This is a genomic window from Pantoea latae, from assembly GCF_002077695.1.
GTDB classification, from domain to species: domain Bacteria; phylum Pseudomonadota; class Gammaproteobacteria; order Enterobacterales; family Enterobacteriaceae; genus Pantoea; species Pantoea latae.
The window spans coordinates 1-57208 of the sequence record NZ_MWUE01000005.1 but is presented as its reverse complement, the minus strand read 5'-3'; the positions used below and the strand labels follow the sequence as shown (position 1 = coordinate 57208).

General features: G+C 59.2%; 51 protein-coding genes (1 of these 51 cut by a window edge). 26 read left to right on the top strand and 25 right to left on the bottom strand.

The window, feature by feature from the left end; genetic code table 11:
- Positions 1 to 668, top strand: the 3' end of a protein-coding gene (locus tag B2J69_RS03520; protein WP_081136473.1) for a zinc/cadmium/mercury/lead-transporting ATPase. 1615 nt of this gene lie to the left of the window's left edge; 668 of the gene's 2283 nt are visible here — the last part of the coding sequence; its start codon lies beyond the left edge, outside the window; its stop codon occupies positions 666 to 668.
- A gap of 12 nt (positions 669 to 680) precedes the next feature.
- Here B2J69_RS03520 and tusA read toward each other — a convergent pair whose 3' ends face one another.
- The gene (gene tusA, locus B2J69_RS03515; RefSeq protein ID WP_081136471.1) at positions 681 to 932 is read right to left on the bottom strand and encodes a sulfurtransferase TusA; all 252 of its coding nucleotides are present in this window, start codon (positions 930 to 932) and stop codon (positions 681 to 683) included.
- A gap of 200 nt (positions 933 to 1132) precedes the next feature.
- On the opposite strand from tusA, the gene B2J69_RS03510 reads away from it, so the two are divergent.
- Together B2J69_RS03510 and B2J69_RS03505 are read left to right on the top strand one after the other, a co-directional pair.
- Positions 1133 to 1798, top strand: coding sequence for a 7-cyano-7-deazaguanine/7-aminomethyl-7-deazaguanine transporter (locus tag B2J69_RS03510; RefSeq protein ID WP_081136469.1), 666 nt, complete (start codon positions 1133 to 1135; stop codon positions 1796 to 1798).
- A 117-nt stretch (positions 1799 to 1915) separates the two neighbouring features.
- Positions 1916 to 2470: a DcrB family lipoprotein gene (locus tag B2J69_RS03505; protein WP_081136658.1), complete on the top strand. Its 555-nt coding sequence runs from the start codon at positions 1916 to 1918 to the stop codon at positions 2468 to 2470.
- A 193-nt stretch (positions 2471 to 2663) separates the two neighbouring features.
- On the opposite strand, the gene B2J69_RS03500 is transcribed toward B2J69_RS03505, so the two are convergent.
- On the bottom strand, positions 2664 to 4577 hold the full coding sequence (locus B2J69_RS03500; RefSeq protein ID WP_081136467.1) for a bifunctional 5-dehydro-2-deoxygluconokinase/5-dehydro-2-deoxyphosphogluconate aldolase: 1914 nt from the start codon (positions 4575 to 4577) through the stop codon (positions 2664 to 2666).
- Positions 4578 to 5111: 534 nt separating this feature from the next.
- On the opposite strand from B2J69_RS03500, the gene iolD reads away from it, so the two are divergent.
- The 4 genes from iolD to B2J69_RS03480 all read left to right on the top strand — a co-directional run bounded on the left by iolD (position 5112) and on the right by B2J69_RS03480 (position 10149).
- Positions 5112 to 7052 (top strand): 3D-(3,5/4)-trihydroxycyclohexane-1,2-dione acylhydrolase (decyclizing), encoded by a 1941-nt coding sequence (gene iolD / locus B2J69_RS03495; protein WP_081136465.1) that lies wholly within the window; start codon positions 5112 to 5114, stop codon positions 7050 to 7052.
- Positions 7053 to 7110: 58 nt separating this feature from the next.
- The gene (locus B2J69_RS03490) at positions 7111 to 8127 is read left to right on the top strand and encodes a Gfo/Idh/MocA family oxidoreductase (RefSeq protein ID WP_081136463.1); all 1017 of its coding nucleotides are present in this window, start codon (positions 7111 to 7113) and stop codon (positions 8125 to 8127) included.
- 56 nt (positions 8128 to 8183) lie between these two features.
- Positions 8184 to 9080, top strand: coding sequence for a myo-inosose-2 dehydratase (iolE, locus tag B2J69_RS03485; RefSeq protein WP_081136461.1), 897 nt, complete (start codon positions 8184 to 8186; stop codon positions 9078 to 9080).
- A 229-nt stretch (positions 9081 to 9309) separates the two neighbouring features.
- Entirely contained in the window at positions 9310 to 10149 is an 840-nt protein-coding gene (locus B2J69_RS03480; protein WP_081136459.1) for a MurR/RpiR family transcriptional regulator, read from the top strand.
- Between the two features lie 85 nt (positions 10150 to 10234).
- Here B2J69_RS03480 and B2J69_RS03475 read toward each other — a convergent pair whose 3' ends face one another.
- The 4 genes from B2J69_RS03475 to B2J69_RS03460 all read right to left on the bottom strand — a co-directional run bounded on the left by B2J69_RS03475 (position 10235) and on the right by B2J69_RS03460 (position 13432).
- A complete protein-coding gene (locus tag B2J69_RS03475; RefSeq protein WP_081136457.1) occupies positions 10235 to 10582 on the bottom strand; it encodes a type II toxin-antitoxin system HicB family antitoxin in 348 nt (115 codons plus the stop codon).
- On the bottom strand, positions 10575 to 10853 hold the full coding sequence (locus B2J69_RS03470; RefSeq protein WP_081136455.1) for a type II toxin-antitoxin system HicA family toxin: 279 nt from the start codon (positions 10851 to 10853) through the stop codon (positions 10575 to 10577). The genes B2J69_RS03475 and B2J69_RS03470 overlap by 8 nt, the downstream gene beginning before the upstream one ends.
- Before the next feature lie 175 nt (positions 10854 to 11028).
- Positions 11029 to 11844 carry a 5-deoxy-glucuronate isomerase gene (gene iolB / locus B2J69_RS03465; RefSeq protein ID WP_081136453.1) on the bottom strand — a complete coding sequence of 272 codons (816 nt, stop codon included), beginning with the start codon at positions 11842 to 11844 and terminating at the stop codon, positions 11029 to 11031.
- A gap of 82 nt (positions 11845 to 11926) precedes the next feature.
- Positions 11927 to 13432, bottom strand: coding sequence for a CoA-acylating methylmalonate-semialdehyde dehydrogenase (locus tag B2J69_RS03460; RefSeq protein ID WP_081136451.1), 1506 nt, complete (start codon positions 13430 to 13432; stop codon positions 11927 to 11929).
- A gap of 402 nt (positions 13433 to 13834) precedes the next feature.
- On the opposite strand from B2J69_RS03460, the gene B2J69_RS03455 reads away from it, so the two are divergent.
- The 6 genes from B2J69_RS03455 to B2J69_RS03430 all read left to right on the top strand — a co-directional run bounded on the left by B2J69_RS03455 (position 13835) and on the right by B2J69_RS03430 (position 21096).
- Positions 13835 to 14650: a TIM barrel protein gene (locus B2J69_RS03455; protein WP_081136450.1), complete on the top strand. Its 816-nt coding sequence runs from the start codon at positions 13835 to 13837 to the stop codon at positions 14648 to 14650.
- Between the two features lie 504 nt (positions 14651 to 15154).
- Positions 15155 to 15682 (top strand): fimbrial protein, encoded by a 528-nt coding sequence (locus tag B2J69_RS03450; RefSeq protein WP_081136449.1) that lies wholly within the window; start codon positions 15155 to 15157, stop codon positions 15680 to 15682.
- A 60-nt stretch (positions 15683 to 15742) separates the two neighbouring features.
- Entirely contained in the window at positions 15743 to 16477 is a 735-nt protein-coding gene (locus tag B2J69_RS03445; RefSeq protein ID WP_158083415.1) for a fimbrial biogenesis chaperone, read from the top strand.
- 28 nt (positions 16478 to 16505) lie between these two features.
- The gene (locus B2J69_RS03440; RefSeq protein WP_081136445.1) at positions 16506 to 19046 is read left to right on the top strand and encodes a fimbria/pilus outer membrane usher protein; all 2541 of its coding nucleotides are present in this window, start codon (positions 16506 to 16508) and stop codon (positions 19044 to 19046) included.
- Positions 19043 to 20368, top strand: coding sequence for a fimbrial protein (locus tag B2J69_RS03435; protein ID WP_236722684.1), 1326 nt, complete (start codon positions 19043 to 19045; stop codon positions 20366 to 20368). Before B2J69_RS03440 ends, B2J69_RS03435 begins: the two co-directional genes overlap by 4 nt.
- An 11-nt stretch (positions 20369 to 20379) precedes the next feature.
- Complete coding sequence (locus B2J69_RS03430) at positions 20380 to 21096, top strand: fimbrial biogenesis chaperone (RefSeq protein ID WP_158083414.1); 717 nt, start codon at positions 20380 to 20382, stop codon at positions 21094 to 21096.
- A gap of 3 nt (positions 21097 to 21099) precedes the next feature.
- Here B2J69_RS03430 and B2J69_RS03425 read toward each other — a convergent pair whose 3' ends face one another.
- Positions 21100 to 22299 carry an MFS transporter gene (locus tag B2J69_RS03425; RefSeq protein ID WP_081136439.1) on the bottom strand — a complete coding sequence of 400 codons (1200 nt, stop codon included), beginning with the start codon at positions 22297 to 22299 and terminating at the stop codon, positions 21100 to 21102.
- Positions 22300 to 22493: 194 nt separating this feature from the next.
- Here B2J69_RS03425 and B2J69_RS03420 point away from each other — a divergent pair, with 194 nt between their 5' ends.
- Positions 22494 to 23540, top strand: a complete 1047-nt coding sequence (locus B2J69_RS03420) for an AI-2E family transporter (protein WP_081136437.1) — start codon at positions 22494 to 22496, stop codon at positions 23538 to 23540.
- Here B2J69_RS03420 and B2J69_RS03415 read toward each other — a convergent pair.
- A complete protein-coding gene (locus B2J69_RS03415) occupies positions 23537 to 24220 on the bottom strand; it encodes a FadR/GntR family transcriptional regulator (RefSeq protein ID WP_081136435.1) in 684 nt (227 codons plus the stop codon). The two genes, B2J69_RS03420 and B2J69_RS03415, sit on opposite strands and share 4 nt — an antisense overlap.
- Before the next feature lie 168 nt (positions 24221 to 24388).
- On the opposite strand from B2J69_RS03415, the gene uxuA reads away from it, so the two are divergent.
- Complete coding sequence (gene uxuA / locus B2J69_RS03410) at positions 24389 to 25573, top strand: mannonate dehydratase (protein ID WP_081136433.1); 1185 nt, start codon at positions 24389 to 24391, stop codon at positions 25571 to 25573.
- Positions 25574 to 25608: 35 nt separating this feature from the next.
- On the opposite strand, the gene B2J69_RS03405 is transcribed toward uxuA, so the two are convergent.
- Positions 25609 to 26556, bottom strand: coding sequence for an ABC transporter substrate-binding protein (locus tag B2J69_RS03405; protein ID WP_081136431.1), 948 nt, complete (start codon positions 26554 to 26556; stop codon positions 25609 to 25611).
- A 9-nt stretch (positions 26557 to 26565) separates the two neighbouring features.
- A complete protein-coding gene (locus B2J69_RS03400; protein ID WP_081136429.1) occupies positions 26566 to 27330 on the bottom strand; it encodes a class II aldolase/adducin family protein in 765 nt (254 codons plus the stop codon).
- Between the two features lie 237 nt (positions 27331 to 27567).
- On the opposite strand from B2J69_RS03400, the gene B2J69_RS03395 reads away from it, so the two are divergent.
- Together B2J69_RS03395 and B2J69_RS03390 are read left to right on the top strand one after the other, a co-directional pair.
- Entirely contained in the window at positions 27568 to 29172 is a 1605-nt protein-coding gene (locus B2J69_RS03395) for an EAL domain-containing protein (RefSeq protein WP_081136427.1), read from the top strand.
- Positions 29150 to 30106 (top strand): D-2-hydroxyacid dehydrogenase family protein, encoded by a 957-nt coding sequence (locus B2J69_RS03390; RefSeq protein WP_081136425.1) that lies wholly within the window; start codon positions 29150 to 29152, stop codon positions 30104 to 30106. The genes B2J69_RS03395 and B2J69_RS03390 overlap by 23 nt, the downstream gene beginning before the upstream one ends.
- Here the strand turns inward: B2J69_RS03390 and B2J69_RS23700 are convergent.
- Entirely contained in the window at positions 30095 to 30487 is a 393-nt protein-coding gene (locus B2J69_RS23700; RefSeq protein ID WP_143806241.1) for a hypothetical protein, read from the bottom strand. The genes B2J69_RS03390 and B2J69_RS23700 overlap by 12 nt on opposite strands.
- A gap of 436 nt (positions 30488 to 30923) precedes the next feature.
- Here B2J69_RS23700 and proP point away from each other — a divergent pair, with 436 nt between their 5' ends.
- The 3 genes from proP (at position 30924) to B2J69_RS03375 (ending at position 34597) form a co-directional block, all read left to right on the top strand.
- Complete coding sequence (gene proP / locus B2J69_RS03385; RefSeq protein ID WP_081136423.1) at positions 30924 to 32429, top strand: glycine betaine/L-proline transporter ProP; 1506 nt, start codon at positions 30924 to 30926, stop codon at positions 32427 to 32429.
- Between the two features lie 114 nt (positions 32430 to 32543).
- Positions 32544 to 33521, top strand: a complete 978-nt coding sequence (hemB, locus tag B2J69_RS03380) for a porphobilinogen synthase (RefSeq protein ID WP_081136656.1) — start codon at positions 32544 to 32546, stop codon at positions 33519 to 33521.
- Between the two features lie 104 nt (positions 33522 to 33625).
- Positions 33626 to 34597, top strand: a complete 972-nt coding sequence (locus B2J69_RS03375) for a sensor domain-containing diguanylate cyclase (RefSeq protein ID WP_081136421.1) — start codon at positions 33626 to 33628, stop codon at positions 34595 to 34597.
- Here the strand turns inward: B2J69_RS03375 and B2J69_RS03370 are convergent.
- Complete coding sequence (locus tag B2J69_RS03370; RefSeq protein ID WP_081136419.1) at positions 34594 to 35616, bottom strand: alpha/beta fold hydrolase; 1023 nt, start codon at positions 35614 to 35616, stop codon at positions 34594 to 34596. The two genes, B2J69_RS03375 and B2J69_RS03370, sit on opposite strands and share 4 nt — an antisense overlap.
- Before the next feature lie 414 nt (positions 35617 to 36030).
- Here B2J69_RS03370 and B2J69_RS03365 point away from each other — a divergent pair, with 414 nt between their 5' ends.
- A complete protein-coding gene (locus B2J69_RS03365; protein ID WP_081136417.1) occupies positions 36031 to 36522 on the top strand; it encodes a helix-turn-helix domain-containing protein in 492 nt (163 codons plus the stop codon).
- A 52-nt stretch (positions 36523 to 36574) separates the two neighbouring features.
- On the opposite strand, the gene B2J69_RS03360 is transcribed toward B2J69_RS03365, so the two are convergent.
- The 5 genes from B2J69_RS03360 to B2J69_RS03340 form a co-directional block, all read right to left on the bottom strand.
- Complete coding sequence (locus B2J69_RS03360) at positions 36575 to 37234, bottom strand: epoxyqueuosine reductase QueH (RefSeq protein ID WP_081136415.1); 660 nt, start codon at positions 37232 to 37234, stop codon at positions 36575 to 36577.
- Between the two features lie 79 nt (positions 37235 to 37313).
- Positions 37314 to 37976: an SDR family oxidoreductase gene (locus B2J69_RS03355; RefSeq protein WP_081136413.1), complete on the bottom strand. Its 663-nt coding sequence runs from the start codon at positions 37974 to 37976 to the stop codon at positions 37314 to 37316.
- 107 nt (positions 37977 to 38083) lie between these two features.
- Positions 38084 to 39394 (bottom strand): c-type cytochrome, encoded by a 1311-nt coding sequence (locus tag B2J69_RS03350; RefSeq protein ID WP_081136411.1) that lies wholly within the window; start codon positions 39392 to 39394, stop codon positions 38084 to 38086.
- A gap of 1 nt (position 39395) precedes the next feature.
- A complete protein-coding gene (locus B2J69_RS03345) occupies positions 39396 to 41168 on the bottom strand; it encodes a GMC family oxidoreductase (protein WP_081136409.1) in 1773 nt (590 codons plus the stop codon).
- Between the two features lie 32 nt (positions 41169 to 41200).
- Positions 41201 to 41914, bottom strand: coding sequence for a gluconate 2-dehydrogenase subunit 3 family protein (locus tag B2J69_RS03340; protein ID WP_081136407.1), 714 nt, complete (start codon positions 41912 to 41914; stop codon positions 41201 to 41203).
- A 603-nt stretch (positions 41915 to 42517) separates the two neighbouring features.
- On the opposite strand from B2J69_RS03340, the gene B2J69_RS03330 reads away from it, so the two are divergent.
- Positions 42518 to 43537 carry a LacI family DNA-binding transcriptional regulator gene (locus tag B2J69_RS03330; RefSeq protein WP_081136403.1) on the top strand — a complete coding sequence of 340 codons (1020 nt, stop codon included), beginning with the start codon at positions 42518 to 42520 and terminating at the stop codon, positions 43535 to 43537.
- On the opposite strand, the gene B2J69_RS03325 is transcribed toward B2J69_RS03330, so the two are convergent.
- The 4 genes from B2J69_RS03325 to B2J69_RS03310 form a co-directional block, all read right to left on the bottom strand.
- Positions 43515 to 44321, bottom strand: a complete 807-nt coding sequence (locus B2J69_RS03325) for a hypothetical protein (RefSeq protein ID WP_081136401.1) — start codon at positions 44319 to 44321, stop codon at positions 43515 to 43517. The genes B2J69_RS03330 and B2J69_RS03325 overlap by 23 nt on opposite strands.
- 1 nt (position 44322) lies before the next feature.
- Positions 44323 to 44520 carry a hypothetical protein gene (locus B2J69_RS03320; protein ID WP_081136399.1) on the bottom strand — a complete coding sequence of 66 codons (198 nt, stop codon included), beginning with the start codon at positions 44518 to 44520 and terminating at the stop codon, positions 44323 to 44325.
- Between the two features lie 166 nt (positions 44521 to 44686).
- Entirely contained in the window at positions 44687 to 46123 is a 1437-nt protein-coding gene (locus tag B2J69_RS03315) for an NAD(P)/FAD-dependent oxidoreductase (protein WP_081136397.1), read from the bottom strand.
- A gap of 395 nt (positions 46124 to 46518) precedes the next feature.
- On the bottom strand, positions 46519 to 47703 hold the full coding sequence (locus B2J69_RS03310; RefSeq protein WP_081136395.1) for a BaiN/RdsA family NAD(P)/FAD-dependent oxidoreductase: 1185 nt from the start codon (positions 47701 to 47703) through the stop codon (positions 46519 to 46521).
- Between the two features lie 242 nt (positions 47704 to 47945).
- Here B2J69_RS03310 and pitA point away from each other — a divergent pair, with 242 nt between their 5' ends.
- Entirely contained in the window at positions 47946 to 49448 is a 1503-nt protein-coding gene (gene pitA, locus B2J69_RS03305) for an inorganic phosphate transporter PitA (protein ID WP_081136654.1), read from the top strand.
- Positions 49449 to 49497: 49 nt separating this feature from the next.
- Here pitA and uspB read toward each other — a convergent pair whose 3' ends face one another.
- Complete coding sequence (gene uspB, locus B2J69_RS03300) at positions 49498 to 49833, bottom strand: universal stress protein UspB (protein WP_081136393.1); 336 nt, start codon at positions 49831 to 49833, stop codon at positions 49498 to 49500.
- Positions 49834 to 50257: 424 nt separating this feature from the next.
- On the opposite strand from uspB, the gene uspA reads away from it, so the two are divergent.
- Complete coding sequence (gene uspA / locus B2J69_RS03295; RefSeq protein WP_081136391.1) at positions 50258 to 50695, top strand: universal stress protein UspA; 438 nt, start codon at positions 50258 to 50260, stop codon at positions 50693 to 50695.
- Positions 50696 to 50748: 53 nt separating this feature from the next.
- Here uspA and rsmJ read toward each other — a convergent pair whose 3' ends face one another.
- Positions 50749 to 51501, bottom strand: a complete 753-nt coding sequence (rsmJ, locus tag B2J69_RS03290; protein ID WP_081136389.1) for a 16S rRNA (guanine(1516)-N(2))-methyltransferase RsmJ — start codon at positions 51499 to 51501, stop codon at positions 50749 to 50751.
- 8 nt (positions 51502 to 51509) lie between these two features.
- Positions 51510 to 53552, bottom strand: coding sequence for an oligopeptidase A (gene prlC, locus B2J69_RS03285; RefSeq protein ID WP_081136387.1), 2043 nt, complete (start codon positions 53550 to 53552; stop codon positions 51510 to 51512).
- 225 nt (positions 53553 to 53777) lie between these two features.
- Between prlC and B2J69_RS03280 the strand changes: the two genes are divergently transcribed.
- The gene (locus tag B2J69_RS03280) at positions 53778 to 54620 is read left to right on the top strand and encodes a 23S rRNA (adenine(2030)-N(6))-methyltransferase RlmJ (RefSeq protein WP_081136384.1); all 843 of its coding nucleotides are present in this window, start codon (positions 53778 to 53780) and stop codon (positions 54618 to 54620) included.
- Positions 54621 to 54624: 4 nt separating this feature from the next.
- Here B2J69_RS03280 and rnz read toward each other — a convergent pair whose 3' ends face one another.
- On the bottom strand, positions 54625 to 55536 hold the full coding sequence (gene rnz / locus B2J69_RS03275; RefSeq protein WP_081136382.1) for a ribonuclease Z: 912 nt from the start codon (positions 55534 to 55536) through the stop codon (positions 54625 to 54627).
- A 124-nt stretch (positions 55537 to 55660) separates the two neighbouring features.
- Here rnz and gorA point away from each other — a divergent pair, with 124 nt between their 5' ends.
- Positions 55661 to 57013 (top strand): glutathione-disulfide reductase, encoded by a 1353-nt coding sequence (gene gorA, locus B2J69_RS03270; protein WP_081136380.1) that lies wholly within the window; start codon positions 55661 to 55663, stop codon positions 57011 to 57013.
- The last annotated feature ends 195 nt before the right edge of the window (positions 57014 to 57208 follow it).

Here is a 57208-nt window from a genome sequence, read left to right as displayed (position 1 = left end):
TGGAACTGCTGTCGCCTGGCCGCGCCGGGGCGTTAAGCGCCGCGCAGCGCGCGCAGATTGCGCAGCAGGAAGAGCAGGGGCAAACGCTGGTGGCGATCCTGCGCGACGGCGAACCGATCGGGGCGCTGGCGCTGCGCGACAACCTGCGCGCCGACGCGCGTGACGCGCTGGCGGCGCTAAAGAAAATGGGCATTGAGAGCCTGATGCTCACCGGCGACAACCCGCGCGCGGCGGCCGCGATCGCCCGCGAACTCGATATCGAGTTTCGCGCCGGGCTGCTGCCTGCGGATAAGGTCGAAGCGGTGCGCGCGCTGGGCCAGCAGCGCCCGCTGGCGATGGTCGGCGACGGCATCAACGACGCGCCCGCGATGAAGGCGGCCACCATCGGCATCGCGATGGGCAGCGGCAGCGATATCGCGCTGGAGAGCGCCGACGCCGCGCTGACGCGTGACGCGTTGCCGCTGCTGCCGTCGCTGGTGGCGCTGGCGCGGCGCACGCGCGCCACGCTGCGGCAGAATATCGCCATCGCGCTCGGACTGAAGGCGCTGTTTCTGGTGACGACGCTGCTGGGCCTGACCGGCCTGTGGCTGGCGGTGGTCGCCGACTCCGGCGCCACCGCGCTGGTGACCGCTAACGCGCTGCGTCTGCTGCGCGCGCGGCGCGCGTAAGGCGCGCGACGATCAGGCGCCGAGGCCCTTCTGGATCAGATAGTGATAAGGCAGGGTCTCGGTCTGCTGCGCCAGCAGGCGGTGTTCCATAAAGCGGCAGAAGCCGGGAATGTCGCGCGTGGTGGCCGGGTCGTCGGCGATAATCAGCAGCGTTTCCCCGTCCTGCATGGTGCGGACCGTTTTACGCACCATCATGACCGGCTCGGGGCAGCGCAGGCCCTGCGCATCCAGCTGATGGTCGGCATGGGAGAAGTTGTCGCTCATAAATCACTCGGTTCTAAACAGGGGCGCTCATTTTAGCGCGCCGTCCCGCAGACGCAAGACGAGAACGATTGCGTTAAAATTAACCATTGCGTAAATAGCACAACGCGGTAAGATGCCGCGGTTTTTACATACGGTACCGTCGCGCAGGCTCGGTTTGCGCGGCAATGGGTTCCCTCACCCCAATATGAAAAAGGTCCATTATGATCGCATTTTCTTCGCGTCAGCGTCTGCACGCGCTGGTCTGGCTGTCGCTGTTTCACCTGCTGGTGATTATCTCCAGTAACTATCTGGTGCAGCTGCCGGTGTCCGTGTTTGGCTTCAACACCACCTGGGGCGCGTTCAGCTTCCCGTTTATCTTTCTGGCGACCGATCTGACGGTGCGTATTTTCGGCGCTCCGCTGGCGCGCCGCATTATCCTCGCGGTGATGATCCCGGCGCTGTTTGTCTCCTATCTGGTGTCGAGCCTGTTTTATCAGGGCCAGTGGCAGGGCCTGGCGGCGCTGCAAAACGTTAACCTGTTCGTCGCGCGCATCGCCTGCGCCAGCTTTATGGCCTATGCGCTTGGGCAGATCCTCGACGTTCACGTCTTTAACCGCCTGCGCCAGCTGCCGCAGTGGTGGATCGCGCCCGGCTGCGCCATGTTCCTCGGCAATATCAGCGATACGCTCGCCTTCTTCTTTATCGCCTTTTATAAAAGCACCGATCCCTTTATGGCCACGCACTGGGTCGAGATCGCGCTGGTGGATTACAGCTTCAAAGTGCTGATCTGCCTGGTGTTCTTCCTGCCTGCCTACGGCGTGCTGCTCAATGCAATGCTGAAACGGCTGGCGGAGCGCTCGCAGCGGCCGCAGGTCAATTTCGGCTAACGGGAGATAGAGCATTTCGCCATCACCCGCTAAGATCTGCTGACAATCGGGCGGTTGATTTTGCCGCCTGATTCGAGTTGTATGAACGCCTTACTGGAATCAAATAAAGGGATTCAGATGCGAAACTTAGTGAAATATGCGGGTATTGGTTTGCTGGTGCTGGGCCTGGCGGCCTGCGATCAGAAAAAAGATGAGGCGACCGGCAGCAATGGCACCACCGCCAGCCAGTCGGCGCAGAACGTGACCCTGATGGACGGCAAGCTGAGCTTCTCGCTGCCGGCCGGCATGTCGGACAAGAGCGGCAAGCTGGGCAACCAGACCACCAATATGCACGTCTACGCCGATGAAACCGGTGCGCGCGCCGTGATCGTCATCGCCGGTGACGCCACCAGCGAAGGGCTGGATGTGCTGGCGCAGCGTCTGGAACAGCAGCAGCGCAACCGCGATCCGCAGCTGCAGGTGGTCTCTGACAAAGCGATTACCCTGAAAGATCAGCCGGCGCAGCGTCTGGACAGCGTGGTTTCCGCCAATAACCAGACCTCCTGGTCCTCGGTGATCCTGGCGAAGGTCGACGGCAAACTGCTGACGCTGCAGATTACGCTGCCGGGCGACAACCAGCAGCAGGCGCAGAGCGACGCGGACAGCATCGTTCAGAGCATTACGCTGAAATAAGGCGGTTTTAACAGACGGCTGAGAAGTTTAAGCGTGGGCGGCATGGCGCGAAGAGCAAAGCGTCCCGCGCCAGGGAAGGCGCGGGCCGAGCGAGCAGGGAAGCCTTAAGCGACTTTGCGATCGCGCCATGCCGCCCGCGCTAGCACTATGCCCCAAACAAAAACGGCGGGATATTCCCGCCGTTTTTTTATCTTTAACCGCGCGCGTCGCGCCAGTAGCCGATCAGCCGCAGATAGTTGCCCTTCACCTTCTCCACCAGCGCCGCATCATCCAGCTCGCCCTGCAGCCACTGGCGCGACGGCTGGCCGAAGATAGTGCGTCCGACCGCAAAGCCTTTCACCCAGGGCGCCTGCGCCGCCGCGGCGAAACCCGCTTTCAGCTTCTCTTCCGGCGCGTCGAGCCCCAGCAGCAGAATGCCGCGACAGTGAGGATCCTGCTGCTCGATCAGGCTGCCGATCGCCTGCCAGCTCTCCGCCGACAGCGGCGGCAGCTTCCACCAGTCGGGCTGAATGCCCAGCTGATAGAAATGGCTCAGCATAGTCAGATAGTGGGCTTCGTCGCGATCGGGATTGCTCTCCGGCAGGATCACTTCCAGCAGCAGCTCATGGCCGCTTTTGTTGCAGCCGCGCCAGACGTCCAGCACCAGCTCATCCTGCTCTTTGCGCATCTCGGCGCTGTCGTGCGGATGGTAAAACACCAGACATTTCACAACGTGCTCGGCTGGCCAGTCAACCAGCTGCGAGCCGATATTGCCGTGCTCCAGACGCAGCGGACGCGAGCCGGGCAGCTCAATCGGCCGCCCGATCCACCACCCTTTGCCGGTGATGGCGTTCAGCGCTTTCTGTCCATAAGTGGTGTCGGCCAGAATGCCGCTCTTGCTCTCCAGCCCGGCGTCGCGCGCCGCCTCTTCCGCCGCTTTCAGCAGCAGCACCTTCAGCGCCGGGATGTTGCTGTCGTCCACGCCCGCCTCGCGCGCCATGTCAGCCAGCTGCTTGCGATGGTCGAAGGCGAAAACGTTTAGCTCCGGCCACGGCTGCTTGCGCGTGGTGACGCGATGCAGATGATTAAGTCGCGCGTCGAGATCGGGACGCTTCACGTCATTATCGCGGCTGAGGAAATCATCCAGCTCCGCTTTGGTCGGCATCGCCGGCGCGCAGCCGTGACGCGACACCACCAGCGCGCCGCAGGCGTTGGCGTAGCGGCACGCCTGGGTCCAGCCTTCGTCGTTAAGCCAGCCGCGCAGCAGGCCGGACATAAAGGCGTCGCCCGCGCCGAGCACGTTCAACACCTCGACGCGCACGCCGCTGTGCAGCTGCGTCTGATCCCAGGAGTCGGGGATCTCCCCCTCAAACACCACGCAGCCGAGCGGGCCGCGCTTGCACACCAGCGTCGCCTGCGTCGCCTGGCGCACGTTCTTCAGCGCCGCGAGCGTATCGGTGCTGCCGCCCGCGATATGAAACTCTTCCTCCGTGCCGACAATCAGGTCGAAGTAGTGCATCACCTCCTGCAGCTGGCGCGTTACCTGATCCGACTCGATAAAGCGCGTTTCGCCGTCGCCGAGTGAGGTCAGGCCCCATAGCACCGGGCGATAGTCAATATCCAGCGCGGTGCGCAGGCCGTTGCGCCTGGCGATATCCAGCGCTTTCAGCACCGCGGCTCGCGTCTGCGGATGCGACAGATGGGTGCCGGTCACGGCCACCGCGCGCGACGAGGTAATAAAGGCCTCGTCGATATCCTCTGGCACCAGCCCCATATCCGCGCAGTTCTCGCGGTAGAAGATCAGCGGAAAGGTCTCTTCATCCTTAATGCCCAGCATCACCAGCCCCGTCAGGCGCTGCTTATCGGTAATCAGTCCGTCGGTATTGCACCCCACGCGATTCAGCTCTTCGCGCAGAAAGCGACCGTTATGCTCATCGCCCACGCGCGCCAGCATCGCCGACTTCAGCCCCTGAATGGCGGTGCCATAGGCGACATTGCCGGAGGAGCCGCCGAGATATTTGGCAAAGGTGCTCATATCCTCCAGCCGCGCACCAATTTGCTGACCATAAAGGTCGACAGCGATGCGTCCAATACAAATCACATCAAGCCGCTTCTGTTGTGTAGTCATACCTGTGATTTCCTTCTGTGATAAGCGGACACGGCGGGTAGAGCCGTTATCCCGGCGTGCGTCTGGGTTATTTCGCTTGCCAGACTGGCGATGTGGGGAGTATGAGGAATAAAAATTCCAAATACAATATGAAATGAAACATCCATCGCGATTTTGTGAACCAGGTAAAACTCTGCGCCGCCTCGACATTATGACCGCTTAATCTCGCCCGTTTCGCCGCCGATCAGGGATGCCAGGCCGATCGTTGCCACGCGCCGCCTTTAAAGGGAAGCCGCTGAAGTGAAATGAAATTTTCCAGTTTCGCCCCGCTTCTCGTCTGCTGTTTCACTTCGCACGGGCGGAGGTCCCCGCTGACACCCGTTTCACGGCTAAATTTGATCTCACTCGCAAAATGAAATGTTTCTTCTGTAATCGTATTTTATGAAAAATATATTTGTTTATAATCGCTTCACGTTTCAGTTACCTGCGGTCGCCTTGCGCGACACGCCACGTCGCTAACCTGCTATTAGGTTGCAGCATGTAAAGGAAAAGCCTATGACCACCATCAGAATGACCACCGCGCAGGCGCTGGTTAAGTTCCTTGATAATCAATATCTTGACGTTGACGGCGTGGAAACGAAGTTCGTAAAAGGCCTCTTCGCCATCTTTGGTCACGGCAACGTGCTGGGGCTGGGACAGGCGCTGGAGCAGGATAGCGGCGATCTGATTGTTTATCAGGGCCGCAATGAACAGGGCATGGCGCACGCCGCGATGGGCTTCGCCAAACAGTCGCTGCGTCGCCAGATCATCGCCTGCAGCTCGTCGGTCGGGCCGGGCGCCGCCAATATGATCACCGCCGCGGCCACCGCCACCGCCAACCGCATTCCTTTACTGCTGCTGCCGGGCGACGTCTTCGCGACGCGTCAGCCCGATCCGGTGCTGCAGCAGATTGAGCAGAGCCACGATCTCAGCATCAGCACCAACGACGCCTTTCGCGCCGTCAGCAAATACTGGGATCGCGTCAGCCGTCCCGAACAGCTGATGACCGCCTGCATCAACGCCATGCGCGTGCTGACCGATCCCGCCGAAACCGGCGCGGTGACGATTGCGCTGCCGCAGGACGTGCAGGGCGAGGCCTGGGACTTCCCGGACTACTTCTTTCAGAAACGCGTGCACCGCCTCGATCGCCGTCTGCCGACCGCCGCGCAGCTTCACGACGCGCTGGCGCTGATCGGCCGCAAGCGCAAGCCGATGATCGTGCTGGGCGGCGGCGTGAAATATTCCGAGGCGGGCGAAGCGCTGCGCCAGTTCGCCGAGCGCTACCAGATCCCCTTCGCCGAAACCCAGGCGGGCAAAGGCACCATCGTCTCCGATCATCCGCTTAACGTCGGCGGCGTGGGCGAGACCGGCTGTCTGGCCGCCAACCTGCTGGCGAAAGAGGCGGATCTGGTGATTGGCATCGGCACGCGCTACACCGACTTCACCACCGCGTCGAAATGGATTTTCCAGCATCCTGACGTCAGCTTCCTTAACGTCAACGTCAGCAATTTCGACAGCTACAAGCTCGACGGCGTGCAGCTGCTGGCCGACGCGCGTGAAGCGCTCGTGGCGCTGGAAGCTGGTCTGGCGGACAAACACTACAGCAACGACTGGGGCAGCCAGATTGAGCAGGCGCAGAGCAAGCTGCTGAAAGAGACGCAGCGCGTCTATCAGGTGGAATACAGCGGCGACGGTTTTATTCCGGAAATCGCCGACCATATCGACCGCGACGCGGTGTTCGCCGAATTCAATCGTCTGACGCAGTCGGTGCTCACCCAGAGCCGCGTGCTTGGCACGCTAAACGAACAGCTCCCAAAGGATGCGGTGATTGTGGCGGCGGCGGGCAGTCTGCCGGGCGATCTGCAGCGCGTCTGGCGCACCCGCGACTACAACGCGTACCACGTTGAGTACGGCTACTCCTGCATGGGCTACGAGGTGAACGCCGCGCTGGGCGCGAAGCTGGCGCAGCCGCATTGCGAGGTCTACACGCTGGTGGGCGACGGCTCATTTATGATGCTGCACTCCGAGCTAGTCACCTCGATTCAGGAGCGCGCCAAGATCAACGTGGTGCTGTTCGACAATATGACCAACGGCTGCATCAACAACCTGCAGATGGAGCACGGCATGGACAGCTTCAGCACCGAGTTTCGCTTCCGCAACCCGGAAGGCGGCAAGCTCGACGGCGGCTTCGTGCCGGTGGATTTCGCCGCCATCGCGGCGGGATACGGCTGCAAAACCTGGCGCGTAACAACGCTGGAGCAGTTGCAGACTGCGCTGGAAGAGGCGCGTCAATCGCCGGTCTCTACGCTTATCGACATCAAAGTGCTGCCGAAAACCATGGTGCACAAATATTTCAGCTGGTGGCACGTCGGCGTCGCGCAGGCTTCAGAATCAGAACGCACCCAGGCGGTTGCGGAGAAGCTGAACGCCCATCTCGACCAGGCGCGCAAATACTGATTTCCGGCCGGGTGAGCCCGGCCCTTTCTTCCTCGATACGAACCCTACAGGTGTAATTATGACTTTGAAACTTGGCGTTATCGGTGCCGGCGCGATCGGCCAGGAACATATTCGTCGCTGCAACAATGTCCTGCAGGGGGCAAAAGTGGTGGCGGTGTCAGATATCAACGTGGATGGCGCGCGCGCCGCGCTGCAGCGTCTGAATATCGAGGCGGAGGTTTACGCCGACGGCTATCAGGTGATCCAGTCGCCGGAGGTGGACGCGATTCTGGTGACCTCCTGGGATCCGACCCACGAAGAGTTTACGCTAGCGGCCATCGCCGCGGGCAAGCCGGTGTTCTGCGAAAAGCCGCTGGCGATGAGCGCGGAAGGCTGCCGTCGCGTGGTGGACGCCGAGGTTAAACACGGCAAGCGTCTGGTGCAGGTCGGCTTTATGCGTCCTTACGACGCGGGCTATCGCGCCCTGAAGAAAGTGATTACCGAGGGCGGCATCGGCGAGCCGCTGATGCTGCACTGCGCGCACCGCAACCCCAGCGTGCCGGAGAGCTACACCACCGATATGGCGATCACCAACACGCTGATCCATGAGCTGGACGTGCTGCGCTGGCTGACCAACGACGACTATAAAAGCGTGCAGGTGGTGTTCCCGCGCGTCACCTCGAAATCGCACGCGCGCCTGAAAGATCCGCAAATCGTGCTGTTCGAAACGCAAAAAGGGGTGCGCATCGACGTCGAGATCTTCGTTAACTGCGCCTACGGCTACGACATCCAGTGCGAAGTGGTTGGTGAAACCGGCATCGCTAAGCTGCCGGAACCCGCCTCGGTGCAGCTGCGCCGCGACGCCAAACTCTCCACCACCATTCTGACCGACTGGAAAGATCGTTTTATCGAGGCGTATGACGTCGAGCTGCAGGCCTTTATCAACGACGTGAAGGCGGGTGAACTCACCGGCCCGTCCGCCTGGGACGGCTTCGCCGCCTCGGTGGCCGCCGACGCCTGCCTGAAAGCGCAGCAGAGCGGCGCTATCGAGCCGGTTGAAATGCCGCCGCGCCCCGCCTTCTACGACAAGCACTAAGCCTTTCCCTTTCCTTGCGGGCGGCGCAGCCGCCCCGATCCCTCGGGACGACACAGATGAACAAAGAGAATGTAAAACTGGCCATCGCGCCAATTGGCTGGACCAATGACGACATGCCGGAGCTGGGCAAAGAGAATACCTTTCAGCAGACGGTGAGCGAGATGGCGCTGGCGGGCTTTACCGGCAGCGAAGTCGGCAGCAAATACCCGCGCGATCCGGCGATCCTCAAGCCAATGCTCGATATTCGCGGCATTGAGATCTGCAACGCCTGGTTCAGCACCTTCTTCGCCAACGGCGAGAAGGCGAAAACCATCGACGAGTTCGTCAACCATATGAATTTCCTGCATGCGATGGGCGCGCGCGTCATCGGCTGCTCTGAGCAGAGCAAAAGCATTCAGGGCACGACGCTGCCGGTGCTGGAGCAAAAGCCGATCTTCAGCGACGAAGAGTGGCGGCTGACGGCCGAAGGCTATAACGAGCTGGCGGAGATCGCCGCCGCCAAAGGGATGCGCGTCACGCTGCATCATCATATGGGCACCGGCGTTCAGACCGTGGAGGAGATCGACCGCTTTATGGCGCTGACCCACGACAACGTCGGCCTGCTCTATGACACCGGCCATATCTACTACTCCGAAGGCTCGCAGCAGGCGATGCTCGACGTGCTGCAAAAATACCTGCCGCGCATTTTCCACGTTCATTTGAAAGATGTGCGCGACGAGATTGTCGCAGAGGTGCGCGATAATCACCTGTGCTTCCTCGACGGCGTGAAAAAAGGCACCTTCACCGTGCCGGGCGACGGCGTCATCGATTTTAGGCCGGTGTTTAAGATTCTGGATGACTACGGCTATAAGGGCTGGATGGTGGTGGAAGCGGAACAGGATCCGGCGCTGGCCAACCCGTTCGAATATGCGGTGAAGGCGCGTAAATACATTCGCGAACACGCCGGGCTGTAAAGGCGCCTGCTGCGCAACTCTGCTTATCCTGCCTGGGCGCAGGATAAGCAGATCCACTTTATCTTCTACTTTTCTCCTCTTTTTCGCCCCCATTCCCTGCATTATGTGAGGCAATTCATAAACCGATGAAATAAACCCCGCTGTGAGCGCAAACAAATGAAATTTTCCATCCATCTGGTACTATAGCGCTCATTATCCAGCCATATTTCTTTTTTAACGGGCCGAAGTAATGACCAATAACCCTACCCAACTCTCCCTGTTACAGGATGATATTCGTCGCCGCTACGAAACGCTGAGCAAGCGCCTGAAGCAGGTGGCTCGTTATATTCTTGATAACAGCAATAGCATTGCCTTTGATACCGTGGCCTCTATCGCCGCGCAGGCGGACGTGCCACCCTCAACCCTCATTCGCTTCGCTAACGCCTTCGGCTTTAGCGGTTTCAACGAAATGAAACAGGTTTTCCGTCAGCACCTGATGGAAGAGACGGTTAACTACACCGAGCGCGCGCGTCTGTTTCGCCAGACCGCCACCGACGATGCCGCCACCTCGCCGGAAAGCCCGATGGAGATCCTTAACGTCTTCACCATGGTCAACAGCCAGGCGCTGCAGCAGCTGGCGATGCAGGTCAATCCCGACCAGCTGAATAAAGCCGTGCAGCTGCTGAACGACGCCGAAAATATCTATGTTATCGGCCTGCGCCGCTCATTCAGTGTCGCCTCCTATCTGGTTTACGCGCTGCGCCACCTGGAGCGCCGCGCGTTCCTGATCGACGGGCTGGGTGGCATGTTTACCGAGCAGCTCAGCCTGGTGAATCCGAAGGATGTGGTGATCGCCATCAGCTACTCGCCCTACGCGCGCGAAGCGGTGGAGCTGGTGGAGATGGGAGCGAAGCGCGGCGCGCATCAGATCGCCATTACCGACAGCCAGGTGAGCCCGCTGGCCGCCTTTAGCGACGTCTGCTTTGTGGTGCGTGAAGCACAGGTGGATGGATTCCGCTCGCAGGTCGCCTCGCTCTGTCTGGCGCAGACGCTGGCGGTGTCGCTGGCGTTGAATAACGCCAGCGCTTAAAAACTTTGTGAGGCAACGGCGTGGGAGCGAACCATCGCTTCCCGCCGCCTGTTATTTGTCAGCAGGAACATGACCAGACAGCGCGTTACTTAAGCTCGCGCTCAAGAAGCTGAACGATAAACTGGTTTTTCGACACAGAGTGTGACTTAGTCGCAGCGTTCAGACGCGCTTCCAGCCAGCCGGGATAGCGAAGCGTAAAGGATTTGAGCTTCTCTTCCTGCTGAAAAGGTGCAATGCCCTCTTCCTCACAGGTTTTCACGTACTCCACCAGCGAAATTTTGCCCTCTTGTTCCAGTCCTTCGGTGCTGCTGGCGACAAAATCGCAGTAGCCGGTCACGTCGAGAAACTTACCGCGAAACGCTTTTATTTCCGCTTCGTAGGTGACGGAAGCAGGGTGGCCCTCAATGGTCATGATATTGCTGCCTTTAATCATTTTCGACTCCGATGACATTTTCAAACCATTCGCGCAGACCGTTTACCGCCCCTTTATCCATTTCGTTGCCCGGATGCGGCTGATGGGTTTGATAAACCGTGCCCATTAAGATGAGCTTACGCCGCGAGCCGTTACCGTTTTTCACTTTTCCGTCTAATTTATGGATAAGGCTAATCACGTCATCCCATTTTATGCCGGATTTAGTCGGCATCGTCAGAATATCCGCGATCGTTTTCTGGTGCTTAGAACTTAGCTCCCTGACCTTAATCATCCGTCATCCTTTGACGTCTTCCAGTGACGTCACATTATACCCTGATTAAAATGACGTCAATCATTGACGTCATTGTGTTCGGCAAAGCAATGCCAATAAAAAGGCTTCAGCCGTCATTAAGCCATTGACTCAACGTCGTCTGAAGCCTGATTAACCAACCTGGATACCGCAGCACCTAGCCGCGCGGATAGTTATCGCTGTTAACCCAGGCGTGATCTTTCTCCCAGGTGAATTTCCACAGCCGTACCGGGCCAGCCATGACGTTCAGGTAGTAGTTGTTGTAACCGGCAAGGGTGGCCACCGGATGGTAGCCGCGCGGCACGGTCACCACGTCGCGGTTGTAGGGCGCCATACATTCGTCAAGCGAGCGGTCATCGGTGTAGACGCGCTGCATGGCGAAGCCCTGCTCTGGATCGAAACGGTGATAGTAGGTCTCTTCCAGATAGGTTTCGTTTTCGCTGTTTTCCTGGTCGTGCTTATGGCTCGGGTAGGAGCTGGTGTCGCCCTCGTTGGTGTAGACCTCGACCACCAGCAGGCTGTCGGCCGGTTTATCGTCCGGCAGAATGTTATGCACCAGTCGCTGGTTGCGCCCTTTGCCGCGATGCTCGACGCCGACATCCGCGGGAGCGATCAGGCGCGCCGGCAGATTGCCCTGGCCTGGCGCGTTGCACACCGCCAGCTCCAGATCGCTGTCGGCGACGATCTCAACCTCGTCATCGTGCGGCACATAGACGGAGTAAGGCGGCACGCGCTCAAACGGCGACATGCGCTTACCGATACCGGGAAATTCCGCGTGGCGCGTTTTCACCGAGGCCAGTCCCGCGACCAGCACCAGGCATAGCTCTTTATTGCCGCTGCTCAGCCGCAGGGTGTCACCCTTTTTCAGCAGATAGGCGTCAAAGCCGACATAGCGCCAGCCCGCGCTTTCTGGCGTAACGTGCTGGATACGGCCGCTGGCGTCCGGCTGCTGCGCTTTTGCAAGAAAAGACATCCCCACTCTCCTTTTAGCCTGAAAATAAAAGGCTACAGGCGCGTCGCCGCTGGCCTGTAGCTGTTATCACTCGCGCGCGCCCTTAGCTCAGGGTCGGCATGCTGAATTCTGATACCGTCTGCTGGCCGCTCGGCCAGCGCGCCGTGGCGGTTTTCATACGGGTATAGAAGCGAACGCCGTCCGGGCCGTGCACGTTGAGCGCGCCGAACACCGAGCGCTTCCAGCCGCCGAAGCTGTGGAACGCCATCGGCACCGGCACCGGCACGTTGACGCCGACCATGCCCGCTTCCACATCCTGCACGAACTCGCGCGCGGTATTGCCGTTGCTGGTGAAAATAGCGCTGCCGTTGCCGAACTCATGGCTATTCACCAGCTGGAGCGCGCTAGCGTAGTCCGGGGCGCGCATAATGCTCAGCACCGGTCCGAAGATCTCTTCACGCCAGATGGTCATCTCCGGCGTCACGTTGTCGAACAGCGTGCCGCCAACGTAGTAACCTTCCGCATGACCCGGCACCTGGAAGTTGCGGCCGTCGACCACCAGCTTCGCGCCCTCCTGCTCGCCCTTGTCGATATAGCCCAGCACCTTTTTCTGGTGCGCGGCGGAGACTACCGGGCCCATCTCATTCTCTTCCGCGCCTTTATTGATACCGGGGCCAACGCGCAGCGCGTTGATTAACGGTGTCAGACGGGCAATCAGCTTATCGGCGGTATCGTCGCCGACCGCCACCACCACCGGCAGCGCCATGCAGCGCTCGCCAGCGGAGCCGAAGGCGCCGCCCATAATGGCGTTGACCGTGGCGTCGAGATCGGCGTCCGGCATCACGATGGCGTGGTTTTTCGCTGCGCCAAACGCCTGCACCCGTTTGCCGTGGGCGCTGGCGGTTTTGTAGATATGCTCGGCGACGCCGGAAGAGCCGACGAAGCTCACCGCGGCGATGCGCGGATCTTTATAGAGCTGCTCGGCGTCTTCGTTAGAGGAGTGCACCACGTTAAACACGCCGTCCGGCAGGCCCGCCTCTTTCAGCAGCTCCGCCATACGCACCGCCGCCGAAGGATCGAGCGCGGGCGGCTTCAGTACGAAGGTGTTGCCGCAGGCGAGCGCGATAGGGAACATCCACAGCGGCACCATCGCCGGAAAGTTAAACGGCGTAATGCCCGCCACCACGCCTACCGGCTGCATCAGCGAGTAGCTGTCGACGCCGGTGCCGACGTTGGCCGAGTATTCGCCTTTGATCAGGTGCGGAATGCCGCAGGCGAACTCCACCACTTCCAGCCCGCGCGTCAGCTCGCCCTGCGCGTCCGACCACACCTTGCCGTGCTCAGACACGATCAGCTCGGCCAGCTCGTCGCGATGCTGCTCCATCAGCGCCTTGAAGTTAAACAGGACGCGGGCGCGGCGCAGCGGCGAAGTTTTCGACCAGGCAGGAAATGCCTCATGCGCCACCTTGATCGCTTCCGCCACTTCCGCGCCGGTGCTCTGCGTCAGCTCGCGCACCACTTTGCCGGTTGCCGGGTCATAAACAGGGATGGTTTCGTTGCTGGCGCTGTGAGTGATCTGACCGCCAATGAAGTTTCCTGTGATGTTCATTTTATAGCCTCTTAAGATGTGTGAGTTCCCTGCAGAGCCTAAGCGTGACGCCACGCCGTCTGACCAGGCAAAACCAAAAGCGTGCTATGAAGCTATTACAGTGGAATAAATTTTTCAAATAAAAGTTTTTGAAAAATTTCCTTTTAGCGGCGTGGATCGCATTTTTCTCGCTCAGGCGAAAAACCGCGCGCTGACTGGCGGCAGCACCCCTCTTTCACAGCCTGTTGCAGCTGCTTTCTCACCACAGAAACGCGCTGAGCGAGGCGCTGTCGGTGTGAAAAATGAAATTATTGAGAGGCAGATCTCAACCTTTAAATTCCATATTTCACTATTTATGAAATAAATGTTTTCTTTAGCTCCAGCTTACTCTCTCTTCCTCTTGCACGTTACAGGAGCCGCAGCATGGCCATCGATCCGACCCGTTTCTGTATTAACCGTAAAATCGCGCCCGCCCTTTCACTGGAAGCGTTTTTCCAGCTGGTTCACCGGCTGGGCCTGCGCAAAGTCGAGCTGCGCAACGACATGCCGAGCGGCAAGGTGTGCGATGATCTGACCTATGAAGAGACGCGCGCCCTGATCGCGAAATATGAGATCGAGGTGGTCACCATCAACGCGCTCTATCCGTTTAATCGCGTGGACGAAGCGCTGCTGGCGAAAACCGACGCCCTGCTGCAGGACGCGCAGGCCATCGGCGCGCAGGCGCTGGTGATGTGTCCACTAAATGAAGGGGTCGATATCGCGCCGGAAAAAACGCTGGCGGCACTCGCCGCGCTGGCGCCGCGCTTTGCGCAGTATGGCGTGCAGGGGCTAGTGGAGCCGCTGGGCTTCCCGGTCAGCTCGCTGCGTTCAGCGGTGCAGGCGCAGCAGCTAATCCGCGACGCGCAGGCGCCCTTTAAGCTGGTAATCGACACCTTCCATCACCATCTGTATGAAAATGCTGAGCAGGAGTTTCCGGCGGAGATTGACGTTGAGATGATTGGCCTGGTGCATCTTTCCGGCGTGGAAGACCGGCGCGCCACCGCCGAACTCACCGATGAAGAGCGCATTATGCTGAGCGACCGGGACGTGCTAAACAGCGTGGCGCAGGTGAAGCGGCTGGAGATGCTCGGCTACAAAGGCGTCTACGCCTTCGAGCCTTTCTCTTCGCAAATGCACAGCTGGAGCGCAGCCGATATCGAAAAACAAATACGCAATAGCATCAGTCTGTTGCAGGCTTAATGTAGCGCAGCTCTGGCCTTTTCGTTCAGAGCTGCGCCTTTTTTCTGGTTGTTTCTCTTTTCCCGGCAGCATTCAGGACAGCATGGTTAATAGTTAACCGCAACGATCAAATAAGATACAAAGGCCATAAAACAAATTAAATAAACAACTAAAACTCGAATAGAAATAAACAGAGCGAATTACGTTGTAGCCTAATCACCTTATATATTTCACTAATAATATTATCCTCCTTTTAGTTTACTCACCTTCCTGAAAAAGAAAAAACGCTCTACCGCCTTCTGTCACCACGAAAAAAACATCCGATATCATTATTTTTACAACAATAGCAAAATGACTATAGTTTATTTTACTATGCCACTTGAATCATTGCTTAGTTTATAAGCTAATAGCATCCTCGCAATTATTAGCGCATCAGTCAAAAAAACTAATTACAGCCATTTGCGCCCTGTTAAATAATTGTTGAGATCAGGATGAATTTTATACTAATCACAAGAGGATGTTGACATGAACTATAAAGCTATTTTTATAGCCCTTTCCTGCATCAGCTTTTATGCTGCCGCAGCATCAGATAATACCGTTCAGTTTCAAGGTGAAGTAAATGAAGAAACCTGTTCGGTAACGATTAACGGTAATGATGCCACGCCAGTTATCCTGTTGCCCAGTGCGACCGCAGGTGAGCTGAAAACAGCTGGCAGTACGTCGTCTGACACCACCTTTACCGTCGGCGTAACAGGCTGTTCAACAAATGCAGCCACGCTGAAAACCCGGTTTGCCGGTAATAATGTGACCGCTGCAGGCAACCTCGGCAACACCGGCACCGCAACCAACGTTTCCATTCAGCTGCTGGATGCGGATGGCTCAACCCCGCTGAGCTTTACTGACGGCGAAACCGTATCGACATCCAGCTTTACTAAGGCCGAAGGAAGTAGCTCCGCAACCCAGACGCTCACGGCACGCTACTATGCGGAAGCCGCTGATGTGACGCCAGGCAGCGTGGTCGCTTCCGCGCAGTATGCAATTAGCTACCAGTAAACCACGAGGGCGCAGCCCTGACTGCGTCCTCTTTTCATCATGCTTTGGCCAGAGGATGTGATGGTTAAATTGAACAAATTAGTCGGCTGCTTAGTCGCCAGCCTTGCGCTAACCTGTACCGGTTCCTCACTGGCCAGTGTGGTTATGCTGGGTAATCGTGTTATTTATCCATCCACTGACCGTGCCAAAGCGCTAAAGTTTACTAACAATGACGCATGGCCCTATTTGATGCAAATATGGGCGGATAATCAGCAAGGGGTACAGTCGCCTGAACATGCAAAGTCACCCTTTATTTTGTCGCCTTCTATTTTCAAAATATCCCCACACGAGAGCCATGTCGCCAACCTGATATTCACCGGCGACACAAAAAACGTAAAGCGCGAACAGCTCTATTATCTGCATTTCACTCAGCTTCCAGCCGTTAAGGCGAGTGACAACGCGCATAATAAATTACTGCTGATGGTCACTAATACCCTGAAAATTTTCCTGCGGCCGGACAATCTTGCCATGTCGCCACAGCAGGCACTTGAGCAGTTGACCTATAAAATCAGCAAAAATGGCGGACAATGTTATGTCGCCCTTAATAACAGCACGCCTTATTACTTTAATAGCGTGGCCGCGTCGCTCTCTACAGGAACAAAAACCATCGAGCTTAAGGATGTTTCGATGGTGCCGCCTGATTCAACCTCCCGCTGGACGTTCTCCTGTTCACCCGCGACTGAGATAAAAACGTTAACGGTAGATTACGTAAATGACTATGGCGCCGTCCTGAAACAGGCCATTAAAGGTCGCTAATCTCATCAGGGAAATTGAGCAAGAAAAAATGGCAGATAAAAAAAGCATAATGCTCATGTGCGTGGCAGGCATGCTCTCTTTTAAAGCCACGGCAGGGGATGAAATCACTCCCCACGCTCTTAATGATAATAATAAATTTATCTTTGATCCTGCGTTATTAAAAGGCAGTGGATTTCCCGTTGATGACGTGGCGGCTTATATTGCTCGTAACCAGGTAAAACCTGGCATTTATCATATGGATGTCGAGGTTAATGGAGCCTCTGTTTTTCAGGGAGACGTCGAGCATGTCACTCGCGGAGAGCACGTCACGGCCTGCTTCACGCCCGAGCAAACAGAAAAGCTTGGTTTAAAAAAAACGATACTCGACCGCGCCTTATTAAAAAAACAGAATTGTCTGGCGCCTGGGGATATAGTTGAAAACGCAACGGTTGAAACCCGTTTAAACAGTATGAAGGTCAGGCTAACTATTCCTGATGCTTTTTTAGCCAAACATCCGCGCGGCTATGTAGCGCCAGAAGAGCTTACTTCTGGCGACACCATGGGCTTCGTTAATTACAATGTTAACCAATATTACGCCCGCTACAGACATGCGTCGCAGGACCACTACCGCTCGACGTGGGTTGGGCTGAACAACGGCGTCAATCTGGGCTTGTGGCGCTTACGCCAGCAGGCTTCCTGGGTTAACAGCAATCCAGGCCAGTCCTCATGGTCAACGAACCGCTTCTACGTACAGCGTGCGATTTTACCGCTGCGTAGCGACCTGTTGATTGGCGACAGCTATACCGGCGGCAACTTTTTTTCCGGCATGGCCTATCGCGGCGTTTCGCTGGCGTCAGACAACCGCATGCTGCCTGATTCAAAGCGCGGTTACGCGCCCGTGGTGCGCGGCGTGGCGAACAGCAACGCCAAAGTCACTATTCGGCAAGGCAGGTCAATTCTCTATGAAGCGACCGTGCCGCCAGGCAAATTCGAAATTAACGACCTCTATGCCACCGCCTATTCCGGCGATCTGGACGTGACCGTTACGGAAGCTAACGGTAGCGCCAACCGTTTTACCGTACCGTTTTCAGCCGTTCCCGATTCGATGCGTCCCGGCATGTTTAAATACAGCACTATCCTTGCCCGTTCGCGTTACGTTGGCGATAACAATCTGTTTAACGAAAACACATGGCAGTATGGGCTGAGCAACAGCACGACCGTGAATGCGGCGACGCGGCTGGCGGATGGCTATCAGGCAGGCATGCTAGGCGCGGTGTATTCCAGCGCCTGGGGCGCATTAGGCATCGATTCTACCTTTTCCCATGCGCGTATGCCGAATGAGACCTCGGCGGGCTGGATGCTGCGCTTAACGTACAGTAAACGCTTCGCCCCAACCAACACCACCGTCTCGATTGCAGGCTATCGTTACTCCACGGCAGGCTATCGCGATCTTACCGATGTGCTGGGCGTGCGTGCGGCGGCGAAGCGAAACAATGACGGCTATATCTCATCAACGCTAAACCAGTCCTCCCGTTTCGAAGTCTCATTAAATCAGTCCCTCGGGAAAGCTGGCAATATCTGGCTTTCCGGCTCCAGCCAGCAATACCGCGACGACCGCAAGCGGGATATGCAGTATCAGTTAGGCTACAGCACCCAGTTCGCCAACGGCGTTAGCCTTAATTTCTCGCTGGCACGCACGCGCTATACGCAGCAAAGCTGGAGTAACAGCGGCTACGACAACTATCTCAACGACATTTATGCCTCGCGGCGGCAAACGCTAAGCGCGGTGTCCATCAGTATCCCCTTTGGCGCAAGCCGCAGGAATACCCTGAATACCGCCATCAATAATCAGCGTGGCGCAGGCACCACCTATCAGACTGGCTGGACCGGCGTCACCGACGGCACGCAGCCGGTTAGCTATGGCGTCAGTTACGCCAAACAAGAAGGCTACCGCTCAACCCTGGGCGCTACCGCTCAAACCTCTACGGGGTTCGGCAGCATTCAGGGCAGCGCCTCGCACTCCAGCGCTTATACCCAGGCCTCCGGCGGCATACAGGGCGCCATAGTGGCCCATAAATCGGGGATTACCGCTGGGCCTTATGTCAGCGACACCTTTGCGCTGGTCGATGCCAGAGGCGCCAGCGGCGCTGCTGTTATTGGCGGTCAGGGCGCGGTGGTTGACCGTTTCGGTTTTGCGCTGAGTCCTTCAGTCACGCCCTATCGCTATAACAACGTGGCGCTCGACCCGGCAAATATTCCTCACAACGTTGAACTGGTGGAGGGGGGAAAACGCATCGCACCCTATGCCGGCGCGATGGTACGTGTCACTTTCAGGGTAAATAAAGGTTATCCCATGCTTATCACCTTATCTCCATCGGCAACGCTCCCTATGGGCGCGGATGTTTACAACAGCAATGAAATACAAGTGGGAATGGTTGGTCAGGGTAATCAGGCCTGGGTTCGTAATGACAAGCTCGCGGATACCCTCACCGTTAAATGGGGTAACGGACGTTCATGCCGTATTCATTACAAAATTAAAAAGATCGATAGCGAGAAAAATATTATTACTCTAGCGGAGCCCTGTCAGTGAAACGTTTGACGATCTTGTGCGCTTTACTGCTGGCCTTTTTGACGACCAGCGTCGCTAATGCTAACTGTACGCGTCGTTCCTATATTGACGCAGGCTGCGACAGCTGCGGCGTCGGCATCGGCCTGGGAAACGTTAACCTGACCAGCGCTTATTTGCAGCCGGTCGGCTCGCCATTAGGCAGCACCGTATTTCGCATTACGTCCGCGGCACGTTATACCAGCGAAGATTTAGTGTTATATGAATGCGATGCCGCAGACGCTGGCAGCATTTACGAGGTGTTCGCCACCAACGGAGACGATCGCGTCGGCGGCTTTTATGATCTGGGGGCAACTGACGGCAACGACAACTATTTCGCCACCTATTTTCCCTATGTGGGAATAAAACTCACGCACCTGAATTCAGGAACGGTCTTTACGCGCTACTGGCAGGCCTATCCCATCACCAGTTATGCCACTTCTGGTGACAAGATCCAGATTCGCGTCAAAGATTTTAGCCCGATCCGTGCCGATCTCATCCGCTTAAGCACGCTGCCAGCCGGCGGCGTCAGTAACTACTGTGGCTACCGATCCAGCGATCTGACCTATGGTATGGCGTCAACCAGCAGCACCGCTAGCTACAGCTGTATTCAGCCGAATGGCTACGTCACCTTTAAAGGACCCGGCATCTCGAGCGATCCCATCGGCAGCGACTCTGCTTACAATTACGCCACCTGGGGCACGGGACGCTGGATCGCCATGGGCATGGGCACCGCGCCCGTCTCCACCCTCTCCTATAACGTCACCTGCGTGGCCCGCAATGTGACGCCGCTGGTGTTGTTTCCCATGATCAGCCAGCAGGCGCTGACTAACGGCGCGACGGCGCAAAGTCAGTTCACCATCACTCTTGAATGCGATAACGCAGCGGTTTCAGGCGTCTCATCAGGCGCAACCGCGCTGGGTTTGCAGGTCCCCTATGAAAGCTATGTGCTGGCGAAAAACAGGGGCCTGGTCAATGCCAGCGATGGCGTCAGCTACCTGCTCTCTGAAGGTTACGGCACCGACGCGAACGTGGCGACCGGCGTAGGGATTTCGCTCAGTAACGCCGCTACTGGCACCAGTATGAACTTTTTAGGCTGGTCAGCCTGTACTCGCTCAGGCTGCCCGACCGGAAATGACGCCGGATGGTACAGCGTGCTGAATGGCGCCTCGTCTGCCGGTAGCGCAGCGGAGGGCTACACCACTTATCACACCGTATTAACGGCGACGCTAAGCCGGCTCCCGGGCGAAACGGTGACATCCGGCAAGGTAAACGCAAAGGCTTACGTCTGGGTCAGGGTGCAATAATGCGGCGTTTAATGATTCTGTTTTTCATTCTGCTCTTTCCCTCGCTCTCTTATGCCGGCGTGCTCGCCAGCAAAACCCGTATCATTTTCCCGCAGGGTCAGGACGCCCAGAGTCTGACGCTGATTAACGTGAATGCCTATCCGGTTATGGTGCAGCTGTGGCTCGATAATGGCGATCGCGAAGGGTTAAAGCAGGCGGAGGATGCGCCCTACCTGGCGATGCCGCCCGTTTTTAAACTGGCGCCGCGTGAGATGCGGTCAGTACGCATTATCTACAACGGCAAACCGCTGCCGGCCGATCGGGAGTCTATTCACTGGTTCAATATTTATGAAGTGCCCGCCACGCCGCCTGCTGGCATGACCGCCAGGCAGAGTCTGTTAATGGCGATGAAGACCCAGATGAAGCTGATTTCACGCCCTCACGCCTTAATAGCCGATGCGGAGAAAAGCGTTGATCGCGTTCAGTGCCAGCGGGCGAACAGCGCTCCCAGCCAGCTTATTTGCAGTAATCCCACCGCTTATTACATGAGTTTCAACGAGATAAGCGTGAATATTAATGATCACTATTTTAACGCCGCCGCCAGTCTGGATTTCATGATTGCTCCCTTCTCCAGCGCGGCATTCGCACTGCGGCCTGCCGCTATAAAGCGTCCGCTGGCGCGCAACAGTATGGAGATGGCCTTCATTAACGATGAGGGTAAAATTGTACGCCGCCTGGTGAAGTGGTAATGCTTACCCCGCTTGACGACTGCGATAGTCTTGCCGTAAAGCCAGCAACAGCGCCAGACAGACCAGCAGCGCCGTCAGCAGATAGACCAGCGGCACGCCGGCGAAGCTCATGATAAACCCCGCAACCGGACCGGTGATCCCCAGCGCGAGATCCATAAAGGCGGTATAGGTCGCCAGCGCGCTGCCCTGATTCGCCTGCGGCACCGCTTTTACCGCCACCACGCCCAGCGCCGGAAAAACCAGCGAGAAGCCCGCGCCGGTCAGCAGCGCGCCGGTTTTCGCCATCCAGGGTTCGAACGCGCCCGCCACCAGAAACAGGCCGATCGCCTCTACCGCCAGACAGGCGCTGGCGACGCGCAGCCCGCCAAAACGGTTAATGGCGTTGGGAAACAGCAGGCGCGTGCCGACGAAGGCGACGCTAAACAGCGTCAGCGCGAAGGCGGCACCGTCCCAGCCTTTCGCCTGATAAAACAGGGTAATAAAGGTGGCGATGACGCCGAACCCCGCCGATCCCATTGCCAGAATCAGGCCAAAGCCGTAGATCTTGCCGAGCACGTCGCGAAACGGCAGCGGCCGCGCGCGGCTGCCCTTTACCGCCGGCCGCGGCAGCGCCAGCGCCATCGCCAGCGCGCAGATGGCGATAATCACCAGCGAGAGCAGCAGCAGGCCGCCCTGGCGGTAAACAATTACCCCGAGCGGCGCGCCCAGCGCCATCGCGCCGTAGGTGCAGATGCCGTTCCACGAGATGACGCGGCCGATATGCAGCGATCCGACACGCGCCACGCCCCACAGCGAGGTGCCGGTGCCGGTAAAACTCTGGCCGATGCCGAGAATAACGCGCCCGACGCAGAGCAGCGCCAGGCTGGCAAGCGGCGAGTCCGCCAGCCAGGCCGCCAGCAGATAGCAGAGCCCGCTCAGCAGCACCCCCGCCAGCCCGAGCACCACCACGCGCTTCGGCCCCCAGATATCGGCGTAGCGTCCGGCGTGCGGTCGGCTCAGCAGCGTTGCCAGATACTGCAGGCTGATCACCACGCCCGCCCAGAAGGCGCTGTAGCCCAGCTGGTCATGCACCATACCGGGCAGCACCGCCAGCTGCAGGCCGATGGTGAGGTAGCTGGCGAAGTTGTAGATCACGATAGAGATAATCAGAAGCGTTAATCCGACGCCCTTAGGAACAGGTGGCGCTGCGGGTTGATCTGCCATGACAAATTGCGCTCGTGGTTGACTGAGTTTTTATATGCAGGAGGCCTCACTATACGCTTTTTCGCTGCGGACGCATCTGTCGGATCGGCCGGGGTTAACTTTTCTGAATATCGTTACGCTTTTACAGGCATATCAGACGTTTAATTCCCCATCAGCTACACTACTCTCTGCGGTCTGGCTTTTCTGGAGAGGGAATGAGCGAACTACAGCAGGAAAAAATAGGACAAAGCATTCTGATAAAGCTGGCGATGCTGGTGATTATTCTCGCCGGCATCCGCGCCGCGTCCGATATTATGGTGCCCTTCTTACTGGCGGCCTTTTTCGCCATCGTGCTTAATCCGATCGTCACCTTTCTGATGCGACGCGGCTGGCGGCGCGGGCTGGCGATTACCGTGGTGATTACGGTGATATTTATCGTGATTTTGCTGCTGGTGGCGGTGCTGGCCAGTTCGGTAAGCGAATTCTCCGATCTCTACCCGCAGCTGCGCGCCACAATGGAACGCAAGATGGCCGTGGTGCAGCACCTGGCGTCGGGCATCGGCATTCACGTTTCCACGACGACGCTGGTGCAGCGCTTCGATCCCAATATGCTAATGTCGTTTGCCACCGTGGCGCTGACGCAGTTCTCCGGCATGATGAGCAATTTCGTGCTGCTGATCCTGACGGTGGTGTTTATGCTGTTTGAAGTGCACCACCTGCCCTACAAAATGCGCAACGCCCTGACCAACCCGCAGATCCGCATCGCCGGTCTGCACCGGGCGCTGAAAGGGGTGACGCACTATCTGGCGTTGAAAACCCTGATTAGCCTGATCACCGGCGTGGCGGTCTGGGGCTCGCTGTTTCTGCTCGACATTAAGTTCGCGCTGCTGTGGGGCGTGGTGGCGTTTATGCTCAACTACATTCCCAATATCGGCCCCATTATCGCTGGCATTCCGCCGGTGCTGCAGGCGCTGCTGCTTAACACCCCCTATGACGCGATGCTGGTGGCGGCGCTGTTTATCGCCATTCATATGGTGTTCGGCAATATGCTGGAGCCGCGCGTGATGGGGCGCGGCTTAGGGCTGTCGACGCTGGTGGTGTTTCTGTCGCTGATCTTCTGGGGCTGGCTGCTGGGGCCGGTGGGCATGCTGCTCTCGGTGCCGCTGACCAGCATTACCAAAATCCTGATGGAAACCACGCCGGGCGGCAGCCGCCTGGCGATTATGCTCGGCGCAGGCCGGCCCAGACGCCAGAAAATCTAGCCCAGCAGCCGCTGCTGCACCTGCGTCAGATGGGCCTCCATCGCGGCGCGCGCGGCGGCGGCGTCTCCTGCGCAGATGGCGGCGGCGATCTGCTGATGGTCGCGGTTCATCTCGCCGGTAAAGGCGTTATCGGCGAAGTGGCGCTCCAGCCGCCGGAAGTGGGCGCTATCGCGCTTGTTCCACAGATACTCCATCATGTCGCGCAGCACCTCGTTGCCGCTCATCTCGCTGATCAGCAGGTGAAAGCGTTTATCCTGATCGAGAAAGGCCGCGTCGTTGGCGTCGTAGCGCAGCAGACGGTCGGTCAGCACGCGCAGCTGGTCGCGCTGCGCCGCCGTGCCGTGCTGCGCGGCGCGCTCTGCCAGCATGCCTTCAAACGCCAGACGCGCCTGCAACAGATCCTCCAGCCCAAAATCCGCCTCCGCCACGGGCGCGGCGCTCTGCGGCAGCGGCTGCATCACAAAGACGCCGTTGCCGGTGCGGATATCGACCCAGCCGGTCATCTCCAGCGCGATCAGCGCCTCGCGCACCGAGGAGCGGCTGACGCCCAGCAGCTTCGCCAGCTCGCGCTCCGGCGGCAGCGCCGCGCCTGGGGCGAACTCGCCGCGTTGAATACTTTCCATAATCGCGTTGGCGATCTGGCGATAAAGACGTTCCGTTTTCAGCACGGGCAGCGCCATATGTTTTCTCCTGTCAGCAGCGGTGCAGCGTAGCACAGGCCGCGTCGCCTTTCCGTCCCGCGTAATTCGCTATGCTGCGATCGCGATCACGGCCTTTCGCGTCAGGCTAGCATACTCTTGGCCCAGCGGCCTGACCACTGGGCCAAATTTTGCGGCTAAGGAGTAAAAATGGAACATACATGGCGCTGGTATGGCCCCAACGATCCGGTTTCGTTAGACGATGCGCGCCAGGCGGGCGCCACCGGCATCGTAACCGCGTTGCATCATATTCCCAACGGCGAGGTCTGGCCGGTGGAAGAGATTAAGGCGCGTCAGGCGCTGCTGGCGGAAAAAGATCTGGTCTGGTCGGTGGTGGAGAGCATTCCGGTGCATGAGGCGATCAAGACGCAGCGCGGCGACTATCAGCGCTATATCGCCAGTTATCAGCAGTCGATACGCAATCTGGCGGCCTGCGGCGTAGAGACCGTGTGCTACAACTTTATGCCGGTGCTCGACTGGACGCGCACCGATCTCGCCTGGACGCTGCCGGACGGCGCCAAAGCGCTGCGCTTCGACGCCGACGCTTTTGCCGCCTTCGAACTGCATATTTTGCAGCGTCCCGGCGCGCAGCAGGATTATTCCGCGGCGGAGCAAGAGGCGGCCGCGCGCTGCTTTGCCGCGATGAGTGACGATGACAAAGCGTTGTTAACGCGTAATATTATTGCCGGCCTGCCGGGCGCAGAAGAGGGGTACACGCTGGATCAGTTCCGCGCCCAGCTGGCGCAGTATGACGGCATCGACAAGGCGACGCTGCGCGAACATATGGCGACCTTTCTGCGCGCCATCGTGCCGGTCGCCGAAGAGGTGGGCATCAGGCTGGCGGTGCACCCGGACGATCCGCCGCGCCCGATCCTCGGCCTGCCGCGCATTATCTCCACCGAAGAGGATATGCAGTGGCTGAAAGAGACGGTGGATAGCCTGCACAACGGCTTCTGTTTCTGCACCGGATCCTACGGCGTGCGCGCCGACAATAACCTGACGCAGATGGCGGCGCGCTTCGCGGACCGCATCAACTTTATTCACCTGCGCGCCACGCAGCGCGAAGCCAACCCCAACAGCTTCCATGAGGCGGCGCATCTGGCGGGCGATGTCGATATGGTCGGCGTAATCCGGGTGATTCTGGCGGAGGAGCAGCGCCGGCGGCGCGCCGGCGAAAAAGCGGCGATCCCGATGCGTCCCGATCACGGCCACCAGATGCTCGACGACCTGCACAAGCGCACCAACCCAGGCTATTCGGCGATTGGCCGTTTGAAAGGGCTGGCGGAGCTGCGCGGCGTCGAGCTGGCGCTGCGCCAGACGCTGTTCAGCGAGTAACCCGGCAAACCGGGCACAGCAAGCGCTGTGCCCGGCTACTGCGGAAACAGACTCTGGTCGGTAATCGCCGCCACATCCACCTTATTCGGCAGAATTTTCAGCTCGCTGAAGAGATCCGACACCTTCTGCACCTTTGCGATATCCTCAGCCGTCACGGCGCGGATGCCGTGCGAAATGCGCGCGGTAATCTTCTGCGCATCGGCGGGCGGCAGACGCGTCAGCTGCGCATACACCTGGTTATATTCCGCCTGATGAGTCAGCGCCCAGGCGCGCGCTTGCGCCAGCCGCTGGGCGAAATCGGCGATCGCCGCGCGCTTGCCGGGATCGGCCAGCGACTGCTGGGTCGCGGTGACGAACGACAGCGCGGTGGTTAAGCCTTTGCCGTCGCGCAGCAGCCGCGCGCCGTGCTGTTCGGCGATGCCGAGATAGGGGTCGAAGGTCGCCCAGGCGCCAATCTGCCCCGAGTTAAAGGCAGCGCTGGCGTCGGTTGGCAGCACAAAGCGCACCGGCACGCTGTCGCGCGGCACGTTCGCCTCCTCCAGCGCTTCATAGAGCAGATGCTGCGAGATGCTGCCGCGCGCCGACGATACCACCACTTCTTTGCCCGCCAGATCCTTCACGCTGCGCACCGGCGAATCCGCTGGCACCACCAGCCCGTTGGATCCAGCGTCGCCGACGTTGGTGGCGATGATTTTCAGCGGCACGCCGCCGGAGGCCGCCATCAGCACCGGCAGATCGCCCGCGTAAGAGGTATCGACCGCACCGGCGCGCTGCGCTTCAAACAGCGGCGCGGCGCCCTGAAAATTGGCCCAGCGATAGTGATAAGGCGCATCCTTCAGCACGCCGGACGCCTCCACCAGCGAGCGCAGGTTGCGCGCCTGATCGCCCAGCACCAGCGTGACCTCGCTGAGATCGGGCGCGGCCTGCGCCATCGCGCTGGCGCTCAGCAGCAGCGCCGCGGCAAAAACCTTAAGCTTCTTCATCCCGCCTCCTTACAGCGCGTTACGGTTGAGCTGACGAATATAGGCGTCCCAGTGCAGCTGATACTTCCTGGTGCGGATGCTGTTGTCGAACGCCTGCGCCGCCTTTTCCGCCACCGCGTCCGGCAGAATAATCAGCTCGGCGCCGCCCGACTGCGCGGCCAGCTGCGCCTGACAGGCGCGCTCAAGGTAGTAAAGGTTATAAAACGCCTCTTCAATGCTGCCGCCCGCGGTCAGCAGGCCGTGATTGCGCAGGATCAGCGCGTTAAGCGTGCCGAGATCGGCCACGATGCGCTGCTGTTCGTCGAGATCGAGCGCGATGCCCTCATAGTCGTGATAGGCGAGGCGGTTATGAAAGCGCGTGCTGTGCTGTGAAATCATCAGCAGCCCCTTTTTTTGCGCCGACACGCCGATGCCTGCCGCCGTGTGGGTATGCATCACCGCGTGCGCGTCCGGGCGCGCACGATGAATAGCGCTGTGAATGACGAAGCCTGCCGGGTTGATCCCCAATCCGGTGGGATCGTCAATGATATTGCCGTCGATGTCGATTTTGACCAGCGTTTCCGGCTGGATCTCATCGAAGGTCTGGCCGTAGGCGTTAATCAGGAAGTGTGGCGCATCGCCCGGCACGCGCAGCGAAAAGTGGGTGTAGATATGATCGGTCCAGCGCAGCTTCGCCGCCAGATGGTAGGCCTGCGCCAGCCTGACGCGCGCCTGCCACTCCGCGTCGGAGATGCGCTGCTGCAGGGAGGAGGATGCCAGGGTTGCGGTACTCATATACGCCTCTTTTTTATGCTATTCAGTGTGGCGTCACTGTTACACAGCGTTTTCGTCGCAGGGAAATGCCAAAAGCGGAAAAACAAAGTCAATAATTGCAAAGCGCGGTCGATACTTGATCTGCATCACCTGCTCGCCTCAGCAAAACGCTACCCTGCACGGCCTGAGGGCGTGCTATGCTGCGCTGACTGAATTTGCACCTCCTCACAGACGCATTCACATTCAGAGGAATTCGCGGTGCCGCCGTTAAAACGAAAACGCGACTACGCCAGAATAATCATTATTTTGTCCGGGGTGCTGCCCCTGCTGCTCGGCATCCTGTTTACCGCCATTGACGCGCGCCACACCGTCGAGCAACAGCAAATCAGCGCCGCGAATACGCTGCTTTCGCAGGCGGAAAAAATGAGCGACAGCGCCTGGGATATGATCACCTGGCTGCGCCGCTTTCACTATCGGCCCTGCAACCAGTTTGAAGATGAGCTGCAGCGCGCGGGCAACCTCAACGCCTATTTTCGCGCTATCGGCAAGCTGGAAGGGGAGACGGTCACCTGCTCCTCGGCCTACGGCACCAATCCCGGCACCTTAACCGACATGATGCGGCGCGCGCCGCCGGTAACCGGCAAAGCCTGGTGGAGCCTGTCGCTGGCGGGCACGGCCGGCGTGCCGGATCGTCCCGCGGTGATTTTCGTGCGGCAGCTGGCGGATGACGAGGGGTTCTGGGCCATTATCGACGGCCAGTATCTGATGGACTTTATGAGCGCCATCGGCGAGTCGCGCGGCTACCGGCTTAGCATGCGTTTCGATAACGGCGCGCCGATTACCGTGGGAGAGGCGCCCCCGCCCCGCTCCAGCCTGTTTAGCGCCCAGATTTATCAGGCGCAGTCGAGCCGCTATCCCATCAGCGTCACCATCGAAACGCCCGGCGCGGAGCTGATGCGCGCCTGGCGGCAGGTGACCTTTATTTTCCTGCCGATGACGGCAATTCTCTCTATTCTGCTGATGGTGCTGACGGCCAACTGGCTGCAGCGCCGCATCTCCTGGCGCGACGAGATCCGCCGCGCTATTCATGCGCGCCAGTTCTCGGTGCACTACCAGCCGGTTTACAACAACCGCACCCAGAGCTGCACCGGCGCGGAAGCGCTGCTGCGCTGGACGCTGCCAGGCGGCGACAGCATCCGGCCCGATATCTTTATTAGCGCCGCCGAGGCGGAAGGGATGATTGTGCCGCTGACGCGCCATCTGCTCGACCTGATCGCCGAGGATGTGCAGCAGTGGCAGGTGGAGCCGGGCTTTCATATCGGCATCAACGTCGCCGCCGATCATCTGCAGCACCCGGCCTTTGTCGACGATATGCTGAAGTTTGCCGACAAAATCAAACAGACTCCGCTGCTGATCACCCTGGAGCTGACCGAGCGCAGCCTGATCAAAGATGGCGAGGATGTGGCGCGAAAACTTGATCGCCTGCGGGCCGACGGAATGAAGGTGGCGATCGACGATTTCGGCACCGGCCACTGCTCGCTCAGCTACCTGCAAACCTTTGCGCTGGACTACCTGAAAATCGATCGCGGCTTTATCAACGCCATTGAGTCGCTGTCGGGCGAAACCCCGGTGCTGGACGCGATTATCAACCTCAGCCATAAGCTGCAGCTGGAGGTACTGGGCGAAGGAGTAGAGACCGCGCTGCAGTATTGCTACCTGCGCCAGCGCGGCGTCACCTTTATTCAGGGCTACTATTATGCTCATCCCATGGATAACGACGCGCTGATCGCCTGGCTCGCAGAGCATGAACAACAGCCGATGCGTATAGAGGATTCTGACGATGCTCAACTGCACCCTTCTTGACGACTACCAAAACGTGGCGCTGTCGCTGGCGGACTGGGCGTCGCTGTACCCCGCCGTTCAGACCCGCGCGCTGCAGCAGCATATCGCCGACGATCGGGCGCTAATCGCCGCGCTGGCCGACAGCGACATTGTGGTCATCATGCGTGAACGCACGCCGCTGACCGCCGCGCGCCTGGCGCAGCTGCCGCGCCTGAAGCTGATCGTCACCTCCGGCATGCGCAACGCCGCCATCGATCTGGACGCCTGCCGCGCGCGCGGCATTGCGGTGTGCGGCACCAGCAGCAGCAGCGCGCCGCCGCTCGAGCTGACCTGGGGTCTGCTGCTGGCGCTGGCGCGTCACATCGTGGCGGAGAATCAGGCGCTGCGTGGCAACGGGCCGTGGCAGCAGCATCTTGGCGTCGGACTGGCGGGCAAAACCCTCGGGCTGATCGGGTTGGGCAAGATTGGCGGCGCAATGGCCCAGGTGGCGCAGGCGTTCGGCATGCAGGTCTGCGCCTGGAGCCAGAATCTGACCGCCGCGCGCGCGGCGGAGTGCGGCGCGCAGCTGATGCCGTCGCTCCCGGCGCTGCTGGCGACGAGCGACATCGTCTCGCTGCATCTGGTGTTAAGCGCGCGCACGCGCCACCTGCTGGACGCCGCCGCGCTGGGGCAGATGAAGCCTGGCGCACTGCTGATCAATACCGCGCGCGCGGGCCTGGTGGATCAGCAGGCGATGATCGCCGCGCTGCGTTCCGGCCAGCTGGCGGGCGCCGCGCTGGACGTTTTTGATACCGAGCCGCTGCCGGTCGACCATCCGCTGCGGCAGCTGCCGAACGTGCTGGCGACGCCGCATCTGGGCTATGTCGCCGACGACAACTACCGGCGCTACTTTAGCGAGGCGGTCGAGGATATCGCCGCCTGGCTGCAGCATCAGCCGCTGCGCTCACTGCTTTAGCCGCCCGGCGCGCTGCTTACGCACCACGCGCAGCGCCACCTCGACGCTCTCATCCTGACAGCCCGCCTGCGGCAGCGCGGCCTTTGTCGCCCGAAGGCGCTGATTGATACGCGCCAGCGTCGGCAACAGCTGTTGATATGCCTCTTCTGGCGGCGCGTCCACCTGTGGCAACAATGGCTCTACCGCCATGCAATCGTTTGCGCGGCTGGGGCGAGTTTCAGGCCGTCGGTGCAGCGAGCGTGGCTCAGGCCAGACGCTGCGCGACCTCTCTGGCGCAGGATAGAGCGGGTTAAACGAGGCGTAACGAGCGAGTTTTTTTTCCGTGCTGTCGATGGCCGACAGCCAGGGATTATCGAAGGGAGCGGTCTCTTTCCTTACCATTGATCCTCCGTTGAGCGTAAGGCGCAAAGTATTACCGAATCGCGCCGCAGCGGCAAGGTCAGCCGCCGCGCCGCGCGCCCTTTGCCGCTGCGCTTTCTCCTCACGCCCCGTCGGGCCGCCGCCAGGCAAAATGCGCCCGGCCACATTTTAAGAAAAAACCGCCTGTGCCTCGATTTTTATCACCTCTTTTTCAGGCGCAGGCCGATGCGCTATCCTCGGTAAAAAAGCGCATGTTTAGACCAAACATGACAAATATCAAAGAAAAACGGTATACTCTGCCACCTGACGCAATAATTTCAACACTAATTATTGCGCCATGTAGCCAGTGGAAAATTCTGCTGAACGGCTATGCTTTAATTTTCTCAATGCCGCGAACTGTTTCGTTCAATCGGTTCGCGACCTTGAGGAATTTCATGTGCTATTACAGGGTAACTCTATGAAACTACGTAGGAAGCGTGTCAAACCTATTGGGCTGGATGACGTCACTATTATTGATGATGCCCGTTTGCGGAAAGCCATTACCGCCGCGTCGCTGGGGAACGCGATGGAATGGTTTGATTTCGGTGTGTACGGCTTCGTCGCCTATGCGTTAGGTAAGGTGTTTTTCCCGGACGCCTCGCCAGGCGTACAGATGATCGCCGCGCTCGGAACCTTCTCCGTTCCCTTTCTGATCCGACCGCTGGGCGGCCTGTTCTTCGGCATGCTGGGCGATAAGTATGGTCGCCAGAAAATTTTGTCGATCACCATCGTGATTATGTCGATCAGCACCTTCTGTATCGGCCTGATCCCCTCCTACGCCTCGATTGGCATCTGGGCGCCGGTTCTGCTGCTGATCGCCAAGATGGCGCAGGGCTTCTCGGTGGGCGGTGAATACACCGGCGCCTCGATCTTCGTCGCTGAATATTCGCCCGACCGCAAGCGCGGCTTTATGGGCAGCTGGCTCGACTTCGGCTCTATTGCCGGCTTCGTGCTCGGCGCGGGCATCGTGGTGCTGATCTCCGCCATTATCGGCGAAGCGAAATTTATGGAATGGGGCTGGCGTCTGCCGTTCTTCCTCGCGCTGCCGCTCGGCATTATCGGCCTCTACCTGCGCCACGCGCTGGAAGAGACGCCCGCCTTCCAGCAGCACGTCGAAAAGCTGGAGCAAGGCGACCGCGAAGGGCTGCGCGACGGCCCGAAAGTTTCGTTCAAAGAGATTGCCAGCAAACACTGGAAAAGCCTGCTGGCCTGTATCGGTCTGGTGATCGCCACCAACGTGACCTACTACATGCTGCTGACCTACATGCCGAGCTATCTGTCGCATAACCTGCACTACTCGGAAGATCACGGCGTGTTGATCATCATCGCCATTATGCTCGGCATGCTGTTTGTGCAGCCGGTGATGGGGATGCTCAGCGACCGCTTCGGCCGTCGTCCGTTTGTGATTATCGGCAGTATCGCGCTGCTGATCTTCGCTATCCCCGCCTTTATGCTGATCAACAGCGGCGTGCTGGGGCTGATTTTCGCCGGTCTGCTGCTGATGGCGGTGATCCTCAACGCCTTTACCGGCGTGATGGCGTCGTCACTGCCGGCGATGTTCCCGACCCATATCCGCTACAGCGCGCTGGCGAGCGCCTTTAACATCTCGGTGCTGATTGCCGGTCTGACCCCGACGCTGGCGGCATGGCTGGTGGAAACGACTAACAATCTCTATATGCCAGCCTACTACCTGATGGTGGTGGCAGTGATCGGTCTGATCACCGGCATCTATATGAAAGAGACGGCGAATAAACCGCTGCGTGGCGCCACGCCAGCCGCTTCCGACCTTGAAGAGGCGCGTGAAATCCTGCAGGAGCATCACGACAATATCGAGCAGAAAATCGAAGATATCGACGAAGAGATCGCCCGCCTGGAGGCGAAGCGTAAGAATCTGGTGCAGCAGCACCCCGATATTAACGAGTAATCGCGTTAAGGCCCGCCACTCGGCGGGCTTTTTTTTACGCCGCACACAATCTTCATTCTCGCGCGCAAAAAGGAGTAGACTATCGCTACTTTTTTCACCTGCGTAAGAATGAATATGTCTGACTTTTCTCTGATCCAGCGCCCGAGAAGGCTGCGTGCCAGCCCCGCGATGCGCGAACTCTTCCAGGAAACCTCCCTCAGCCTGAACGATCTGGCGCTGCCGATTTTCGTTGAGGAAGGCGTTGACGATTACAAAGCGATTGAAGCGATGCCGGGCGTGATGCGCATTCCGGAAAAGCGTCTCGCCTATGAAATTGAGCGTATCGCTAAAGCGGGCATTCGCTCGGTCATGACCTTCGGCATCTCGCACCACACCGACGCCACCGGCAGCGATGCCTGGAATGAAAACGGCCTGGTGGCGCGCATGTCGCGCATCTGCAAAGAGACCGTGCCGGAAATGATCGTCATGTCCGACACCTGCTTCTGCGAATACACCAGCCACGGCCACTGCGGCGTGCTGTGCGATCACGGCGTCGACAACGACGCGACCCTGATCAATCTCGGCAAACAGGCGGTGGTGGCGGCGGCAGCGGGCGCGGACTTTATCGCGCCGTCGGCGGCGATGGATGGCCAGGTTAAGGCGATCCGTCAGGCGCTGGACGCGGCGGGCTTCACCCAGACCGCCATTATGTCCTACTCCACCAAGTTCGCCTCGTCGTTCTACGGCCCCTTCCGCGAAGCGGCGGGCACCGCGCTGAAAGGCGATCGCAAAACCTATCAGATGAACCCGATGAACCGCCGCGAAGCGATTCGCGAGTCGCTGATCGACGCGGCCGAAGGCGCGGATTCGCTGATGGTGAAACCGGCAGGCGCCTACCTCGACGTGCTGCGCGAAATCCGCGACCGCACCGAGCTGCCGCTGGCGGCGTACCAGGTCAGCGGCGAGTACGCGATGATCAAATTCGCCGCGCAGGCGGGCGCCATCGACGAACGTAACGTGGTGCTGGAAAGCCTGGGCGCCATCAAGCGCGCCGGCGCCGATCTGATTTTTAGCTATTTCGCCCTTGATCTCGCCGAACAGAAAGTGCTCTGATCGTCTCCCCCATCCTGCCTTCGCAACGACGGCAGGATGCCTTTTATTTCTTGCGGCCGTACCCGCTTCGCTTCACCTGTCTAACCCACAACAAGAGTACCGCGATGAGAGCACCTCCACATCCGGCTAACGAGGCGCAACGCCTTGGCCAGCTGCACGACATGAAGATCCTCAATACGCCGCCGGAAGAGCGCTTTGATCGCCTGACCCGGCTGGCGCGCCGCCTGTTCAACACCCCGATTGCGCTGGTCAGCCTGGTCGAAGCCAGCCAGCAGTGGTTCAAATCCGTTTCCGGCCCCTTTGAGGCGCAGACTACGCCGCGCGACATCTCGTTTTGCGGCCATGCCATCCTGCAGGACGACGTGATGGTGGTGGAAAACACCCTGTGCGACGACCGGTTTCACAATAACCCGCTGGTGACCGGCGAACCCCATATTCGCTTCTACGCTGGCTGCCCGCTGCGCGGGCCAGCCGGTGTTAACGTCGGTACGCTCTGCATTCTCGGCAGCGAGCCGCGCGATTTCAGCGCCGACGACCGCGCCACGCTGCGCGACCTGGCGGCGATGGCCGAAGCGGAGCTGGCGGCGTTTCAGAGCGCGACCTGCGACGAGCTGACGCAAATCACCAACCGCCGCGGCTTTATGACCCTGGGCCAGCTAGTGCTGAACGACTGTCTGCTGAAGCAGCGTCCGGCTAGCCTGACCTTTCTCGATCTCGATAAGTTCAAGCAGATCAATGACACCCTCGGCCACCGCGAAGGCGACCGCGCACTGATGGACTTCGCCGACGCGATGAAAGTCTGCTTTCGCCATCACGATCTCTTTGCACGCCTGGGCGGCGATGAATTCGTGGTGCTGTTCAACGGCCTGCGCCAGCCGGAAGCGGATGCGCTGCTGGCTGACTTTGAACGTCATTTGCAGCAGCAGAGCCGCAGCCTCAACCGCCGCTACGCGCTGCGCTTCTCCTCCGGCGTGGTCGAGTTCGACGCCGCCCATTCGAGGAGTCTGGAGCAGATGCTGGAAGAGAGCGACGCACGCATGTACGCCGCCAAAAAGCGCAGGAACGCGCTCGCTTAGCGCTGCGCGAGCGCCGCAATCAGCGCCTGGTTGAATTGCGCCGGCGCCTCCATCTGCGGCGCATGGCCCATGCCGGGGAATTCAATCAGCCGCGCGCCGGGAATGCGCCGCGCCGCCTCTTTGCCCAGCACGTCGTAGTGACCCAGCGTCGCCTTCACTTCAGGCGAGGCGATATCGCTGCCGATGGCGGTGGTGTCCGCCGTGCCGATCATCAAGGTGGTCGGCACCTTTAGCTCGCCGAACTCGTAAAACACCGGCTGGGTGAAGATCATGTCGTAGATCAGCGCCGAGTTCCACGCCACCCTCTTATGCCCCGGACCGGCGTTGAGGCCCGCCAGCATATCGACCCATTTGTCATACTCCGGCTTCCACTGGCCGCTGTAATAGGTGTGCTGCTCATACTTTTTGATGCCCGCCGCGTCCAGTTTCAGCTCGCGCTGATACCACTGATCGACGCTGCGCCAGGGCGCGCCTTTGGCTTTCCAGTCCTCCAGCCCGATGGGGTTTACCAGTACCAGCTGCTGCGTCTCGCCCGGATACATCAGCGCATAGCGCGTGGCGAGCATGCCGCCGGTGGAGTGGCCGACGATCACCGCTGTCTGCACGCCGAGATGCGCCAGCAGCTGATGAGTGTTGTCCGCCAGCTGCTGGAAGCTGTACTGGTAGTTCGCCGGCTTGCTGGCGCTGCAAAAGCCGATCTGGTCCGGCGCGACCACGCGGTAGCCCGCCTGGCTCAGCGCGCGAATGCTCTCTTCCCAGGTGGCGCCGCAAAAGTTTTTGCCGTGCAGCAGCACCACGGTCTGGCCGTTGGCGTTGCGGGTCGGCCTGACATCCATATATCCCATGCTGAGCGGCTGCTGCTGCGAGGTAAAACTGAAGCGCTGCAGCGGAAAAGGATACTGAAACCCTTCCAGCTGTTCGCCATAGGTGCCGGCGGCCAGAGCGGGCGCGGCGCTCAGCAGGGTTATCGAGGCGAGCAAAGCGGCAAGCGGTTTTTTCAGGCCAGAGGTCGGGCGCATGCAGTGATCTCCATATTGAACAAAAGTGCGGCAGTGTGACACGCGCGGCAGTCAGTCGTATTGTTGCGCTGTGTCATGTTGATGATTTTCCTTCAGGAAGCGTAGAGGGTTCGTGTCATTTTTCCTGTTATCCGGCTGTGGGGCAGAAAGCCGCGCCGGTCAATTTTCCCTCTGAACCTTGCAAAAATTCTAAATATTCCCGTCTGAGCGTGGCAAGCCATTAACCTTTATTTAGGGCTTTTATTTAATTTTCACAACTTAAAAACAACACACCTCTTTTTTTGATAAAAAAACCCTATTTCGCTCCTCTTGCAAAAAAATAAACATGCATTTTCTGATATTTCTTTACTGAAGCCGCGTATAGCGAAAGATTAACTTCTCTACACTATGCGCAACTGTTTGATGAGGTGGGTTATGGGTGAGAAAAAATATAACGAAGAAGTGATTGATAGCATTACCGAGTGGATCAATAGCCATCTCGATCAGCGTTTGAGCATCGATGATATCGCTGAAAAATCGGGTTATTCAAAATGGTATTTACAGAAGCTGTTTGCGCGCTGCCGTAACGAAACCCTGGCGCGCTATATCCGTAAACGCAAGCTGGCCGCCTGCGTTCACGCCCTGAAAAGCAGTTCGACGCCGATTATTACGCTGGCGGTGAAATACCATTTTGAAAGCCAGCAATCTTTTACGCGATCCTTTAAGCAGGTGATGGGCTGTACGCCGTACGTCTGTCGTAAGCGACAGCTGGATCCGCATATCCAGGCACAGCTGGAAGGCAATATTAATCCCTGCGAACTCTGTCGTCAGGCGCAGCCCGTCGCCCGCGATACCAAACGTTTTACGGCGGCGCGTCTGGATATTCGCCATCTCGACGCCGCTGAGGCCTGTAATGAGCTGCGCTGATTTTTTCTTTTGCCGTCAATAATAAAGGGCGATTGCTTCGCCCTTTATTTCGCTACTCTTCATCCGGCGTATAATACTGCACGCCGATTTTAATTCGTTCGCGCCCGCTGGCCACGCGATGACGATTGCTGTCGCGCAGCGAATAAACGCAGCCGCAATATTCCTGCTGATAAAAACGCTCGCGCTTGCTGATTTCAATCATGCGCGCTGAACCGCCGCCTTTACGCCAGTTAAATTCCCAGTAGAGCATATCGGGATAGCGCGCGGCGGCACGCACGCCGCAGTCGTTGATTTGCTGCATGTTTTTCCAGCGCGAGATGCCCAGCGAGCTGGTGATCACCGGAAAGCCGTGCTCATGGGCGTAGAGCGCGGTGCGCTCGAAACGCATATCGAAGCACATGGTGCAGCGTTCGCCGCGCTCCGGCTCCCACTCCATCCCTTTTGCGCGCGCAAACCAGTTGTCGCGATCGTAGTCCGCATCGACGAACGGCACGCCGAACTGCTCGGCAAAGCGGATATTCTCCTCTTTGCGCAGCTCATACTCTTTCAGCGGATGGATATTGGGATTGTAGAAGAAGATGGTGTAGTCGATGCCGGAGGCCAGCATCGCTTCCATCACTTCGCCGGAACAGGGCGCGCAGCAGGAGTGCAACAGCACTTTATTGTGACCGCCTGGCAGCGGCAGCGGCTTACGCTGAACGGATTGAGACATAATTACTCCTTGTCAGACTCTGCCGCGAGTGTAGTGTTTCGCCGCTACAGATGCAAAAAAGGCGCTGGCGCGCCCTGATTCACCACTGCAACAGCTGCCCGGCGTAGTCCACATAGTGATGGCCGCCGCGTCCGCGATACGCCTCTAGCTGCTGCACCAGCCCTTCGCCGCTCTGCTCCACCGTGACCGGCGCCGATTCGCCGCCCATATCGGTTTTCACCCAGCCGGGATGCAGCGACAGCAGCGTCGCCTGATGCTGGTTAATCTGCGGCAGCAGCGCGCGGCTGAGCATATTGAGCGCCGATTTACTGGCGGAGTAGATCGGCAGCGCCGCCGTATCGTTTTCATTCAGGCTGCCGAGAATCGAGGTGGTGAAGCCGATCACCCCGTTCTGCTTCGCCAGCAGCGGCAGCAGGGTCTCCGCGCTGCGCACCGGCGCGATGGTGTTGGTCAAGAACAGCTGCGCCAGCTCGTCATCGCTGCTCTGCAGCAGATTCTGGTGCGACGGCCCTGAAACACCGGCGTTGATCAGAATGATATCGAAAGTGTCATCCTTAAGCTGCGCCGCCAGCTGCCGCACCTCATCCTGGTGAGTCATATCCAGCGCGTACCACCGGGCGTCGGCCTGCGGCGCGCTGCTGCGGTAGGTTGCAGTGACCTGCCAGCCCTTTGCCGCCAGCGCCTTAACCACCGCCAGACCAATGCCGCGCGATGCGCCGATCACTAATGCTTTGCCTGCCATATCCGTTCCTCTCTGATGAAGTGACCTACACAGCTTAGAGCCTGGCGCGGGAAGCTGCGCGGCAGGCGCACGGGGTGTAAAAAAGGCGGCTCGCGCCGCCCCTTTGTTTAGTGTGCCGCCATCTGGTCCGGCAGCTGCAGCAGCCTGCGCTTGCCCGCCACTTCATCGGCCTTCACCGGCGTCGCGGCGTTGCCCCAGCTGTTGCGGATATAGGTCGAGACCGCCGCAACCTGGTCGTCCGTCAGCTTCCAGGCGAAGCTCGGCATGGCGCCGCTGGTGGGGTTGCCCTGGGTGACCGCGCCGCGTCCGCCCTGCAGCACCGTGGTGATGATGGAGGAGGCGTCGTCCGCCAGCAGCCCAGGATTGTTCGCCAGGCTGGCGGCCAGGTTCGGGATCCCTTTGCCGTCGCTGTTATGACAGGCGCTGCAGTTGGCGCTGTAGACGTTCTCGCCCGTTTTCATCTGCGCGCTGTCGCGCGGCGGCGGCGACGGCGGCGGCGTTGCAGAGGCGGGCTGCGCCTTCAGATAAGTGGCGATGGCGCGCAGATCGGCGTCGCTGAGGTGCTGCGTCGAGTTGGTGACCGCTTCCGCCATCGGGCCGGACGCCACCGCGACGTGGTTACTGCCCAGCTTCAGGTAGTCCACAATCTGCTCTTTACTCCAGCTGCCGATGCCGACAGTGCGGTTTGACGTCAAATCCGGCGCGTGCCACTCGCTGAGGTTACTGCCCTGCAGATAGTCGCCGGTGTCGCCACCGAGCAGGTTTTTCGGCGTATGGCAGGCGCCGCAGTGCTCCAGCCCCTCCACCAGATAGGCGCCGCGATTAAACTCCGCAGATTTGCCCGGATCGGTTTCAAAGCCGCTGTTGCGGAAGAACAGTAGGTTCCAGCCCATCATCGCCAGGCGGATATTATAGGGGAAGCCCAGATTGGTCTCCGGCACCTTGTAGCGCACCGGCTTCACCGAGCGCATATACATCCAGAGATCGTGCATATCCTGGTCGCTGACCTTCACGTAGGCGTTGTAGGGCATCGCCGGGTAGAGATGCTCGCCCTCTTTGCCTTTGCCGTGCCGCACCGCGCGGTAAAAGTCACGCTCGGTCCAGCTGCCGATGCCCGTCTCTTTATCCGGCGTAATGTTGCTGGCGAAGATACCGCCGAAGGGCGTGCTGATAGAGTAGCCGCCCGCAAAGGCGTCTTTGCTGCCTGGCGCGGTATGGCACGCCACGCAGTCGCCGGCGATCGCCACGTAACGGCCGCGCGCCACCGCAGCGGCATCGCTTGCCGCAGGCGGCTGACTGGTCAGCGTCTGGTTGTTCGCCACATCATCGGCCGAGGCATCGCCGTTTTGCCACAGCAGGCCCGCGGCGATAATGCCTGCGATCACCGCCGCGCCGCCTGCAAGGGTTGTTTTTTTCATATCACACCTTCACCAGTGGGCCGGGATTTTTCAGGTAGCGATCGACAATCGCCTTCGCCGTCCAGAGGCTGAGCGCGCCGATGGTGCCGGTTGGGTTGTAGCCCGCGTTGTTCGGGAACGAGGAGGCGCCCAGCACAAACAGGTTGTGCATATCCCAGCTCTGCTGATAACGGTTAAGCACGCTGGTTTTCGGATCGGTGCCCATCACCGCGCCGCCGATGGTGTGATCGCTGGCGAAGTTGTAGGGCGAATATTTGCCCGCCGCCGAATTGGTGCCGATGACGGTTTTCGCGCCCATCGCCTTGCCGATCTCAACGCTCTTCTCTTCGATAAACTTCGCCGAGCGGCGGTCGTTGTCGTTGTAGTCGAAGGTGACGCGCAGCAGCGGGTTGCCGTTGCCGTCTTTATATTCCGGGTCGAGATCGAGGTAGTAATCTTCGTGAGAGAAGCTGGTGCCCTGGCCGAAGATAAAGGTCGCGTTCTGGAAGGCGTGGGTATAGGCCTTTTTCCACGCTTTGCCCCAGCGCGGCGTGCCAGGCGGCAGCGCGTCGGCGTTGCCGATGGGACGCGCGCCGCGCGCGACCACCAGAATGCCCGCGCCGCCAATAAAGTCCTTATCGCTGTGGTCGAAGTTATCGCCGTTCCAGTCATCCACCTGCTGCGACAGCGCGCCTGCGCCGATAAACTGGTTCAGGTATTCATTTTCGAAGAACAGGCTGGCGCCAGAAACGGTCTGGAAGCTGTAGGCGCGCCCCACCGTGCCGGTTTTGGTTTCCGGATTGTAAGGCTGGCCGATTTTCGACAGCAGCAGCAGACGCACGTTTTGCATCTGGAAAGCGGACAGAATGACGATATCCGCCGGCTGCACCCACTCTTTCTTGTTTTTATCGATATAGGTGACGCCGGTGGCGGTTTTGCCGTCTTCCGCCTTATTGACGCGCACCACCGCGGAATCGGTCAGCACGGTGAAATTCTCGCGCTGCATCAGCGCCGGAATGACGCAGGCGTTCGGGCTGGATTTCGAGAAGTTGCCGCAGCCGTAGTAGAGACAGTAGCCACAGTAGGTGCATGGGCCCATGCGCACGCCGAGCGGGTTAACGTAGGCGCGCGAGGTCTGGCCGGCGGGCACCATAAAGGGGTGCTGGCCAAGCGATTTCGCTGCATCGCGGAACAGATCGGTCAGGCGCGTGCTCTCCAGCGGCGGCAGCGGATAGTCGCTGCTGCGGTTGCCTTCGAACGGGTTGCCGTCAGGCACGATTTCGCCGTTAAGCCTGCCCGCTTTGCCGGAGACGCCGGCGATCTTCTCGAATCGATCGTAAAACGGCTCCAGCTCGTCGTAGGTGACGCCCCAGTCCTGCAGGATCAGCCCTTTGGCGATCTTCTCTTTGCCGTAGCGCTCAACCGTCTGGGTGTAGGGTTGCAGATCCCACGGCGTAAAACGCCAGGCCATCCCGGCCCAGTGGGTGCCGGAACCACCGACGTTGTAGCCCAGTTCATTCAGGTTCCATTCGCGCGTCGGCAGCGCGGTTTCGCTGCGGTTATTACGAAAGGTGGTGGTTTCTACCGCAGGCGGCAGCAGCATGCTGCGGCGGGTATCCCAGCGCAGCTCGTCAGTATCGATAGAGGGTGGAAAATCGGTCGCGGTTTCAAACCAGGGGCCGCGTTCGATGGCAACCACGTTCAGGCCGGCGCGGGTCAGCTCTTCGGCAATCAACGAGCCGCACCAACCCAGGCCGACGATCACAGCGTCAGCTTTTGGACGAATATTTTGCATGTGTTAACTCACTGCTCAGTCAGACTGAAGAGTCAAAGGGTGTTATCAATCAGGCTGGTGGGGATGATATTGAGCTTCTTCCCTTTCTTGCCAATCAGGTCGCGGAAGTCGTAGCGCGCGCCGGGAAAACCGATCATTTTCCAGCTCGCCATCTCTTTGTTGCCGCCGTAAATCGGATCGGACAAAAAGCCTTCGCGCACGTTCTGCAGCAGCAGTTCGAAGAAGACTTTGGTTTCGACGTCCGCTCCCAGATCGAGCTGATTAGCCTCCATGCGGCGCAGCAGTTCGTCCTGCTGTTCGCCGTTTAGCGCGACAAAGGGCTGGTGGAAGGTTTTTTGCGTGTAGGCGTCGAGCGCGGCCAGTCCCTGACGATAGCGCTGCGCGGGGGTCAGCGGCGACTGCGGCCCCTGCTCCGGCGTGCCTTTGACGAAGCGCCCCAGTCGATAGATCGCCGCCGCGCTGCCGTAGTCGCCCGCCAGCTGGCGATCGATAAAAGTGGCGCAGCCCGCTTCCTTGCCGCTGATGCTCAGTTCGTCGGCGGGGATAAAGCGTTCGGCGATAGCGCCGACGGTGTCGAACTCCTGCTGCGTGAGATACTGCAAACCGCCTTTGCGCGGCGCGGGCGGCGTATTGATTTTGCCCGGCTCCCAGGGTTGACCGCCCTGCACGGTTTCGGCTTTGGCCATGGGCAGCGATGATGCCACGCCCAGGGCAGCCACGGAGGTGAGAAACTCTCTGCGTTTCATATTTTCCCTGCCAACGAATTAATCACATTAATTTATTTAACGGTATGAAGAGCCTGCTCAATACGATTATTGATGACATAGCCTTCTCTGCCCGCCGGAATAAAATTCTGGCGGCAGCTTTTTTTATTTTTAGTAGAATTTACGTCTGAAAACGGAAAAGCCGTTTTTAGTCAGAGACTGATTGTTAACATCAAAAAAATCGTTATCCATTTATTAACAACAAAATAATCATAAATTTTTAACGTACTTTCGGAAAGCGCAGCGTTGATGAAAAGCCATCATAAAATGCATCATTTTATTTATTATCATGCAGTTAAAGACATCATGCTTTGCACTGCTATTTAGCATCGCGCTGGCGAACGGCGCAAACTGCTTTCTCTACGTGATTAAAGCCTGTTTTTTCGCTGGCTTTTTCACCAGCTTTAGCCTGCATTTAACCCGCGACATGAAATTTCATCAAAATGCGCTGGCGCAACGGTCAACGCGGTTATTAAAATAGCGCCGATATCGTCAGGATCTATTACGCGCTCGCTGAATAAACAGCAGCATTATCGGGCGCGCGGTGGTAACAGCATGACAAATAAGGTCATGCGTGGAGCAATAATGAAAAAGCTCACCCTTGAGATGGTGGCAAAATTAGCGGGCGTCGGCATCGCAACGGTCGATCGGGTATTAAACGAACGCGGCGGCGTTTCGCCGGAGACCACGCGCAAGGTGTTAAAAGCGGCGCGCGACGTCGGCCTGAAGCGGCTGCTGCCGGAAGAGTATCGCCATCCGTGGCAGATTGAGGTGTTTCTCAGCAATAACGGCTCGTCGTTTTTCCAGCAGCTGGTGCGCTATTTCGGCGAGGTGGCGGGCGAGCTGGGCTACCGTCGCATTACCCTGCATAAAACTCTGGTGGCGGAGTCACAGCCGGAGAAGCTGGCGCAAAGCATTATCGCGCGTAGCGCCACGCGCGACGGCATTATTGTTTTCGGCCACGACTATCCGCCCATCTATCGCGCGCTGGCGCTGTGTCGCAGCCGTGGCGTGCCGGTGATCACCATCGTCACCGACCTGCCCGACGCCGAGCGACTCTGCCATGTCGGCATCGATCAGTATCAGGCGGGCCGCACCGCCGGTTTGCTGATGAGCAAAGTCGTGAATCAGCCGGGCGATATCGTGATGGTGAGCGGCCGCTTTGACTACTGGGCGCATCGCCAGCGTATCGCTGGCTTTCGCGAGGTGATGATGCAGCGCGCGCCGCAGCGCCATCTGCGTGAGGTGCTGTTTGGCCTGGATCAGCGTGACACCATCCGCACGCTGCTGGACAGCAGTCTGGCGCAGTCGCAGCACGTCGCAGGCCTCTACAATACCGGCATGGGCAACAGCGAAGTCAGCGAAACGCTGCGCGCGCATCAGCTGCTGGGCCGCTGCGGCTATATTACGCATGAACTCTATTCGGTGACGCGCCGGCTGCTGCGCAACGACGAACTCGCTTTCGCGCTGGATCAGAACGCGCAGCAGCACGCGCGTCTGGCTATTGACCTGCTGCTGCGTCATCTGGAGAGCGGCTACCAGCCCGATGTTTATGAAGAGGGCAAAGTCGCCCTGCGGCTGTTTACGGCGGAGAATCTGGATTAAAGGTGCCGTGCACTTCCATCGGCACGCCGTCATAGTGGGTCATCGCCAGCGAGCTGGCGCTGGCCGGATCGAACAGCGACAGGCTTTCGATCTGATCCACCATCAGCACTTTACGAAACGCCATGGCGTTTTTCGGTTCCGAGGTGAGCGTAATGTTGTGCTCGGCGTACCAGCGGCTGTAGTTGTGCTCAATCGACATGCTGAGCGTTTTGCTGTCGCGATAGCCGCTGAGCATCGGGATGATCACGATATTGGCGGTGTTTTCATACTCGAAGGTGGCGGCGTGCACCATGCCGATATAGATGCGGCGCGATTTCAGGGTGATCCACGCCAGCTCCCCTTCCTGCATGCACTGATAGAGCAGCTGTTCCACGCCGTTCGATTTAGAGAGCTGCTGATAGAGGTCTTTGCGGCCGCTGCTGTTAAGGCGCGCGCTTTCTGACCAGTTAGAGCGGTACATACAGAACCCTACCGCAAAGGCGAGCATCACCACCACCGGCGCCTGAATGCCGAGGAAACTCCAGTTCATAAACTCCATCTGCCAGCGCAGATGTTCGCCAGGTATTACCTGCAGCGCATTGGCGCTGCTGGAGACGATCAGCAACAGCAGCCAGATAATGGCGGTCGCCAGCATCCCCTGCAGCACGAAGATACAGCCGTACAGCGCCACCAGAAAATAGACGTCCCAGCCTATGCTGCGCCGGACCTTGAAGCGGCTGGAGAGATCGCGGCTGGTGTACCAGTAGCCGCAGACCATCAGCACCATAAATATCGCCGTCCCCATCTTAAACTCCTTTTAACGTGTCGACGTGACGGGCGAAATCTTCATGCACTTCCTCACTCAGCACGTTTACCGAGGCGTTGCCGTCTTCGTCGATAATAATGCGCTCGCCGTCGGCGATAGAGTCATTGATATCCTGACGCGACATACCTCTGATAAAGCTTTCGGGGCTGGAAAACAGGGAACGCAAAAAGGTGAGCATTAGGGGCGGATCTCCTCTGTGATAAATCAGAAGTATGAAATCCAGGCGCCAAACGCGCCAGTAGGGATTAGCCTAAAAGTGTTGCCGCTCAGGGAATTAGCGAAGCGGTAGCCGGTGAGAAAGAGAGAAGCCGCATCCTTGCGGCCTGAGGTTTTTTATCAGCTAATCAGGCTTCCAGCCCGGCGTCATGCATGCCGCGGCGCAGCGTGAAGTTGACGCCCATGGTCAGGAAAGGATCCGGCGGGTTCCACTCAGGTTTCGGCAGGGAAAGCAGAAAATCGATGGTGTCGTTGCGCTTGCCTGCCAGCCAGTCGGCCAGCATGGTGCCCATCGCGGTGCCGCGCACCGTGCCCAGACCGTTGCAGCCCAGCGAGCCGTAAACGTTTTTGCGCAGCTCGCCAAACAGGCTGGAGCCGTTGCGCGTCATACCCAGACCGCCGCCCCAGGTGTATTCGAAATTAACATCCTTCAGCGACGGGAAACGACGTTCAAACGACAGGCGGTGCGACTGGCGATATTTTTGCGTGTAGCCTGGTTTATGGCGGCCATCTTCGTTAAAGCTGAAGCTGTTGCGGATGAGAATACGGTTGTCATGGGTTCGGCGCGACGTGGTGCCGAACGGATCGGCGGGAATGACGCCCCAGAACTCCTGGCCGCCAATGCTCTCCTGCTCCGCTTTGGTCAGCGGACGCGTCAGGCTGCCATAGGTAAAGACCGGGAAGATGGTCCGCGCGCCAAAGCCGAAGTGGGTGCCGAAGGCGTTGTTGGCCAGAATCAGCTTATCCGCCAGAATGCGGCCGGTGGCGTGATGCAGCACGATTTGCGGTTCATATTCCACGGCGGTGATCGGCGTCTCTTCAAACAGCGTGACGTTGGCAGGCAGACTATCCGCCAGCCCTTTCACCAGCCCGGACGGCTGCACCAGAATCGTGCCTGGGGTGTAGAGCGCCTTACGATAGAATTTGGTGCCGAGGTGATCCGGCAGATCTTTGCCTTCGATAATTTTGCAGGTTTGCCCCAGCGATTCGAGCCCGCCGCGATAGGCGTCGAGCACCGCGAACCCGCTATCTTCGACCGCCGCCTGATATTTGCCGGAATGGCGCATATGCGCCTCGACGATATTATGCTCTTCCACCAGATCTTTCAGGATGCGCTGGCCGGTCTGGTTCAGGTTGAGAATGTTGCGCGCGATAGCTTTGTCGCCGATGTAATCCGGCGCGCTGATATCGTGCGGCACATCAATCAGAAAGCCTGCGTTACGGCCAGAGGTGCCGAAACCGACCTGCTGCGCCTCAACCAGGATCACCCGATCGTCGGGAAAATTCAGCGCCAGCTGGCGCGCCGCCGCGAGGCCCGAAAAGCCGCCGCCGATCACCACCCACGGCGCGTTTGCGTCGCCCACCAGCGCGGGTTTCGGCTGGCGTTTGACGCTGGTGTGAAACCAGCCCGGCGTCGGATCGTCTGAAGGCAGCGCGTCGATGTTAAGCAGTGAATCCGGCGCTTTCGGCAGATTGTCAGTGAGCAGCGTCGCGCCGCCGCCAGCCGCAATGACGCCGGCGCCAACACCGGTGCCAACCAGCAATTTTCTTCTTGAAATACCCATTTAAAACAAGACTCCATGGTGATCGATATGCTTTGAAAGGTGCCCGATGCGCAATAAAGCGCGAAGATTCGCGCGCGCATCCCATTGCTTGCGCAGAAAAAGGGATCGTTCTGGAATCGTTGCCCGCTGGGCTGACTCGCGGTTCCCAGAGCCGCCTGAAAAGCCTTTCCGTATTTTCATTGTATACTTCATGTATACAGATTATTTCGACTTGTAAAATCGGTGTCAACAGGGTTTTGCAAATGCGTTGATCAGCAGGCAGGGGCGAGCGGCCCTGAGCAAAGCGGGATTTTTTGGGCTGAGAGATGGGGAAACAGGAACGACGATAAGGCGGCGTAACGCGTTACGCCGTAAAACGATTTAACAAAACAGGAAAAGAAACAGCAGAGCGGCGGTTAAACCGCCTGCGCGCACGCCCAGGCGGAACTCCACGCCCACTGGAAGTTATATCCGCCCAGCCAGCCGGTGACGTCCACCACTTCGCCGATAAAATAGAGCCCCGGCACCTGCCGCGCTTCCATGGTCTTCGAGGAGAGCTGCGTGGTGTCGACGCCGCCCAGCGTCACTTCCGCCGTGCGATAGCCTTCCGTGCCGTTGGGCTGCACGCGCCACTGATGCAGCGTCTGCGCCAGTTCTGCCTGCTGTTTGCTGTTGAGCTGCTTCAGCGTGACGTCCGGCACCTGCCCCATCTCCTGCAGCACCTCCACCAGGCGCTTCGGCAGCAGTTTCGCCAGGCTGTTTTTCAAACTCAGATTCGGATGGGCCGCGCGCTGCACATCAATGAATTCATCTATTGAGGTGGCGGGCGACAGGTTGACGGTGATCTGCTCGCCCGGCTGCCAGTAGCTGGAGATTTGCAGCACCGCCGGACCGGAAAGGCCGCGATGGGTAAACAGCATCGCCTCTTTAAACAGCGTGCCGTCCTGTGCTTCGATGGTGGTGTCGATCGCCACGCCGGAGAGGGTTTGCAGTCGCTCCAGCAGCGGCTTATGCAGGGTAAACGGCACCAGCGCGGCGCGCGTCGGGAAGACCTTCAGGCCGAACTGCTCGGCGATTTTATAGCCGAACGGCGTGGCGCCGAGACCCGGCATCGAGAGTCCGCCGCTGGCGATCACCAGCTTCTCCGCCTGCACCGACGCGCCGTTGAGCTGCAGCGTATAGCCTGCGTCATCGCGCGCAACGCTCAACACCTCGCTGCGCAGACGTATCTGGACCTGGCCTTTTTCACACTCCGCCATCAGCATCTCGACGATTTGCGCCGCCGAGTCGTCGCAGAAGAGCTGCCCCAGCGTCTTTTCGTGATACGCAATCTGATGGCGGTTAACCAGATCGATAAAATCCCACTGGGTGTAGCGCGCCAGCGCCGACTTGCAGAAGTGCGGATTGTGCGACAGATAGGCAGCGGGTTCGGTGTACATATTGGTGAAGTTGCAGCGGCCGCCGCCCGACATCAAAATCTTACGGCCAGGCTTTTTGCCGTTATCCAGCAGCAGCACGCGTCGGCCTCGCTGCCCGGCCTGCGCCGCGCAAAACAGTCCTGCCGCGCCGGCGCCGATGATAATAACGTCAAACTTGTCCACTGCTGTTACCCTGCCCGTCTTGAAAGGCGCTGATTGTAGTGGTCTGCTCTGCGCGACGCCAGCGTCAAAAACTTGTCGTAATTATGTCATATTGTAACCTGCTGGTTTTACGACGCTTTTAGACTAAACAGCGCGTTTTTCGACATAATTAAGTCAAAACAAGACTATATTTTGCTTTCCCATACAGTGTGTTGTCGCAGATAATGCGCCGCGCTCATGTCCTCAAAAATGGCGTAATGTTTATGCTACATTTGTTCGCTGGTCTTGACCTCACTACCGGCCTGTTACTGGTTCTTGCCCTGCTGTTTGTATTGTTTTATGAAGCAATCAACGGCTTTCACGACACGGCCAACGCAGTTGCAACGGTTATCTATACCCGCGCCATGCGCGCGCAGCTTGCTGTGGTGATGGCGGGCGTATTTAACTTCCTTGGCGTACTGCTCGGGGGCTTAAGCGTCGCTTACGCTATCGTGCATATGCTGCCTACCGATCTGTTATTGAATGTCGGCTCCGCGCACGGCCTGGCGATGGTCTTCTCCATGCTGCTGGCCGCGATTATCTGGAACCTCGGCACCTGGTATCTCGGCCTGCCGGCCTCCAGTTCGCACACGCTGATTGGCGCGATTATCGGCATCGGCCTCACCAACGCGCTGATGACCGGCACCTCGGTGATCGACGCGCTAAACATCCCTAAAGTCATCAACATCTTCCTGTCGCTGATCCTCTCGCCGATTGTCGGCCTGATCATCGCGGGCAGCCTGATTTTCCTGCTGCGTCGTTACTGGAGCAGCACCAAAAAACGCGCGCGCATCCATATGACGCCGGCCGACCGCGAAAAAATCGACGGCAAGAAAAAGCCGCCGTTCTGGACGCGTATCGCCCTGATCGTCTCGGCGATCGGCGTCAGCTACTCGCACGGCGCTAACGACGGTCAGAAAGGCATTGGCCTGATCATGCTGGTGCTGATCGGCGTCGCGCCAGCCGGTTTCGTGGTGAACATGAATGCCAGCGGCTACGACATCACCCGTACGCGCGACGCGGTTAACCATCTCGAACAGTATTATCAGCAGCACGGCGACGCGCTGACGCACGTCATTCAGATGGCGCCGCCTGCGCTGCCGACGCCGGAAGAGACGCCGTCTGGTCCTAAAGAGTTCCACTGCGACAGCGCCCGCGTGCTGCAGGCGGTGCAGCGCGCTCAGGGCCTGCTGAATAGCAACCTGCAAAGCTATGACCAGCTCAACGTCGAACAGCGTAGCCAGATGCGTCGTCTGCTGCTCTGCATCGCCGACACCGCAGATAAAACCGCCAAGCTGCCGGAAACCAGCGCCGACGATAAGCGCTTCCTCGGCAAGCTGAAAACCGACCTGCTGGGCACCATCGAGTACGCGCCGGTCTGGATTATCATGGCGGTCGCGCTGGCGCTCGGCGTTGGCACCATGATCGGCTGGCGTCGCGTGGCGACCACCATCGGCGAGAAGATTGGTAAAAAAGGCATGACCTACGCGCAAGGGATGTCGGCACAGGTGACCGCGGCGGTCTCTATCGGCATCGCCAGCTACACCGGTATGCCGGTCTCGACCACCCATATCCTGTCGTCGTCGGTGGCGGGCACCATGCTGGTCGACGGCGGCGGGCTGCAGAGCCGCACCATCAAGAACATCGCCATGGCGTGGGTGTTTACGCTGCCGGTGTGTATTGTGCTGTCAGGCAGCCTCTACTGGCTGGCGCTTAAGCTGGTGTAACCCACCGGCTGCATAAAAAAGGGCGACGCGAGTCGCCCTTTTTTTATCGCTAATGCCAGATCGCCAGGCAGATCAGGCTGAGGATCACCAGTCCGCATAAGGCGCTGGTTAAAATAAACTGACCGCGCACCCGTTCGCAGCGACGAATAAATTCGTCGTCGTGATGATCGAGATAACGCTTTGCCCAGATATAGCGCACCAGCCGCACCTGTTTGCTCGGCTGACCGTGCGACGTAAAGAAACCCGCTCCGTCAACATACTGATAGAGCAAGGGATCGCAGCCTCGCAGCACCGCCAGCAGCGCGCGCAAAGAAGAAAAATAGCGCGCCATATTCACAATACACACCACACAAAGAGCCCAGAAAAGCGCGATAGTGCTGATCATATATCCCTCCCGGCTGGAGCCGCAGAGACAGGTTTAGCGCGGCTGCGCTTTACGCTCCACGGGAAAAAGCCAACCACTGAATGACCTGAACAGATCTCTTTATTTGCCAAGCTTAAGCGGTCATTGCCAGGTAAGAGTGACCGTTAATTTGTAGTGTAGGAGAAGATTTTCATTTTTTTCCAGCGATGATTTTCGTTCGCGGCGAGTGAAAAAGACGATAAGCCTTGATCTCATTCACAACCGAAGCCGGTACGGAAGCATTTGCTCACCGTCGCCGCTATACTGATGGCATAACAATACTCTGTCGCCACCGCCGACAGACCATCTGGTGACACATATCGCCCGTTCGCGTAAAGGATTGCGCAGGCAATAACGCGACAGGAAGACAGGTTGCCGTCCTGAATCTTGTGAAAGGAGTTATATCATGGCTTATAAACATATCCTGATTGCAGTAGACCTTTCCCCGGAAAGCCAGTTGCTGGTGGATAAAGCCGTTTCGCTGGCGCGTCCCTATGACGCCAAAATTTCGCTGATCCACGTCGACGTTAACTATTCCGATCTCTACACCGGCCTGATCGACGTCAACCTGGGCGATATGCAGAAGCGCATCTCGGAAGAGACGCACACGGCGCTGCGCGGGCTGTCGGATGCGGCGGGCTACCCAATTAGCGAGACGCTGAGCGGCAGCGGCGATCTGGGCCAGGTGCTGGTAGACGCGATTAAAAAATATGATGTGGATCTGGTGGTATGCGGCCACCATCAGGATTTCTGGAGCAAGCTGATGTCGTCGGCGCGCCAGCTAATCAACACGGTACATATCGATATGCTGATTGTTCCGCTGCGCGACGCGGATGATGAGTAAGCGGCACAGCGTAGCGATGCTAAAAAGCCGGTACTGACCGGCTTTTTTATCTCTTAAGAATTGAGCGGCGGATAGATATCGAAGCGATGGCTTTTGGTGACCACCGCCGACTGCGTCGCGACCCCCGCCAGCGGCGGCGCATAGTCAGGCCGCTTCACCACAATACGCTTTTTCGCCAGCCGGCGCGCCGGCTCCAGCAGCGCATCGGCGTCCTCGTCGGCGCCCACCAGCGACTGAAACACCCGCATCTCTTTTTTCACCATCGCGCTCTTCTGCCGGTGCGGATACATCGGATCGAGATAAACCACGTCCGGCGCAGGTGCAATATCGCCCAGCGCCTGCGCGCTCGGCGCATGGATCAGCGTCAGCCGCTCGCGCAGCCAGCCGCCGATCTCCGCGTCCTGATAGCCGCGCTGCAGCCCGTCATCCAGCAGCGCCGCCACCACCGGATGGCGCTCCAGCATGCGCACGCGGCAGCCGATCGCCGCCAGCACGAAAGCGTCGCGCCCTAGTCCAGCGGTGGCGTCCACCACATCCGGCAGGTAACCGCTCTTCACGCCGACCGCTTTCGCCACCGCCTCGCCGCGTCCGCCGCCGAAGCGACGCCGGTGCGCCATCGCCCCAGAGACGAAGTCGACGAAAATGCCGCCCAGCTTCGGCTCGTCGCGCTTGCGCAGCTCCAGATGGGTCGCGGTCTGCACCAGCGCCAGCGCGCAGGCGTCGTCATGCTCCAGCTGCCAGCGCTGCGCCAGATGCGACAAGGCGCCGTCACCGGCGCCCGATTCATCAATCAAACAGATCTTCACTGCAGCCGTTATCCCTTGATGCCGTAGTGATCCAGCATCGCGTCCAGCTGCGGCTCGCGGCCACGGAAGCGCTTAAACAGCTCCATCGGCTCTTCCGAACCGCCGCGCGTCAGGATGTTGTCGAGGAACGACTGGCCGGTCTGGCGATTAAAGATGCCCTCTTCTTCGAAGCGCGAATAGGCATCCGCCGCCAGCACGTCCGCCCACAGATAGCTGTAGTAACCCGCCGCGTAGCCGCCGGCAAAAATATGGCTGAAGGCGTGCGGGAAACGGCCCCATTCCGGGCTCGGCACCACGGCCACCAGCTTTTTCACTTCGCGCAGGGTGTCGAGGATCTGCGCGCCTTTCGCCGGGTCAAACTCGGCGTGCAGGCGGAAGTCGAACAGGCCGAACTCCAGCTGACGCAGGATAAACAGCGCCGCCTGATAGTTTTTCGCCGCCAGCATCTTGTCGAGCAGTTCCTTCGGCAGCGGCTCGCCGGTTTCATAGTGGCCGGAGATAAAGGCCAGCGCCTCCGGCTCCCAGCACCAGTTCTCCATAAACTGGCTCGGCAATTCGACCGCATCCCACGGCACGCCGCTGATGCCGGACACCCCTGGGGTTTCAATGCGCGTCAGCATATGGTGCAGGCCGTGACCAAATTCGTGGAACAGCGTGGTGACCTCGTCGTGGGTAAACAGCGCTGGCTTGCCGTTGATCGGACGGTTGAAGTTGCAGGTCAGATAGGCAACCGGCTTCTGCAGCGTGCCGTCCGCTTTGCGCATCTGGCCGACGCAGTCGTCCATCCAGGCGCCGCCGCGCTTGTGCTCGCGCGCATAAAGGTCGAGATAGAAGCTGCCGCGCAGCTCGCCGCTCTCGTCAAACAGGTCAAAGAAGCGCACGTCGGGGTGGTAAACGTCGACGTCGGTGCGCTCTTTGGCGGTGATGCCGTAGATGCGCTTCACCACCTCGAACAGGCCGTTAACGGCGCGCGCTTCCGGGAAGTAGGGGCGCAGCTGTTCGTCGCTGATGGTGTAGAGATGCTGCTTCTGCTTTTCGCCGTAGTAGGTGAGATCCCACGGATTCAGCTCGCTGACGCCGTACTCTTTCTCGGCGAAGGCGCGCAGCTGCGCCAGCTCTTTTTCCGCCTGCGGACGGGCGCGCTTCGCCAGATCGTTCAGGAAGTCGAGCACCTGTGCCGGGTTTTCTGCCATTTTGGTGGCGAGCGATTTATCCGCGTAGGAGTCGAAGCCGAGCAGCTGCGCCAGCTCGTGACGCAGCGCCAGCTCTTCCGCCATGATCGGGCCGTTGTCCCACTTGCCGGCGTTCGGGCCTTGATCGGAAGCACGCGTCGAGTAGGCGCGGTACATCTCTTCGCGCAGCGCGGCGTTGTCGCAGTAGGTCATCACCGGCAGGTAGCTCGGGATATCCAGCGTCAGCAGCCAGCCGTCCTGCTCTTTGGCTTCGGCCTGCGCCTTCGCCGCCGCCAGCGCGCTTTCCGGCATGCCGGAGAGTTCGCTCTCGTCGGTGATCAGCTTGCTCCAGCCCATGGTGGCGTCCAGCACGTTGTTGCTGTAGGCGGAACCCAGTTCGGAGAGGCGCGCGGCGATCTCGCCGTAGCGCTGCTGTTTCTCTTTATCGAGGCCGATGCCGGAGAGTTCGAAATCGCGCAGCGCGTTGTCGACCGCTTTCTGCTGCGCCAGATCGAGCGCGGCGAAGCTCTCGCCCTCTTTCAGATCGCGATAGGCCTGATAAAGCCCTTCATGCTGGCCGACCCAGGTGCTGTATTCCGACAGCAGCGGCAGCGTCTGCTCGTAAGCCTGACGCAGCTCTGGGCTGTTTTTCACCGAGTTAAGATGGCTGACCGGCGAGAAGATGCGGCCAAGGCGGTCGTCGACTTCGGCCAGCGGCTGCACCAGATTGTCCCAGGTGTAGGGCGCACCCTGCGCCACTACTTTTTCCACCGCCGCGCGACATTCGTTCAGCGCCTCGGTCACGGCGGGCACCACATGTTCAGGCTGAATAGCGGAGAAAGGCGGCAGCGTAAAAGGCTGGAGTAACGGATTGGTCATAGCGCAGTCCTTGTTCAATGTATGGGGCGCGCGGGGCGCGCAACGCAATCGTATTAACATGCGGTTAAGTGTAGCGAAAATCAATGCCGCCCCAGGCTGAGCGGTGAAGAAACGACAGCGGCAAGGCCGCGACGGAGAATCGGCCAGCATTTTTCCCCTTCAGCAGGTATAATCTCGCTGACTTGCAGTACGCCTTTTTACGCCAACCGCGGAATCCCCACTGTTATGCTGAGCTATCGCCACAGTTTTCACGCCGGCAACCACGCCGACGTGCTGAAACACACCGTACAGAGCCTGATCATCAGCGCGCTGAAAGAGAAAGAAAAGCCGTTCCTCTACCTCGACAGCCACGCTGGCGCAGGCCGTTATCTGCTGAGCGGCGAGCACGCTGAACGCACCGGCGAATATCTGGAGGGGATCGCCCGCATCTGGCAGCAGCCGGACGCGCCGGCGCTGCTGAAGCCTTACTTCAACGCTATTCGCGACCTCAACCCCAACGGCACGCTGCGCTACTATCCCGGCTCGCCGCTGATCGCGCGCCATCTGCTGCGCGAAGAGGACAAGCTGCAGCTCACTGAACTGCATCCGAGCGACTTTCCGCTGCTGCGCGGCGAGTTTCTGAAAGACAGCCGCGCCCGCGTCGAGCGCGCCGACGGCTACCAGCAGCTGAAGGCGAAACTGCCGCCGCCGACCCGTCGCGGCCTGGTGCTGATCGATCCACCCTACGAGCTGAAGAGCGACTATCAGGCGGTAGTGAAAGCGATTCACGAGGGCCACAAGCGCTTCGCCACCGGCGTGTTCGCACTCTGGTATCCGGTGGTGCTGCGCCAGCAGATCAAGCATATGCTGCGCGATCTGGAGGCGACCGGCATTCGCAATATCCTGCAGATTGAGCTGGCGGTGCGCCCGGACAGCGACCAGCGCGGCATGACCGCGTCTGGCATGATCGTTATCAACCCGCCGTGGAAGCTGGCGCAGCAGATGAACGAGCTGCTGCCCTGGCTGCATCAGAAGCTGGTGCCTGCCGGCACCGGCCACGCCACCGTCACGCAGATCGTGCCGGAATAAGCTGCTACAGCGTAAATACCGCCAGATCGGAGGCCAGCTCGGTGTCGGGAAATATCGAGCGGCACTCCTCCAGCAGGCGCGGCATGTCGCGCGGCAGATAGCGCGAGCTGAAATGGGTGGCGATCAGGCGCTTCGCGCCTGCCTCTTTCGCCACCTGCGCCGCCTGCAGCGTGGTGGAGTGGCCGCGCCCGTTGGCCTTCTCCTGCAGCGCCGCCTCCAGCGTGGCTTCATGCACCATTAAATCGACGTTTGCCGCTAGCTGCAGCGCCGTCGGCGTCGGCGCGGTGTCGCCAAAAATCGCCAGGGTTTTGCCTCTGGTCGCCGGGCCGAGATAGTCCGCGCCGTTGATCACCCGTCCATCCTCCAGCGTCACGCGCGCTCCTGCTTTCAGCTGCTGATACCAGGGCCCGCGCGGCACCCCCTCTTCTTTCAGTCGCGCAGCGTCGAGAAAGCCCGGCTTATCGTGCTGCTCAATGCGATAGCCGAAGCAGGGCAGCGGATGCACCAGCGGCCAGGCGCTGACGCGGAACTCGCCGTCGTCAAGCACCGGGCCCGCCTCAATCTCGACGATCTCCAGCGGATAGTCGGTATAGGAGCCGCTTAGCGACAGCGCGGTGTCGACAAAGCGTTTGATGCCTTCAGGTCCGTAAATCGTCAGCGGCTCGGTGATGCCGCCCATCGACCGGCTGGTCAGCAGACCGGGCAGGCCAAAGATATGGTCGCCGTGCAGATGAGTGATAAAGATTTTGTTCATGCGGCCCGGCTTGAGCGGCGAACGCATGTACTGCAGTTGCGTTCCTTCGCCGCAGTCGAACAGCCAGGTGTCGCCGCGCGGCGAATGGGTAAAGGCGATGGCGGTGACGTTGCGTTGCAGGCTGGGCGCGCCGCCGCCGGTGCCGAGAAATGTAAGCTGCATGCTATGCTTCCCTGTCAGTGATGAGAGGATTCAACCCTATTACAATCATAGGTGCAATCTTTGCGCCGTCTCGCCTCTCAGCGTTACAATCCCGACCAAACACTTGCAACCGGATGGACACACCATGACACGACATTATGACTATCTCGCCATTGGCGGAGGCAGCGGCGGTATCGCCTCGATTAACCGTGCCGCCATGTATGGCCAGAAATGCGCCCTGATTGAAGCCAAAGAGCTGGGCGGCACCTGCGTGAACGTGGGTTGTGTTCCGAAGAAAGTGATGTGGCATGCGGCGCAGATCGCCGAGGCGATTCATCAGTACGGCCCGGATTACGGCTTCGATACTACGGTCAACCACTTCGACTGGAAGACGCTGGTGAAAAACCGCAGCGCCTACATCGATCGCATCCATACCTCGTACGATAACGTGCTGGGCAAAAACAACGTCGATGTGATCAAGGGCTTCGCCCGCTTTGTCGACGCGCATACCGTGGAAGTTAACGGCGAGCGCATCACCGCCGACCATATTTTGATCGCCACCGGCGGCCGTCCGAGCCATCCCGACGTGCCTGGCGCTGAGTACGGCATCGACTCTGATGGTTTTTTCGAGCTGGACGCGCTGCCGAAGCGCACCGCGGTGATCGGCGCCGGCTATATCGCCGTTGAGCTGGCGGGCGTGGTGAACGCGCTCGGCTCAGAAACGCACCTGTTCGTGCGCAAGCACGCGCCGCTGCGCAGCTTCGATCCGCTGATCACCGATACGCTGGTGGAGGTGATGAACGCCGAAGGCCCGACGCTGCACACGCACGCCGTGCCGAAAGCGGTGGTGAAGAACGCCGACGGCAGCCTGACGCTGCAGCTGGAAGATGGGCGCGAGCAGACCGTCGACTGTCTGGTCTGGGCGATTGGCCGCCAACCGGAAACCGACAACCTGAATCTGGCGGCGACCGGCGTGGCGCTGAACGAGAAAGGCTATATCAAGGTCGACAAATACCAGAACACTAACGTCAGCGGCCTCTATGCGGTGGGCGACAACACCGGCGCAGTAGAGCTGACGCCGGTCGCGGTTGCGGCGGGTCGTCGCCTGTCAGAGCGCCTGTTCAACAACAAGCCGGACGAGCATCTCGATTACAGCAACATTCCGACCGTGGTGTTTAGCCATCCGCCGATTGGCACCGTGGGCCTGACCGAGCCGCAGGCGCGCGAGCAGTACGGCGACGATCAGGTGAAAATCTATAAATCGTCCTTTACCGCGATGTACACCGCCGTTACGCAGCATCGCCAGCCGTGCCGCATGAAGCTGGTGTGTGTCGGCGCGGAGGAGAAGATCGTCGGCATTCACGGCATCGGTTCGGGTATGGATGAGATGCTGCAGGGCTTTGCGGTGGCGCTGAAGATGGGCGCGACGAAAAAAGATTTCGACAATACGGTGGCGATCCACCCGACGGCGGCGGAAGAGTTTGTGACGATGCGCTGATCTGGTGCGGACAGAGGGGCCAGCAGATGCTGGCCCTAAGCGTAGCGGCGAAGCCAGGGATCGTCAGGCTGACTGAACGCGATTCAATTCCTCTTCAGTCAACCCCGTAGCCTGCAAAATTGCTTCACGCGCCACCTTCATTTTTAACAAGCTGCGCGCGACTTCCATTTTCCCTTCACGCTTACCTTCAAGCTT

Coding starts and splice junctions, on each gene's coding strand:
- tusA (WP_081136471.1), bottom strand. CDS start 932: ATGAGCGACAACTTCTCCCATGCCGACCATCAGCTGGATGCGCAGGGC.
- B2J69_RS03510 (WP_081136469.1), top strand. CDS start 1,133: ATGATCGCATTTTCTTCGCGTCAGCGTCTGCACGCGCTGGTCTGGCTG.
- B2J69_RS03505 (WP_081136658.1), top strand. CDS start 1,916: ATGCGAAACTTAGTGAAATATGCGGGTATTGGTTTGCTGGTGCTGGGC.
- B2J69_RS03500 (WP_081136467.1), bottom strand. CDS start 4,577: ATGACTACACAACAGAAGCGGCTTGATGTGATTTGTATTGGACGCATC.
- iolD (WP_081136465.1), top strand. CDS start 5,112: ATGACCACCATCAGAATGACCACCGCGCAGGCGCTGGTTAAGTTCCTT.
- B2J69_RS03490 (WP_081136463.1), top strand. CDS start 7,111: ATGACTTTGAAACTTGGCGTTATCGGTGCCGGCGCGATCGGCCAGGAA.
- iolE (WP_081136461.1), top strand. CDS start 8,184: ATGAACAAAGAGAATGTAAAACTGGCCATCGCGCCAATTGGCTGGACC.
- B2J69_RS03480 (WP_081136459.1), top strand. CDS start 9,310: ATGACCAATAACCCTACCCAACTCTCCCTGTTACAGGATGATATTCGT.
- B2J69_RS03475 (WP_081136457.1), bottom strand. CDS start 10,582: ATGATTAAAGGCAGCAATATCATGACCATTGAGGGCCACCCTGCTTCC.
- B2J69_RS03470 (WP_081136455.1), bottom strand. CDS start 10,853: ATGATTAAGGTCAGGGAGCTAAGTTCTAAGCACCAGAAAACGATCGCG.
- iolB (WP_081136453.1), bottom strand. CDS start 11,844: ATGTCTTTTCTTGCAAAAGCGCAGCAGCCGGACGCCAGCGGCCGTATC.
- B2J69_RS03460 (WP_081136451.1), bottom strand. CDS start 13,432: ATGAACATCACAGGAAACTTCATTGGCGGTCAGATCACTCACAGCGCC.
- B2J69_RS03455 (WP_081136450.1), top strand. CDS start 13,835: ATGGCCATCGATCCGACCCGTTTCTGTATTAACCGTAAAATCGCGCCC.
- B2J69_RS03450 (WP_081136449.1), top strand. CDS start 15,155: ATGAACTATAAAGCTATTTTTATAGCCCTTTCCTGCATCAGCTTTTAT.
- B2J69_RS03445 (WP_158083415.1), top strand. CDS start 15,743: ATGGTTAAATTGAACAAATTAGTCGGCTGCTTAGTCGCCAGCCTTGCG.
- B2J69_RS03440 (WP_081136445.1), top strand. CDS start 16,506: ATGGCAGATAAAAAAAGCATAATGCTCATGTGCGTGGCAGGCATGCTC.
- B2J69_RS03430 (WP_158083414.1), top strand. CDS start 20,380: ATGATTCTGTTTTTCATTCTGCTCTTTCCCTCGCTCTCTTATGCCGGC.
- B2J69_RS03425 (WP_081136439.1), bottom strand. CDS start 22,299: ATGGCAGATCAACCCGCAGCGCCACCTGTTCCTAAGGGCGTCGGATTA.
- B2J69_RS03420 (WP_081136437.1), top strand. CDS start 22,494: ATGAGCGAACTACAGCAGGAAAAAATAGGACAAAGCATTCTGATAAAG.
- B2J69_RS03415 (WP_081136435.1), bottom strand. CDS start 24,220: ATGGCGCTGCCCGTGCTGAAAACGGAACGTCTTTATCGCCAGATCGCC.
- uxuA (WP_081136433.1), top strand. CDS start 24,389: ATGGAACATACATGGCGCTGGTATGGCCCCAACGATCCGGTTTCGTTA.
- B2J69_RS03405 (WP_081136431.1), bottom strand. CDS start 26,556: ATGAAGAAGCTTAAGGTTTTTGCCGCGGCGCTGCTGCTGAGCGCCAGC.
- B2J69_RS03400 (WP_081136429.1), bottom strand. CDS start 27,330: ATGAGTACCGCAACCCTGGCATCCTCCTCCCTGCAGCAGCGCATCTCC.
- B2J69_RS03390 (WP_081136425.1), top strand. CDS start 29,150: ATGCTCAACTGCACCCTTCTTGACGACTACCAAAACGTGGCGCTGTCG.
- B2J69_RS23700 (WP_143806241.1), bottom strand. CDS start 30,487: ATGGTAAGGAAAGAGACCGCTCCCTTCGATAATCCCTGGCTGTCGGCC.
- proP (WP_081136423.1), top strand. CDS start 30,924: ATGAAACTACGTAGGAAGCGTGTCAAACCTATTGGGCTGGATGACGTC.
- hemB (WP_081136656.1), top strand. CDS start 32,544: ATGTCTGACTTTTCTCTGATCCAGCGCCCGAGAAGGCTGCGTGCCAGC.
- B2J69_RS03375 (WP_081136421.1), top strand. CDS start 33,626: ATGAGAGCACCTCCACATCCGGCTAACGAGGCGCAACGCCTTGGCCAG.
- B2J69_RS03370 (WP_081136419.1), bottom strand. CDS start 35,616: ATGCGCCCGACCTCTGGCCTGAAAAAACCGCTTGCCGCTTTGCTCGCC.
- B2J69_RS03365 (WP_081136417.1), top strand. CDS start 36,031: ATGGGTGAGAAAAAATATAACGAAGAAGTGATTGATAGCATTACCGAG.
- B2J69_RS03360 (WP_081136415.1), bottom strand. CDS start 37,234: ATGTCTCAATCCGTTCAGCGTAAGCCGCTGCCGCTGCCAGGCGGTCAC.
- B2J69_RS03355 (WP_081136413.1), bottom strand. CDS start 37,976: ATGGCAGGCAAAGCATTAGTGATCGGCGCATCGCGCGGCATTGGTCTG.
- B2J69_RS03350 (WP_081136411.1), bottom strand. CDS start 39,394: ATGAAAAAAACAACCCTTGCAGGCGGCGCGGCGGTGATCGCAGGCATT.
- B2J69_RS03345 (WP_081136409.1), bottom strand. CDS start 41,168: ATGCAAAATATTCGTCCAAAAGCTGACGCTGTGATCGTCGGCCTGGGT.
- B2J69_RS03340 (WP_081136407.1), bottom strand. CDS start 41,914: ATGAAACGCAGAGAGTTTCTCACCTCCGTGGCTGCCCTGGGCGTGGCA.
- B2J69_RS03330 (WP_081136403.1), top strand. CDS start 42,518: ATGAAAAAGCTCACCCTTGAGATGGTGGCAAAATTAGCGGGCGTCGGC.
- B2J69_RS03325 (WP_081136401.1), bottom strand. CDS start 44,321: ATGGGGACGGCGATATTTATGGTGCTGATGGTCTGCGGCTACTGGTAC.
- B2J69_RS03320 (WP_081136399.1), bottom strand. CDS start 44,520: ATGCTCACCTTTTTGCGTTCCCTGTTTTCCAGCCCCGAAAGCTTTATC.
- B2J69_RS03315 (WP_081136397.1), bottom strand. CDS start 46,123: ATGGGTATTTCAAGAAGAAAATTGCTGGTTGGCACCGGTGTTGGCGCC.
- pitA (WP_081136654.1), top strand. CDS start 47,946: ATGCTACATTTGTTCGCTGGTCTTGACCTCACTACCGGCCTGTTACTG.
- uspB (WP_081136393.1), bottom strand. CDS start 49,833: ATGATCAGCACTATCGCGCTTTTCTGGGCTCTTTGTGTGGTGTGTATT.
- uspA (WP_081136391.1), top strand. CDS start 50,258: ATGGCTTATAAACATATCCTGATTGCAGTAGACCTTTCCCCGGAAAGC.
- prlC (WP_081136387.1), bottom strand. CDS start 53,552: ATGACCAATCCGTTACTCCAGCCTTTTACGCTGCCGCCTTTCTCCGCT.
- B2J69_RS03280 (WP_081136384.1), top strand. CDS start 53,778: ATGCTGAGCTATCGCCACAGTTTTCACGCCGGCAACCACGCCGACGTG.
- rnz (WP_081136382.1), bottom strand. CDS start 55,536: ATGCAGCTTACATTTCTCGGCACCGGCGGCGGCGCGCCCAGCCTGCAA.
- gorA (WP_081136380.1), top strand. CDS start 55,661: ATGACACGACATTATGACTATCTCGCCATTGGCGGAGGCAGCGGCGGT.